The sequence below is a fragment of the Hyalangium gracile genome (assembly GCF_020103725.1).
Taxonomy (GTDB): Bacteria; Myxococcota; Myxococcia; order Myxococcales; family Myxococcaceae; genus Hyalangium; species Hyalangium gracile.
This window is the reverse complement of sequence record NZ_JAHXBG010000009.1, coordinates 1-57,087: the sequence shown is the minus strand read 5'-3', so window position 1 is coordinate 57,087 and position 57,087 is coordinate 1. Positions and strand designations below refer to the sequence as shown.

General features: G+C 69.1%; 49 protein-coding genes (1 of these 49 only partly in view). 25 read left to right on the top strand and 24 right to left on the bottom strand.

Annotation, left to right across the window (positions count from 1 at the left end):
* Window positions 1–144: the final stretch of a S1 family peptidase gene (locus KY572_RS48135; RefSeq protein ID WP_407659977.1), read on the top strand. 786 nt of this gene lie to the left of the window's left edge; 144 of the gene's 930 nt are visible here — the last part of the coding sequence; its start codon lies beyond the left edge, outside the window; it ends in the stop codon at window positions 142–144.
* On the top strand, window positions 141–425 hold the full coding sequence (locus tag KY572_RS19620) for a metallophosphoesterase family protein (RefSeq protein ID WP_224244419.1): 285 nt from the start codon (window positions 141–143) through the stop codon (window positions 423–425). The genes KY572_RS48135 and KY572_RS19620 overlap by 4 nt, the downstream gene beginning before the upstream one ends.
* Before the next feature lie 17 nt (window positions 426–442).
* Here the strand turns inward: KY572_RS19620 and KY572_RS19615 are convergent, their stop codons facing one another.
* Together KY572_RS19615 and KY572_RS19610 are read right to left on the bottom strand one after the other, a co-directional pair.
* Window positions 443–1,015, bottom strand: coding sequence for a flavodoxin domain-containing protein (locus KY572_RS19615; protein ID WP_224244418.1), 573 nt, complete (start codon window positions 1,013–1,015; stop codon window positions 443–445).
* 105 nt (window positions 1,016–1,120) lie between these two features.
* Entirely contained in the window at window positions 1,121–2,395 is a 1,275-nt protein-coding gene (locus tag KY572_RS19610) for a S8 family peptidase (protein ID WP_224244417.1), read from the bottom strand.
* Window positions 2,396–2,571: 176 nt separating this feature from the next.
* Here KY572_RS19610 and KY572_RS19605 point away from each other — a divergent pair, with 176 nt between their 5' ends.
* Window positions 2,572–5,085 (top strand): hypothetical protein, encoded by a 2,514-nt coding sequence (locus KY572_RS19605; protein ID WP_224244416.1) that lies wholly within the window; start codon window positions 2,572–2,574, stop codon window positions 5,083–5,085.
* Between the two features lie 12 nt (window positions 5,086–5,097).
* Here the strand turns inward: KY572_RS19605 and KY572_RS19600 are convergent, their stop codons facing one another.
* Window positions 5,098–7,479, bottom strand: coding sequence for a carboxypeptidase regulatory-like domain-containing protein (locus tag KY572_RS19600; protein ID WP_224244415.1), 2,382 nt, complete (start codon window positions 7,477–7,479; stop codon window positions 5,098–5,100).
* Window positions 7,480–7,854: 375 nt separating this feature from the next.
* On the opposite strand from KY572_RS19600, the gene KY572_RS19595 reads away from it, so the two are divergent.
* Window positions 7,855–8,448, top strand: coding sequence for a hypothetical protein (locus tag KY572_RS19595; protein WP_224244414.1), 594 nt, complete (start codon window positions 7,855–7,857; stop codon window positions 8,446–8,448).
* 127 nt (window positions 8,449–8,575) lie between these two features.
* Window positions 8,576–9,808, top strand: a complete 1,233-nt coding sequence (locus tag KY572_RS19590; RefSeq protein ID WP_224244413.1) for an endonuclease — start codon at window positions 8,576–8,578, stop codon at window positions 9,806–9,808.
* Window positions 9,809–9,865: 57 nt separating this feature from the next.
* Here KY572_RS19590 and KY572_RS19585 read toward each other — a convergent pair whose 3' ends face one another.
* Both KY572_RS19585 and KY572_RS19580 read right to left on the bottom strand, forming a co-directional pair.
* Window positions 9,866–11,902 (bottom strand): M13 family metallopeptidase, encoded by a 2,037-nt coding sequence (locus KY572_RS19585; RefSeq protein ID WP_224244412.1) that lies wholly within the window; start codon window positions 11,900–11,902, stop codon window positions 9,866–9,868.
* A 101-nt stretch (window positions 11,903–12,003) separates the two neighbouring features.
* Window positions 12,004–12,858 (bottom strand): DUF4846 domain-containing protein, encoded by an 855-nt coding sequence (locus KY572_RS19580; RefSeq protein ID WP_224244411.1) that lies wholly within the window; start codon window positions 12,856–12,858, stop codon window positions 12,004–12,006.
* A gap of 72 nt (window positions 12,859–12,930) precedes the next feature.
* Here KY572_RS19580 and KY572_RS19575 point away from each other — a divergent pair, with 72 nt between their 5' ends.
* From KY572_RS19575 to KY572_RS19560, 4 genes are all read left to right on the top strand, one after another.
* Entirely contained in the window at window positions 12,931–13,248 is a 318-nt protein-coding gene (locus tag KY572_RS19575; RefSeq protein WP_224244410.1) for an antibiotic biosynthesis monooxygenase, read from the top strand.
* A gap of 1 nt (window position 13,249) precedes the next feature.
* Window positions 13,250–14,419, top strand: a complete 1,170-nt coding sequence (locus tag KY572_RS19570) for an iron-containing alcohol dehydrogenase (protein ID WP_224244409.1) — start codon at window positions 13,250–13,252, stop codon at window positions 14,417–14,419.
* Window positions 14,420–14,523: 104 nt separating this feature from the next.
* On the top strand, window positions 14,524–15,432 hold the full coding sequence (locus tag KY572_RS19565) for a DUF2381 family protein (RefSeq protein ID WP_224244408.1): 909 nt from the start codon (window positions 14,524–14,526) through the stop codon (window positions 15,430–15,432).
* Window positions 15,433–15,591: 159 nt separating this feature from the next.
* Window positions 15,592–15,942: a hypothetical protein gene (locus KY572_RS19560; protein ID WP_317987870.1), complete on the top strand. Its 351-nt coding sequence runs from the start codon at window positions 15,592–15,594 to the stop codon at window positions 15,940–15,942.
* A 118-nt stretch (window positions 15,943–16,060) separates the two neighbouring features.
* Here the strand turns inward: KY572_RS19560 and KY572_RS19555 are convergent, their stop codons facing one another.
* The 12 genes from KY572_RS19555 to KY572_RS19500 form a co-directional block, all read right to left on the bottom strand.
* Entirely contained in the window at window positions 16,061–16,738 is a 678-nt protein-coding gene (locus KY572_RS19555) for a glutathione S-transferase family protein (protein ID WP_224244406.1), read from the bottom strand.
* A gap of 85 nt (window positions 16,739–16,823) precedes the next feature.
* The gene (locus tag KY572_RS19550; protein WP_224244405.1) at window positions 16,824–18,323 is read right to left on the bottom strand and encodes a M20/M25/M40 family metallo-hydrolase; all 1,500 of its coding nucleotides are present in this window, start codon (window positions 18,321–18,323) and stop codon (window positions 16,824–16,826) included.
* 76 nt (window positions 18,324–18,399) lie between these two features.
* The gene (locus KY572_RS19545) at window positions 18,400–18,747 is read right to left on the bottom strand and encodes an STAUR_1299 family protein (RefSeq protein WP_224244404.1); all 348 of its coding nucleotides are present in this window, start codon (window positions 18,745–18,747) and stop codon (window positions 18,400–18,402) included.
* A 351-nt stretch (window positions 18,748–19,098) separates the two neighbouring features.
* The gene (locus tag KY572_RS19540) at window positions 19,099–20,715 is read right to left on the bottom strand and encodes an aromatic amino acid hydroxylase (RefSeq protein WP_224244403.1); all 1,617 of its coding nucleotides are present in this window, start codon (window positions 20,713–20,715) and stop codon (window positions 19,099–19,101) included.
* Between the two features lie 73 nt (window positions 20,716–20,788).
* A complete protein-coding gene (locus KY572_RS19535; RefSeq protein WP_224244402.1) occupies window positions 20,789–21,724 on the bottom strand; it encodes a LysR family transcriptional regulator in 936 nt (311 codons plus the stop codon).
* Window positions 21,725–21,742: 18 nt separating this feature from the next.
* Complete coding sequence (locus tag KY572_RS19530; protein ID WP_224244401.1) at window positions 21,743–22,285, bottom strand: hypothetical protein; 543 nt, start codon at window positions 22,283–22,285, stop codon at window positions 21,743–21,745.
* Window positions 22,282–23,076 carry a hypothetical protein gene (locus KY572_RS19525; RefSeq protein ID WP_224244400.1) on the bottom strand — a complete coding sequence of 265 codons (795 nt, stop codon included), beginning with the start codon at window positions 23,074–23,076 and terminating at the stop codon, window positions 22,282–22,284. Before KY572_RS19525 ends, KY572_RS19530 begins: the two co-directional genes overlap by 4 nt.
* A 68-nt stretch (window positions 23,077–23,144) precedes the next feature.
* Complete coding sequence (locus tag KY572_RS19520) at window positions 23,145–25,112, bottom strand: calcium-binding EGF-like domain-containing protein (RefSeq protein ID WP_224244399.1); 1,968 nt, start codon at window positions 25,110–25,112, stop codon at window positions 23,145–23,147.
* A gap of 275 nt (window positions 25,113–25,387) precedes the next feature.
* A complete protein-coding gene (locus KY572_RS19515) occupies window positions 25,388–26,038 on the bottom strand; it encodes a class II aldolase/adducin family protein (RefSeq protein WP_317987869.1) in 651 nt (216 codons plus the stop codon).
* Window positions 26,035–27,144, bottom strand: coding sequence for an S-methyl-5-thioribose-1-phosphate isomerase (gene mtnA, locus KY572_RS19510; RefSeq protein ID WP_224244398.1), 1,110 nt, complete (start codon window positions 27,142–27,144; stop codon window positions 26,035–26,037). The genes KY572_RS19515 and mtnA overlap by 4 nt, the downstream gene beginning before the upstream one ends.
* Window positions 27,145–27,172: 28 nt before the next feature.
* Window positions 27,173–28,246 carry a 3-oxoacyl-ACP synthase III family protein gene (locus tag KY572_RS19505; protein WP_224244397.1) on the bottom strand — a complete coding sequence of 358 codons (1,074 nt, stop codon included), beginning with the start codon at window positions 28,244–28,246 and terminating at the stop codon, window positions 27,173–27,175.
* 63 nt (window positions 28,247–28,309) lie between these two features.
* Window positions 28,310–29,194 carry an S-methyl-5'-thioadenosine phosphorylase gene (locus tag KY572_RS19500; protein ID WP_224244396.1) on the bottom strand — a complete coding sequence of 295 codons (885 nt, stop codon included), beginning with the start codon at window positions 29,192–29,194 and terminating at the stop codon, window positions 28,310–28,312.
* Between the two features lie 214 nt (window positions 29,195–29,408).
* On the opposite strand from KY572_RS19500, the gene KY572_RS19495 reads away from it, so the two are divergent.
* Window positions 29,409–30,386 (top strand): MBL fold metallo-hydrolase, encoded by a 978-nt coding sequence (locus tag KY572_RS19495; RefSeq protein WP_224244395.1) that lies wholly within the window; start codon window positions 29,409–29,411, stop codon window positions 30,384–30,386.
* Between the two features lie 15 nt (window positions 30,387–30,401).
* Here the strand turns inward: KY572_RS19495 and KY572_RS19490 are convergent, their stop codons facing one another.
* Window positions 30,402–31,787, bottom strand: coding sequence for an AmpG family muropeptide MFS transporter (locus KY572_RS19490; RefSeq protein ID WP_224244394.1), 1,386 nt, complete (start codon window positions 31,785–31,787; stop codon window positions 30,402–30,404).
* A gap of 303 nt (window positions 31,788–32,090) precedes the next feature.
* Here KY572_RS19490 and KY572_RS19485 point away from each other — a divergent pair, with 303 nt between their 5' ends.
* The 6 genes from KY572_RS19485 to KY572_RS19460 are packed head-to-tail and all read left to right on the top strand — an operon-like array spanning window position 32,091 to window position 38,047.
* Window positions 32,091–33,206 (top strand): ABC transporter ATP-binding protein, encoded by a 1,116-nt coding sequence (locus KY572_RS19485; RefSeq protein ID WP_224244393.1) that lies wholly within the window; start codon window positions 32,091–32,093, stop codon window positions 33,204–33,206.
* Complete coding sequence (locus tag KY572_RS19480) at window positions 33,193–34,281, top strand: ABC transporter ATP-binding protein (RefSeq protein ID WP_224244392.1); 1,089 nt, start codon at window positions 33,193–33,195, stop codon at window positions 34,279–34,281. The genes KY572_RS19485 and KY572_RS19480 overlap by 14 nt, the downstream gene beginning before the upstream one ends.
* Window positions 34,282–34,299: 18 nt before the next feature.
* The gene (locus tag KY572_RS19475) at window positions 34,300–35,172 is read left to right on the top strand and encodes a carbohydrate ABC transporter permease (protein WP_224244391.1); all 873 of its coding nucleotides are present in this window, start codon (window positions 34,300–34,302) and stop codon (window positions 35,170–35,172) included.
* Window positions 35,169–35,966, top strand: a complete 798-nt coding sequence (locus KY572_RS19470) for a carbohydrate ABC transporter permease (protein ID WP_224244390.1) — start codon at window positions 35,169–35,171, stop codon at window positions 35,964–35,966. Before KY572_RS19475 ends, KY572_RS19470 begins: the two co-directional genes overlap by 4 nt.
* 6 nt (window positions 35,967–35,972) lie before the next feature.
* A complete protein-coding gene (locus KY572_RS19465) occupies window positions 35,973–36,251 on the top strand; it encodes a DUF2160 domain-containing protein (protein ID WP_224244389.1) in 279 nt (92 codons plus the stop codon).
* Between the two features lie 2 nt (window positions 36,252–36,253).
* A complete protein-coding gene (locus KY572_RS19460; protein ID WP_224244388.1) occupies window positions 36,254–38,047 on the top strand; it encodes an ABC transporter substrate-binding protein in 1,794 nt (597 codons plus the stop codon).
* A 54-nt stretch (window positions 38,048–38,101) separates the two neighbouring features.
* Here KY572_RS19460 and KY572_RS19455 read toward each other — a convergent pair whose 3' ends face one another.
* Window positions 38,102–38,665, bottom strand: a complete 564-nt coding sequence (locus tag KY572_RS19455) for an imm11 family protein (protein WP_224244387.1) — start codon at window positions 38,663–38,665, stop codon at window positions 38,102–38,104.
* A 15-nt stretch (window positions 38,666–38,680) separates the two neighbouring features.
* Entirely contained in the window at window positions 38,681–39,982 is a 1,302-nt protein-coding gene (locus tag KY572_RS19450) for an AHH domain-containing protein (protein ID WP_263451827.1), read from the bottom strand.
* Between the two features lie 305 nt (window positions 39,983–40,287).
* Here KY572_RS19450 and KY572_RS19445 point away from each other — a divergent pair, with 305 nt between their 5' ends.
* From KY572_RS19445 to KY572_RS19435, 3 genes are all read left to right on the top strand, one after another.
* Complete coding sequence (locus KY572_RS19445) at window positions 40,288–41,121, top strand: hypothetical protein (RefSeq protein WP_407659976.1); 834 nt, start codon at window positions 40,288–40,290, stop codon at window positions 41,119–41,121.
* A gap of 135 nt (window positions 41,122–41,256) precedes the next feature.
* The gene (locus KY572_RS19440; protein WP_224244696.1) at window positions 41,257–42,540 is read left to right on the top strand and encodes a sigma 54-interacting transcriptional regulator; all 1,284 of its coding nucleotides are present in this window, start codon (window positions 41,257–41,259) and stop codon (window positions 42,538–42,540) included.
* Between the two features lie 230 nt (window positions 42,541–42,770).
* Window positions 42,771–43,529: a hypothetical protein gene (locus KY572_RS19435; protein WP_224244384.1), complete on the top strand. Its 759-nt coding sequence runs from the start codon at window positions 42,771–42,773 to the stop codon at window positions 43,527–43,529.
* Between the two features lie 150 nt (window positions 43,530–43,679).
* Here the strand turns inward: KY572_RS19435 and KY572_RS19430 are convergent, their stop codons facing one another.
* On the bottom strand, window positions 43,680–46,469 hold the full coding sequence (locus KY572_RS19430; RefSeq protein ID WP_224244383.1) for a serine/threonine-protein kinase: 2,790 nt from the start codon (window positions 46,467–46,469) through the stop codon (window positions 43,680–43,682).
* Between the two features lie 253 nt (window positions 46,470–46,722).
* Between KY572_RS19430 and KY572_RS19425 the strand changes: the two genes are divergently transcribed.
* Window positions 46,723–47,631 carry a flavodoxin domain-containing protein gene (locus KY572_RS19425; protein ID WP_224244382.1) on the top strand — a complete coding sequence of 303 codons (909 nt, stop codon included), beginning with the start codon at window positions 46,723–46,725 and terminating at the stop codon, window positions 47,629–47,631.
* 21 nt (window positions 47,632–47,652) lie between these two features.
* Here KY572_RS19425 and nhaR read toward each other — a convergent pair whose 3' ends face one another.
* Window positions 47,653–48,549, bottom strand: a complete 897-nt coding sequence (nhaR, locus tag KY572_RS19420; RefSeq protein WP_224244381.1) for a transcriptional activator NhaR — start codon at window positions 48,547–48,549, stop codon at window positions 47,653–47,655.
* A gap of 179 nt (window positions 48,550–48,728) precedes the next feature.
* Here nhaR and KY572_RS19415 point away from each other — a divergent pair, with 179 nt between their 5' ends.
* The gene (locus tag KY572_RS19415; RefSeq protein ID WP_224244380.1) at window positions 48,729–51,524 is read left to right on the top strand and encodes a cation-translocating P-type ATPase; all 2,796 of its coding nucleotides are present in this window, start codon (window positions 48,729–48,731) and stop codon (window positions 51,522–51,524) included.
* 46 nt (window positions 51,525–51,570) lie between these two features.
* Here the strand turns inward: KY572_RS19415 and KY572_RS19410 are convergent, their stop codons facing one another.
* A complete protein-coding gene (locus KY572_RS19410) occupies window positions 51,571–52,119 on the bottom strand; it encodes a hypothetical protein (RefSeq protein ID WP_224244379.1) in 549 nt (182 codons plus the stop codon).
* Window positions 52,120–52,305: 186 nt separating this feature from the next.
* Between KY572_RS19410 and KY572_RS19405 the strand changes: the two genes are divergently transcribed.
* From KY572_RS19405 to KY572_RS19395, 3 genes are all read left to right on the top strand, one after another.
* Window positions 52,306–53,391 (top strand): glycosyl hydrolase family 28-related protein, encoded by a 1,086-nt coding sequence (locus KY572_RS19405; protein WP_224244378.1) that lies wholly within the window; start codon window positions 52,306–52,308, stop codon window positions 53,389–53,391.
* Entirely contained in the window at window positions 53,348–55,543 is a 2,196-nt protein-coding gene (locus KY572_RS19400; protein WP_317987877.1) for a carbohydrate binding domain-containing protein, read from the top strand. The genes KY572_RS19405 and KY572_RS19400 overlap by 44 nt, the downstream gene beginning before the upstream one ends.
* Before the next feature lie 107 nt (window positions 55,544–55,650).
* A complete protein-coding gene (locus tag KY572_RS19395) occupies window positions 55,651–55,896 on the top strand; it encodes a hypothetical protein (RefSeq protein WP_224244377.1) in 246 nt (81 codons plus the stop codon).
* 19 nt (window positions 55,897–55,915) lie between these two features.
* Here KY572_RS19395 and KY572_RS19390 read toward each other — a convergent pair whose 3' ends face one another.
* Window positions 55,916–56,365, bottom strand: coding sequence for a hypothetical protein (locus tag KY572_RS19390; RefSeq protein WP_224244376.1), 450 nt, complete (start codon window positions 56,363–56,365; stop codon window positions 55,916–55,918).
* A gap of 161 nt (window positions 56,366–56,526) precedes the next feature.
* Between KY572_RS19390 and KY572_RS19385 the strand changes: the two genes are divergently transcribed.
* Entirely contained in the window at window positions 56,527–56,811 is a 285-nt protein-coding gene (locus tag KY572_RS19385) for a hypothetical protein (protein ID WP_224244375.1), read from the top strand.
* Window positions 56,812–57,087 lie beyond the last annotated feature (276 nt).

Sequence of the window (57,087 nt, the reverse complement as noted above, 5' to 3'; positions counted from 1 at the left end):
GAGAATGGAAGCCGCTGGCTCGTGGGGATCAGCAGCGGGTATGTCAGCCAGGGTGCTCCAGAGTCCTGGTTCACGAGCACCTACAGCTACCGTGATTGGATTGAAGGGCAGATCGAACAAGCCCGGAAGATGGAGTCTCCTTGAATCGGATTGGCCTCATCGGTGACATCCACTGCGAGCACGTGTCGCTCGCGGCCGTGCTCCCCTTCTTCACCGTGGAGCTACTGCGCGAGCTGGAGACTCATTCCCACCGACGCATGGTCCGGACCATCGAAGGGCTGACCCTCATCAACGCCGGCACCCTCCATCGAGACCACGAACCCTGCTTCGCCCTCGTCGATCTCTCCCGAGGCGAGGTCTCGTTCCACGACATCCACGACGACTGGATCGCCGAGCCGCCCCAGGTGCATCGCCTTCCAGCCTGAGCGTCAGGCCACGGCTGCTACCCGGCCTTCCCCACGGGCTGCGTCCCGGACGCGCCGAGCGTCCGGAGAAACTCCTCGGCGAAGCGAGTCACGGACTCCCAGTCGGTGAACTCATGATCGCGAGACGTGTCCAGCGGGCCCAGCCTCGCCCGCGAGATGCGCTTCATGACGAAGCGCACGATGAACCCATACCGCGTGAAGGGCAGGGCTCCCGCGAACAGCGCCACCCGGGCTGGCTTCCACCCCGTCTCCTTCGTGAAGGCCTCCACGTAGGCCTCCGCCTGCCGCCGGTGCTCCGCCGAGGCGCTCGTGGCCGTCAGGCTCACCGAGAAGAAGGCGTTGGGCCTGCCCGCCAGTGCCTCCCGGTGGCTCCGGACGAACTCCACCATGCGGCGCTGGTGCCGGTTCACGTGGATGCTCGCCCCCAGCACCACACCGTCGTAATCCGCGAGCGACACCCGCGGAATCTCGCCCACATCCCGCACGTCCACCTCCGCCCCGCCGGCCCGCAGCGTCCGGGCCACGTGCTCCGCCACCTTGGCCGTCTGGCCCTGCACGGTGCTGAAGCCCACCAGGATTCGCTGCGCCATCTCGCCTCCTCCTCGCCCACCACCGTAGGTCAACGCGGAGGGCTCGAAAAGAGAAGGCCCCAGGCTCGTGAGAACCCGGGGCCCCTCGCACGGCTCAGTCCTTCCTCACAGCGCCGCGGGCGGAGGCGCGGCCGGCGCGATGAAGCCCATGAAGCCCAGCTTGTTGGGCGAGCACTTGCCCGCCGAGCCCACCTTGTCCGGCGTGGCGTTGTCCGTCATCGCCTTGGCCACGTCATTGGGCGTGGCGTCCGTGCGCGTCCCCAGGTACAGCGCCACCATGCCCGCCACGTGCGGAGCGGCCATCGACGTGCCGCTGATCGTCTTGTTGGCCCCGTCATCCGTGTGCCACGCCGAGGTGATGTTGTGGCCCGGCGCGAAGATGTCCACGCACCCGCCATAGTTGGAGAACGAGGCGCGACCGTCGCTGTTCGTCGTCGCCCCCACCGTGATGCCCTCGGCCGCGCGCGCCGGCGAGCTGCCGCACGCATCCCTGTTGTCGTTGCCCGCCGCGAGCACGTAGGTGATGCCCGCCGCCACCGACCTGCGGACCGCGTCATCCATCGCCCGGTCCGCTCCGCCACCCAGGCTCATGTTCGCCACCGCTGGCAGCTGCTTGTTGTTCGTCACCCAGTCGATGCCCGCCACCACGCCCGCCGTCGAGCCCGAGCCAGAGCAGCCCAGCACCCGCACCGCGTGGAGCAGCGCGTCCTTCGCCACGCCGTACGTGCTGCCGCCCACCGTGCCCGCCACGTGCGTGCCGTGCCCGTTGCAGTCGATGCCCTTGTTCCCATCATTGATGGCGTCGAAGCCCACGTCCGCTCGCCCACCGAAGTCGCTGTGCGAGATGCGGATGCCCGTGTCGATGATGTACGCGTGCACCCCCTTGCCCCGGGCACCGAAGTTGTACTGCTTGTCCAGCGGCAGGTCGCGCTGATCGACGCGGTCCAGGCCCCACGTCGCGTTGGGCTGCGACTCGAACGCCGTGACCACCTGGTTCTGCTGCACGTACGCCACCTCCGTATCCGCGGACATGGCCTTCGCCTGGTCGTCCGTCATCCTGCTGGCGAAGCCGCGCAGCGCGTGCTCGTACAGGGAGAACGCGGTGCCGCCGTACCGCGTGGTCAGCTGCTGCGAGAGCGCCTGCACCGGCTGCGGCTGCACCCCCGCCGCCGGCTCCTTCAGCACGACGATGAACTCTCCCGGAATGGGCTTGTCGACGGTGACGAACTTCTCCTGCGCCGCCTGGGCCGCCGTCATCGTCACCCCGCTGGAGCACGGCTTGTTCGGATCGTCCCCATCCGGTGGGCTCTTCGGGCACGCCATCAGCAGGGACACGGCCAGCCCGGACAGGGCCCTCTTCGATACGGTCGACAGACGCATCAGTCACCTCTGCTTTTTGGAAATTCCGGTTTTCCATTCTAATGACGTTTCTGACATCCCTCCGCTGACCGGCACCTCCGGGCCGGGTGAGGGTTGACCGGTGAACGCCCAGAGCGGGGGAAGGGTGGGGAGAGGTGCCCGGCGGCGCCCGCGAAGGATGCTGTAAGAGGGAACCCATGGCTGCGTTCGACACGAGTGCCGTGCGCCGGGGCGGCGAGGTCCGCTGCCCGGCGTGCCTCCGTTTCAAGTCCCCCGTGGGGGCGTGCCCCTCCTGTGGCTGCGGAGAGGTTCCGGTCGAGCGCCATGGTGCGGCTCGCATGCTGCTGCGCGCGGGTGTGGATCGCTTCGCGCTGGCGCAGCGGGTGGCTCAGCTGGAGCCCTCCCAGGCCGAGCTGTTCGAGCGCCAGTACGCCGAGCAGTGGGCGCTGGTCCAGCCCCTGCTCGAGGACGTGCGCCTGTGCGCCGCTTCCTTGCTGCAGGAGGGCTTCGTCGAGGAGGAGGAGGAGCGGCTGGCCGAGAGGCTCCCGACGGATCCCGAGCGGCTCGCCGCGGAGGTTCGCTCCGTGAAGCGTCCTCCGACGCTGGAGGAGCTGCTCGAGAACAGCGCCTCCTGGCACGTGCAGCAGCTGGCCGCCATTGCCCTGCTGCGCCAGGGGAGCTCGGCTCCCGGGGTGCTCTACTCGGTGCACTCGGCGCTGCAAGAAGAGGGGCGGACGGGGCTGGAGGCGATGCTCGCGCTGACGCGCTGGAGGAACTGGCGGTGGGCCCGGCTCAACCGGGAGGGGTGGACGCGGGTGAGGGAGCTCGCCCGGAAGGCCCTGGCTCAGCCGGAGCTGGCTCCCCGCGCCGCCGTTGCGTGGGTGCGGGCCTCGGGTGGGGCGGAGCCCGAGGTGGATGTGCTCTTCGCCCTCCGCTCGGGGCTGGGCCATGCCGATCCCGAGGTGCGCTTCGAGTGCGCGCTGTGCCTCAAGGACGAGGCCGGGCTCATGGCGGCGCTCGAATCGACCGACGCCGAGCAGGTCTCCGCGGCCCGCCGGGCGTTGGCCTTGCAGGGCTCGTCACGGCTCTTCCGACGGCTGGTGCTCGAGCGGGGCAAGGACTTCGCGCTGGATGTGGTCTCCACGCTTCAGCGCCCCGTTTCGTTCGAGGCATTGAAGGCGGTGCTTGCCGCCTCGGAGCAGTCACCGGGCCGACTCCCGGAGGCGATCCTGCGGCTCATCGAGGTGGAGCCCTTCGCCGAGAGTTCTGCGGCGGCTCGGGATCTCTGGTGCACGTGGGCCCATGCCGTGATGCATGAGCTGCCGGGAGAGGCCGCGCTGCGCATCCTCCATTGGGCGGCGCAGCCACCGGTGGAGAGACAGGCCGCGCGGGTCTTCGTGGAGGCCACGGCCCAGGCGCTCACACGAGCGTCCGCGGACGAGCGCGCCAGGCTCCTGGATGACGCGTACTGCTCGCGCTTCCTCGCGCTGGCGGGCTCCGAGCAGGAGCCGCTGCTGAACCAGTGGGCGCGTGAGGCCGGGAGCGGCCTTCCGCTCGCGCGCACGCTGATGACGCTGACCTCGCGCATCCGCGACTGGGAGGAGCCGAAGGGACAGGCGGCTCGCCTGCTGCTGGCGGTGTGGGAAGGGCCCGGACGGGAGACGCTGCTGGAGCCGCTCGGGAAGGCCGTGCGCGAGTGGAGCGCCATCTCGGGTCGGGAGGAGCTCATCGACGCGGTGTGGCAGCGCTTCCAGCAACACCCGGACGAGCGCGCCGACCTGCTCTCCGTCTTCGCGCCGTGGCACCAGGAGCTGTGGGAGCGGCAGCTCGCATCACCCGAGGACCCCGTCGCGCGATTCGAGGCCTGGTGGCGGGTGAGTCCCGACGGGTTCGCCCGGCAGGCGGATCTCTTGATGCGAGACGTTCCCGCGAAGGAGCTGCCTCGGTACGCGCGGAGTGTGTTCTCGGCGGCGGAGGAGGTGGTGGCGAAGCAGCCGCTGATCGCCTCGCTGGGAGCGTTCTACGCGGCGGCGGCGCTGGCCAACGCGTTCCGGGCGGGGGAGGACGGGCTCGCTCCGCAGGTGAAGTGGTTCCTGGAGTGGCTCCCCGGCTTCGAGCAGCGCGTGAAGACGACTCCTCCGGAGGACGATCGCCGGGCCCCGATGCGGCCCTTCCTGGAGGAGCTCCACACGGAGGCCCGTCTGATTCGCGAGCGCCTCGACCGGATGCAGGAGGAAGAGGACTGGAAGTGGCAGCAGGAGATGCAGCGGCGGGTGGAGGAGTCCCGGAGGAAGGATCTCGAGCGACAGGCGAGGGAGGCCGAGCGTCAGGCCGAGGAGGCTCGGCGGGCGGCGGAGGAGGCCCAGCGCGTGATGGAGGCTCAGCGCGCGGCGGCGGCGGCGGAGCGTGGCTTCTCGGCGGTCTCGGGCACCAGTGAGACGGGAGGACGGCCTGGAGCGCTGCGCCCGCGCATCGCCGCGAAGCCGATCGACGACGAGGTCCTCTTCCCCGGCAAGCCCCTGCCCACGCTGCTGGATTACGTGCGGCTGCTGAAGGCCATGGGCATGGGAGATCCGATGAAGGCCATGGCCTCGGCGGGGCTCGACATCGCCACGTGGCCCGCGGTGGCCCATGCCTGGGGGCAGGCCATGGTGGGACGCATGGAGCTGGGCATGCGCTTCGGTGAGCTGCTGGCCGCGCCCTGGGAGTGAGCGCCAGCCACCTCACGGCGCGGGGACCGGGATGTCGCCCAGGTCGTTGTCCCGCTCGGGCGCCAGCGTCACTCGCTGGAGCAGGTTCGAGCCTCCTGGTCGGGAGATGTGGAGGAAGAGCTCTCCCGAGGGCAGATCGCGGAAGGAGAACAGGCCGTCCTGCTCGGTGAAGCGGCCTCGACTCAGCGGAGGGACGATTTGGGCCTGCACGGGTTGCCGTGTAACGGCGTCCACGAACCGTCCCCGCATCGACACCCCTGGATACACGGGGAGCTCCAGCACCTTGCGCTCGCCGGGCTGAAGATCCAGCAAGAGCGCGGCCCTCATCCCATCCGCGTTGACGACGAGGAGGTTCGGGCCCAGGGGGAACTCGGGGAGCTCGAACCGATCTCCCGCGAACCGGTAGGACTTCAGGGGATTCATCGACTCGGGCGAGAGGATGTTCAGCATGACCTGCTGGATGGGCGCCCCTCGCGCGTGGACGAGCCGCCCCTGGAGGGTGGGCAGGGCACGCAGCTGGACGGTGAGCTGCCTGCCGCCGCTCACCGCGTCGATCGTCACCGCTCGCGCCGCGTCGAAGGAGCTGACGGTCACCCGGGTAGCGGGCAGCCTCGGCGAAGCTCCGGAAGGAAGACAGATGTCCAGGCGCCCCTGATCATCGGTCTGGACGAACTCGGCATGGTTCGTCCCGGCGTGGACCAGCACCTTCAGCAGCATCCCCTTGGCGGGCGCTCCATCCACATCCAGCACCCGGAGCCGGAGATCCGGCTCACGCTCGTCCAGGAAGAGCATGAGCTCCGGGTTGGGACCGCGCACGAGCTCGACCTGCTGCTGACCCGTGGCGCACTGGACGACGCGTTGCCGGAACACGCGCACCGTGTGCTTCGATGGAGACACGGTGAGCCGGAATCCTCCCTGTGCGTCCGACAGGAAGCGCCGCGGCGCGGGCCACTCGGAGAACTCGATCACGACGGGCTCACCGGCAGGCTCGCCCGAGCGCTGCAGGACGCGGCCCTCCACGGTGGCCATCCAGGGGCGGGGCTCGTCCGAGGCGTCGACGTAGAAGACACAGGGGGCGATCCCGTTCTCGTGGACGAGCACGGGCAGGGACACGCGCTCGGAGCCGTCCTCGCCCAGCAGCTCCACCCGGTACATTCCGGGCCGCAGCCGGTGGAAGCGGGCATGGCCCCCGCGGTCCGTGATGCCTTTGACGGGCGTGTTCTCCACGGGCGGTTGTGGCTGGAATGCGCTTGCCCGGACCCGCAGTCCCTTCAGGGCACGCTGGTTCTGGCTCTGGACCTGGCAGTGGATGCCGCCGCTCGATTCGTCCTCGGCGGTGAGCGTGACGGACGCATGCCCGCCCGTGGCCAGCGTGACGGAGCCGGTACGGAAGTCCGTGCCCTCGGGCATGAGGACCTGGAAGTCGTAGGTACCCGCTGGCAGCGACGAGATGGAGAAGGCACCGCGCTCGTCCGTCGCCACCGGGCTGTGGGTCTTCCAGTTGCTCTCGCGCATCGCCATCACCCCCGCGCCCAGGACCGGCGTCCCATCCTTGTGAATCACCTTCCCGGAGACAGACGCTCCCGCGCCGAGCTGGAGGCGCAGGCCCTGGACACGCTGTCCCACGGCCAGCTTCACCACCTGATCCAGTGCTCCCGACTCCTGGCCCTTTCGCGCCGACAGGGAGTAGGAGCCCGGGGGCAGCTCGAAGGAGAAGTGTCCCTCGTCGTCGGTGAGCACCGTCGTCTCCTGCTCGAAGGTGGCGGCCTGCACTTCCGCCTCGACGGCAGGCTGTCCGTCCGCGCGCAGCACCGTGCCCTCGAGCTCACCCCCGAGGGACATCAGCAGCGTGATGCGGCCTCCAAAGGGAACCGGTGCCGAGGGCAGCACCTCCGTGACGTAGCCGGGCGCGCGCACCTCGATGCGGTAGCGGCCCATGGCCAGCCCTGAGAACCGGAACTCCCCCGTCTCGCTGCTGGTGGCCACCAGGCTCTCCTCCTCGGGAGCATCCGGGCGGTTTCTCCCGCTGGCCGGCAACGCGGGAGGTGTGAGGATGATCTCCGCGAGCGACACGGGCTCGCCCGTCCCCTTCGCCAGGACGGTGCCGACCAGCTCCGCGCCCTCCTCCAGGAGCAGCCGCACCCGCGTCCGAGCCGAGCCCGGCGGATGCACCACGGTGGCGTAGGCGGGAGCGAGCCCTGGCGCGCGGGCCGTCGCGTAGTAGCTCCCGGGAGCGACGGGCAGCACCCATCGCCCGTCCGCGCCCGTCTCGCCTCCTGGCTTGCCGGTCCACCGCGCCGGGAAGGAAGCGAGGTCCGCCGGCTCGCGCTCGTAAAGCTGGACCTGGGCGCCGGGCAGCGGCTGGTTCGCGGAGAGGACCTCCACCTCCAGCACGCCCTCGGGGCGCCTCGCCGGCTGCGCTTCGGAGGGAGCCGTTGGCTTCGCCGCACGAGGCTTCTGTCGGGAGGCCGGGGCCTTCGAGGGGCCGGGCGTCGCCCCGACGGTCGGGGTGCCCGCGCCTCTTGCCGGGAGCGATTCCCGCGGCGCATCCCCCAGAAGGAACCAGAGCCCAGCGACACCCAGCGCCACCAGGATCGCTCCCACGGCAGCGCCCCTGTGGCTCGGAGTCCGCTCGCTCACCGGATCCACTCTATCGCGAGCCCCTTTCCGTACGGGCGCCCGTGCTGGCGCTCACGTGAGCCTTTCGCCGCGCCGCGGCATGCAGGGGGGAGGAAGCGGAACTCCCAGACATTGTGGAATACTACGCCCATGGTGAAAGCTCGCTCCACGAACCTCTGGGCGCTGTGCTGGCTGGGACTGATGCTGATGGTGCTCCTGCCCGAGAGCGCCTTCGCACAGCGCCGGGGACGCTCCCGAGGAGGAGGAGGAGGCAGCGTCCCCGAGGATCCGCTCTGCTACCGGACCCACTACGGCATCTGCCAGAAGTTCCGCATCGGCGTGGTCGGCGGAGGCATCCTCTCCACGGACGGCGCCTCGAGCGGCCTGGGGATGCAGCTGGGCTACACCGTGGTGCTGGCGCCTCGCATCGAGCTGGGCGGCAGCGTGCTCGTCGTGAAGGACCTCCGCTTCGAGGAGGGGCCCGTGCTGGGAACCGCCGAGGCGGTGCTCCGCATGGCCACCATCACCGGGCCCAACCACCGCCTCTTCCTCGACGTCGCCGCGGGCTTCTCCCGCTACGACAGCCCCGAGCGGGCGTACTGGGCGTTTCCCAGCGCCAGCGCGGGCGCCTCCCTGGAGCTGTCCACACCGGGCGTGGGCATCTTCCTCTCCGGGGGCATGGCCCTCATGTGGGCCGAGGGCGTGACGGCCCTGCCGCATGCCGGCATAGGCCTGGCCTTCTGAGCAATTCCCAGCGGTTACGAGTGCACTCCCCGGCTTCGGGGCGCACTCCAGTAGCACTGGAAGGGAAATTGCGAAAAACGTCGGGAGATGGAAGCAACTGTAGGTGTTCCACCCCGATAACTGATTTGTGAACTCCGTCAGCCTCCAGCGCTCCCAGCCCCGCCCCCTCGTGACGCCGTCCTCGAGGGAGGCCGTTCGTTCCACCCCGACCGCCGCCTCGGCCCGCTCGACGGACCGCTCGTCGTTCTCGGCGAGCCAGCCCCGCGCGGATGCGTCCACGCTGACGCGGCTCGGCTCGAGCTTCGCGCCGTCGGCCCCGAAGGCCACGCGCGCCACCGGGCAGACGGAGCAGACGGTTCGCGCCGGAGCCACTCCGAACCTCGCCATCCCGGACAGCTCCCAGGTGGAGTCCACCCTGCGGGTGAACGACGCGCTGAAGCTCAAGGGCGGCTCGCTCTCGGTGGACATCCCCCACACCTACCGGGGCGACCTGGTGGTGACGCTGACGAGCCCCTCGGGCAAGAGCCTCACGCTGGCGGACCGCGAGGGCGGCTCGGCGGACAACCTGAAGGCGAAGTTCGACCTGAGCGGCTTCGCGGGCGAGCCCACCCAGGGCGAGTGGAAGCTCACCGTGAAGGACACGGCGAAGCAGGACGTGGGCACGCTCAAGGCGTGGGACCTGGAGCTGACGGGCACGGGCGAGACGCAGGAGCCGCCGACCGAGCCGCCGCAGACGGACGATCCGTTCCAGGGCCTGCGGGACACGGCGCTGCTGAAGGCCATCCAGGCCTCCTCGGACGGCAAGCACGTGCTCAGCTACAACGAGGCGCGCAAGGCCATCTTCACCGACCTGGACGTGCGCAACGGCAAGGTTCGCGACGTGTACACGCACCGGGAGATCAACGGCGGGAAGATCCCCAACAGCTCGGACATGAACGTGGAACACACCTGGCCGCAGTCCAAGGGCGCCACGGGCGCGGCCAAGAGCGACCTGCACCACCTGTACCCCACGGACAGCCGGGCCAACAGCACGCGCGGCAGCTTCCCGTTCGGCAAGGTGGACAAGGTGCAGTGGAGCAGCCCGAGCGGGGCGAAGTTCGGCACCGACGCCCAGGGCCGCAAGGTCTTCGAGCCGCCCGATGAGCACAAGGGCAACGTGGCGCGGGCGATGTTCTACTTCTCGGCCGAGTACAACAAGCGCATCGCCCCCGAGGAGGAGTCGGTGCTGCGCCAGTGGAACAAGCTGGACGTGGTGGACACGGCGGAGATCGAGCGCAACCGCCGCATCGCCGGCATCCAGGGCAACGTCAACCAGTTCGTCGAGCACTCGAACCTGGCCGACCGCATCCAGGACTTCTGAGCCTGCCCGCCGAGTGGGCCCACCCAGGAGCGGTGGACCCACGCGAGGCGCGGAGCGCTACCAGACCTTCACGCGCTGCTCGGGCGGCAGCCACGCGCCGTCGCCCTCCTTCACGCCGAAGGCCTGGTGGAACTCGGGCATGTTCCGCACCACGCCGTTGACGCGGTACGGGCTCGGCGAGTGCGTGTCCGTCAGCAGCATCTGCCGCAGGAAGTCGTCGCGGAAAAGCGTGCGCCAGATCTGCGCCCAGCCGAAGAAGAAGCGCTGGTCCCCGGTGAAGCCGTCGATGACGGGGGCGTCCTTGCCATCCAGCGACAGCTTGTAGGCGCGGTAGGCCACCGTCAGGCCGCTCAGGTCGCCGATGTTCTCGCCCAGCGTCAGCTTGCCGTTCACCGCCATCGCGTCGATGGGCTTGAAGGCGCCGTACTGCTCCACGAGCACGGCCGTGCGCTGCTCGAAGGCCTTCTTGTCCTCGTCCGTCCACCAGTTGCGCAGGTTGCCGTCTCCGTCCGAGCGCGAGCCCTGATCGTCGAAGCCGTGGCTGAACTCGTGGCCGATGACGCCGCCGATGGCGCCATAGTTGGTCGCGTCATCCGCCGCCGGATCGAAGAAGGGCGGCTGGAGGATGGCTGCCGGGAAGACGATCTCGTTCATCGACGAGCTGTAGTAGGCATTCACCGTCTGCGGCGTCATGCCCCACTCGGTCCGGTCGATGGGCTTGCCCAGCTTGTCGAAGTTGCGCCGGGCCTCGAAGGCGGTGGCGCGCTTCATGTTGCCGACGATGTCCCCGGCGACGACCTGCAGCTTCGAGTAGTCCCGCCACTTGTCCGGGTAGCCGATCTTCACGCCGAACTTCGACAGCTTCTCCTGGGCCTTGGCCTTGGTGGTGGGGCTCATCCAGTCGAGCTGCTCGATGCCCTGCTTGAAGGCCTCGCGCAGGTTGCTCACCAGCTGGATCATCCGCTCCTTGGACTCGGGGCTGAAGTGGCGCTCCACGTAGAGCTTGCCCACGGACTCGCCCAGGGCGGCCTCCACCATGGCGACGCCGCGCTTCCAGCGGGGGCGGTTCTCCTGCTGGCCCTGGAGCGTGCGGCCGCGGAAGTCGAAGTGCAGCTCCTCGAAGGGCTTGCCGAGCAGCTCGGCGTTCTCGTCGAGCACCTTGTAGGTGAGGTACTGCTGGAGCACCGGCAGCGGCGTCTCCTTCAGCACGGCCGCCATGGCCTGGAAGTAGTCCGGCTGGCGGACGACGACGCCCGGAGTGTTCTCCGCGCCCAGCGCCTTCAGGTAGCGCGGCCACGAGAAGCCCGGGGTGAGCTGATCCAGCTCCGCCACCGTCTTGAGGTTGTAGGTGGCCTCGCGGTCGCGGCTGCGCGCTCGGTCCCAGCTCTTCTCGGCCAGCTTCGCCTCCAGGGCGACGATGGCCTGGGCCGCGGCGGCCGCGTCCGGCTGGCCTCCCAGGGTGAGCAGCTTCTCGATGTAGGCCTGGTAGGCCGCGCGCACCTCGACGAAGCGAGGCTCCTGCTTGGAGTAGTAGTCCCGGTCCGGCAGGCCCAGGCCGCTCTGGGTGGCGTAGACGATGTAGCGCGTGGTCTGCCTTGCGTCCTGCCCCACGAACACGAGCATGGGCGTCTGCACGCCGGCGAGGTAGAGCTCCGCGAACAGCTCGGGCAGCTCCTCGGTGCTCTTGAGGGCGGCCACGCGCTGGAGCTCCGCGCGGATCGGCTCCACGCCCAGCGAGTCGATGCGCTGGGTGTCCATGAAGCTGAGGTAGAGATCGCGGATCTTCTGGGCCTCGCTGCCGTCCTTGGCGTTCGGGTTCGCCGCGGTCTCCTCGATGATGGCCTTGAGGGCGGCCTCGCTCTTGTCCAGCAGCTCGACGAAGGTGCCGTAGCGGGCCTTGTCGGCGGGGATCTGCGTGGTCTTCAGCCAGGTGCCGTTGACGTACTGGTAGAAGTCATCCTGCGGGCGGACGCTGGTGTCGAAGTTCTTCACCTCGACGCCGAGCTTGCGCGGCGCCGTCGCGCAGCCGGTGAGCAGCAGGACGCTGAGCGCGCCTGGGGCCCAGAAGTGACGGGCAAGGGACTTGAGGCTCATGGGTCTCCGGGGGATAGGGGGAGGCGGGTGTTAGCGGACCGGGTGGGCTTCGTCTACCCGGGGCGGGCGGCCGAACAGGCGGCACCTCCTCCTATTCCCGCTCAGAGCCGGCGCAGCGAGGACCAGGGGAAGGGCTTCCAGAAGGGAGTGGCCACTTCCTCGCCGTCCAGAGAGAACCACGGGCCGTCCTGGGCGGGGGACAGCACCTGGAAGTCCTGGGCCGGGATGAAGCCCTGGCCGAGCAGCGCGAGCCGCTTCCCCTCGGCGTTCACGGCCACGTCCAGCACCAGGACGGCGTGGCCCGGGCTGCCTCCGAGCACGAAGAAGTCCCCGGGCCGCACGTCCTCGCGCGAGGGCCGCTTCTTCTCCGCCTGCAGCGACAGTGTCCCCGCGTAGGTGAAGACCAGGTCCAGGTACGAGCGGAACGCCGCGCGAGAGCTGTCCGCGTTGGCGCCGCGGACCCACTTCACCTTCGAGCCGGAGATCTTCGCGCGCTCCCCGGCGGCGTAGCGCGTCCAGGAGGCCAGGTCTCCGCTGGTGAAGCGGTAGGCGATGCGCTCCTTCTGGCCCTGGGCCCAGAGCCACTCGGCATGCAGCCGGATGATGGAGTCCGCGCATTGCTGGAGGTTCGCCGTGCCCACCTCCAGCTCGGCCACGGCCGCGAGCCGGGAGTCATCTCCGGCCAGCACCTGGCCGCCCTGGAAGTCGCGCACCGGTGTGCCCTCGGGACGCAGCGGCAGGCCGCGCAGCCAGGCCCCGAAGGTGCTCGGCTCCACGGCTACCCGTGTGTAGCCCGGAGGCGCCGGGAAGGTGGCCTCCAGCGGACGCACCTTCACGTCCTTGGCCAGCCAGGGGTATCGGGCCAGCTCCTCCCGCGAGGGGGCGCGGGGCGCGGCGTCGCCGGGCTCGGCTTGCACGGCGGTGGAGAGCAGGAGGAGGCTGAGCAGGAAACGCATCCTGTCGAGAATACTCTGGTCCTGAACCGGCCGGTGGTTCCGGGCGGACCGGGCTCGCGCTACCCTGGACGCATGCCCCAGAGCCTGCTGGTCGTGCACGTCCACGTGCATGTCAAACCCGAGTACGTCGACGCCTTCCGCGAGGCCACCCTGGCCAACGCCCGCGAGAGCGTGAAGGAGGCGGGGATTGCCCGCTTCGACGTCGTCCAGGACACCGAGGACAAGACGCGCTTCGTGCTCGTCGAGGCGTACCGCACGCCCACCGCGCCGGCCGCGCACAAGGAGACGGCGCACTACCTGAAGTGGCGGGACGCCGTGGCGCCGATGATGGCGGAGCCCCGCACGAGCCGGAAGTACGTCAACTGCTTCCCGGAAGACGCGGAGTGGTGACATGAGCACCGAGCTGGCCTTCGAGTTCGCCACCGCCACGCGAGTCCTCTTCGGTGCGGGGCGCATGGCGGAAGCCCCCGAGGTGGTGCGTGCCCTGGGCGGGCGTCGGGTGATGATCGTGACCGGGAGCACGCCGGCCCGCGCCGCGCCGCTGCGAGAGGGGCTGGACCGCCTGGGGCTGTCCACCGTCCTGTTCCGGGTGGACAGCGAGCCCACGCTGGAGCTGGCGCGCGAGGGCACGGCCACGGCGATCGCCGCCGGCTGTGACACCGTGGTGGCGCTGGGTGGAGGCAGCGTGCTGGATGCGGGCAAGGCCATCGCGGCGCTGGCCGCCAACGGCGGAGACCCGCTCGATTATCTGGAGGTGATTGGCCGGGGCAGGCCGCTGACGCAGCCCTCGGTGCCCCTGGTGGCCATTCCCACCACGGCGGGGACGGGCTCGGAGGTGACGCGCAACGCGGTGCTGGGCGCCAGGGAGGAGAAGGTGAAGGCCAGCCTGCGCAGCCCGCTCATGCTGCCGCGCGTGGCCATCGTGGATCCAGACCTGCTCGCGGGGGCTCCCAAGCCGGTGATTGCCTCCAGCGGCCTGGATGCGCTCTCCCAGCTCATCGAGCCGTTCCTCTCCGCTCGGGCCAACCCGCTCACGGACGCGCTGGCCCGCGAGGGGATGCGCCGCTCGGCACGCTCGCTGCGGCGCGCGGTGCTGGAGGACTTTGACGCAGCGGCGCGGGAGGACCTTGCGCTGGCAAGCCTCTTCGGTGGGCTGTGCCTGGCCAACGCGGGCCTGGGCGCCGTGCACGGCTTCGCGGCGCCGATGGGCGGCATGTTCCATGCGCCGCACGGGGCGGTGTGCGCGGCGTTGCTGGCGGCCAGCCTCGAGGTGAACCTGCGGGCCCTGCGGGCTCGTGCGCCCCAGCATCCGGCGGTGGCTCGCCTCCTGGACGTGGCCACGGTGCTCACCGGCAGGATGGATGCGAAGGCGGAGGACGCCATCACCTGGGTGAAGGAGCTGTGCCAGGCGCTGAGCGTGCCGGGCCTGCGTCGCTACGGGCTGACGGAGGCGGAGGTGCCTCGGCTGGTGGAGAAGGCCCGGGTGGCGAGCAGCATGAAGGCCAACCCCCTGGTGCTCACCGAAGAGGAGTTGACGGAGATCGCCACCCGCTCCTTGTGAGAGGGCCGAGACGACGTCCTGAAGAGGAGGCCGACAAGCAGCCTCATCAGCAAGTCCTCCAGCGGGTTGGACGCCGGGAAGCCAATCCAGTAGGTTTCCTCACCATGCGGCTCGTCGTGCCATGCCGGTTCATTCTGCTGGGGCTTCTCGTTGCCTCTGCCGCCAGTGCCAAGGACCGCGAGTTCCGGGTTCGGAACGTCATCCTTCCGAACGGACCCGATCAGCGTGCACGTCCGATCTACGTTGCTGGAGAGGTCGCCACGGTCCTTCGCTTCGAGACGGACGTGGACCCGAGGCGCACAAAGCTAGAAGGCTGGGAAGGCCGCTTTGAACCTCCAGGCGTGGCCGGTCGCGTGGTGGTTCTGGTGCCGCTCTACGACCTGACCTCGGAGGACCGCATTCCGCTTGTGGTGACGATGGTGGACGGGACGCAATGGCCCTTCACGGTGACAGCGGATAACGCGAGCGTTGATCATCAGGTCAATCTGCTGCGGGACCGCGATCACGACAGATACATGCGTGCATCCTTGGCCGAGGCGCGAGTCATGGAGCGCATCTACCGGGAGAAGTTCGAGAAACTCGAGCAGGAGGATACGATCGACCATGCCCTCGCCTCGCTTCTCGCGAAGGGGGCCATCAAGATGACACCGTTTCGAGAGCGGAAGTCCTGGTTGCTGAAGGACGAGGGAGAAGGCACCGAGATCCAGGTCTTCGTCTACACCAGCAGGAGTCGTGACAAAGCAGCAGTGGTTCTCAGCGTACGGAACGGCAACCCAGAGCCTTGGAGCCTTCTCGAAGCGCGTCTGCGGACTTCCAAAGAGGAGAGGAGGCCCTTTGCGATGCGGACGAGCGGAGCCTTCTTGCATGAGGGGACGCGTGGGCGGGTGGCCTTCGTCATCGACGGGCATGCCTTTGATGCCGCCGGAGGGCCCGAGCGGCTCGTACTCGAAATCTTCCGGCAAGACGGCTTGAAAGAAGCCATCGTCGAATTGGACCCTTCCCTCTTGCGGTAATACGTCCTCCTCACCATGGCTCCAGCCCGAGTGGTGCTTCTTGTCTCTGCAGCCCTTCTGGGCACGGCTTCAGCGTGCTCGACGACGTCAGGTGGTGTCGCTCTGCGGTCCGACGGGACCCCAGGACCGGAAGAGTGCTCCCGGGATGCCCTCACGACCATGCGGATCCTTCGGCTCCGTGTGGGCGATGCGGCCTCTGTGGAACTCGACGTAAACCAGACCGATGTCAGCCCTATCACGCTGTACGAGGGCCCCGTGGAGAGCATGCTGAATGACGAACTCGGCATCTTGCCAGCGGTGACGCGCCTCTATGGACGGGTCTGGACGAGTGGTCCGCACGCCGTTGTCCGGTACTACGAGGCTCACCCGCCTGACGGGGAAAAAGTTCCCATCTGCGCGGTCGCCCGGCTGGCCAAGGGGCAGCTTCGGAAGCTTCCAGGCTCGGAGCCTGGGACCGCCCTCCTCGAATTCTCCAAGGCATCGGTCTACATCGTTGACTCGTTCCGGTGATGACCCCTTGCCATCGCTCCAGCCGGCTGCGGTGGTCACCGAGCGCGCAGAGGAGTCCCCGGGAGAATCGCGGACTGGCGAGGTGCCGCTCCGAGCCTCGGCGCCGCCCGGGACCGCTTCAGCGCTGGAGCATGGTCTGCGCGCCCTTGAGCATGCTCTCCTGCGTGGCGGCATTGTCGAGCTTGAGATCGTGGGGCACCTTCAGCCCGCGCTGCGAGGCGGGCCGCTGCTCGATGGCCGCGAGCCAGCGCTGCAGCTGGGGCAGCCCCTCCACCGACACGCCCGCCCAGCTGTAGCCGCGCACCCAGGCCCAGGTGGCGATGTCCGCGATGCTGAAGTCCCCCGCCAGGTACTCGCTCTGCTGCAGCCGCGTGTCGAGCACCGTGTAGAGCCGCCGCGTCTCGTTCTGGTAGCGCTGGATGGCCGCGGGGATCTTCTCCGGGAAGTACCGGTAGAAGACGTTGGCCTGCCCCTGCATGGGCCCGACGCCGCTCATCTGGAACATCAGCCACTGGATGACCCGCGAGCGCCCCTTGCGGTCCGTCGGCATCAGCCGCCCGGTCTTCTCCGCCAGGTAGATCATGATCGCCCCGGACTCGAAGATCGCGAAGTCCTGCTCCTCGCGGTCGATGATGGCCGGGATGCGCCCGTTCGGGTTGATCTTCAGAAAGTCCGGCTGCTTCTGCACGCCCTTGCTGATGTCGATGGGGTGCACCGTGTAGGGCAGCCCCAGCTCTTCCAGCGTGACGGAGATCTTCCAGCCATTCGGTGTGGCCCAGGTATAGAGATCGATCATCGGTTCGGCTCCTTCTTGGGGTGGATGACATGCCGCGACGGGGAAGATGCCTGGGGCGCGGTGGCGTTTCGCTCCTCCCGAGGTACTACTTCCGCCCTCGCTTGCCGGCCATCCAGTCCTCGTAGACGCCGAAGGACTTCATCGCCTCGAGCACATCCGAGGTGCGGGCCAGCTCCTCCACCTGCGCGCGGGAGTGGCGGGGCAGCTTCGCGTCCATTTGCGTGAAGCCATGGGCGAGCGCCGCGATGATGGCCGCGTTGAGCCGCAGCTGGCGCACGTCGCACTTGTCCAGCTCGTCCGAGCGCGCATGGTAGTTGGGGCCGTAGGACTCGGGCAGCTGGTTGGCTACCAGATTGGGTACGCCGTGCAGCATGAAGTCGAAGTTGTCCGTGCCGACGACGGGCTCATCCACCTGCGTGAAGGGCCCCAGCCCGCTCACCGACGCGAGCGCCTGGTCCACCAGGGCCGGCAGCTCCGGGCGGCGTCCGGTGAAGAAGCCGGTGATGCGCCCACAGCCCATGTCGACGGAAGTCGCCATCACGTGCTTGTCCAGCTCCGCCTCGTGCGTGCGCGTATAGCCCCACGAGCCGTACATACCCTGCTCCTCGCCGTTCCACAGGGCGAAGCGGAGCGTCCGCGCCGGCTTGATGCCGAGCCGCTTCATCTGGCGCGCCACGTCGATGAGCACCGCCACGTTGGCGCCGTTGTCCAGGGCCCCCGTGCCCAAATCCCACGAGTCCAGGTGGGCTCCGATGATGACCACCTCGTCCGGCCGGGTGGTGCCGCGCAGCTCGCCAATGACGTTGTAGCTCGTGTAGGCGGGGCCGGACTGGAGCTCGATGTCGGCGGTGAGCGTCAGCGCCTTGCCGCTCCGCAGCAGCCGCACCGCGCGCAGCGCGCCATCACGCTCCATGACGAACATGGGCAGCTTGTTGCGCTCGCCCGCGGCCACGTTGTGGCGGTAGAGCAGGTTGTCGGAGCGCGAGCCCATGTACGCCACGCCCGCGACGCCCGCGCCATACGCGAGCTGCTCGATGGCCGCGTCCTCCTTGTACTCGCGGAACAGGCCCTCGATGTCCTTCAGCTCTTCGGTCTCCACGAGCACCCAGGCCCCGCGTGCCCGAGCCCCGAGCGCCTGGAATTCCTGGGCCGTTCCCTTTCCCACGGAGAGCAGCGGCGCCGTGAGCCCGCCCTTCGGCGTGGCCGTGGAGAAGGGCATGGCCGCCAGGCGGGGCGCGTAGGTGACGCCCTCTCCGCGCACGGTGGCTCGCGCCGAGCGCTCCAGCCACAGCGAGGGCATCTGGAAGGCTTCCTTCCGGGCGTCCACTCCGGCCTCGCGGAAGCGTGCGAGCGCCCACTCCACGGAGCGCAGGTTGGCGGGGGAGCCCGTGGCCCTTCCGCCGATCTCGTCGGTGAGCGACTGGAGATCGCTCAGCATCGGCGTGTCTCCGAGGAAGGTGGCGAGCAGCCGGGACAGCTCGGGGCTGGCGGCAGCTTCCGTCTTCGGGGGCGCCGCGAGGGCCGGAGCACCGAGGAGACAGAGGCAGAGGAGGGCAGAGCGCAGCGGGCGGTGGACAGGGCGCATGAGGATCTCCGAGAACGGAAGGCGTGGCAGCCTACCCGTCTCTCGGGTGCCGCACAGAAGCTCTCGAGCGCCGAGGCTAGCGCGGGCGGTAGCGCTGCCTCACCTCCTCCAGGGACAGGCCGCTCCACTCGGACAGGAGCCGCATGGCGTCCCGCGCGTGGATGAAGTGGAGCGTGTCCCCGGCGAACACCGAGAGGAACACGCCTCCGCAGCCGGGCAGCTTCGCGCCGACGGACTCGAGGTAGTCCACGAGCCTGGGCAGCGTGCGCTCCAGCAGGAAGGCGCGGACGTTCTCGGCGGGCAGGATGAGCTCGTAGCTCTTCAGGTCTCCCTGCTCCTCGCGGGTGCGCGAGATGGCGGTGTTGGCCTCGGCGGCGGGAGCCTGGGCGAAGGCGAGGCGGAGGAAGGTGTCGGCGTCATTCATGGCGGTGTCCTAGCAGTCCTTCGGGAGCGCCGGTCCACCCATGTGCGCGGAGACGGCACCCTGGGAGAGGACGGCTCCAGCCCGACGCTCCGGGATGGGGCGCTCAACGGTGGGGCCACGGCGGACTCGAATGACGCCAAGGACAAGATCACCATCTGCCACGGACGGAGGTACTTCGTCGCCGGATGGAGGCTCGTCCACGCCGGACGCGGGCGCGCCGGATTCCACCTGTGCCCCGGAAGGCGCTGCCTGTGGAGGCAGCGTGGGGTGCTGCGGCGCGCTGGAGTGCCAGCAAGCCATCTGCCAGCCCATCCTCAGCTGAGCCGCGCGGGGTGAGCGCGGGGTGGACCTCTACGGGTGGGCGCGCTGCTCGGTGAACGCGCTCTTCACGGGAGGCAGGGAGAGGGAGGAACGGAGCTCCGCCACCTCTTCATGGAGCAGCCACTCGTCCGGGAACGCGCTGGCGGCCCGAACGAGCTGCTCCAGGCGGTCGGGCCGCACGTCACCCGACTCGCGCAGGGCTCGCACCTCGCGATACAGCGCGGCCAGGGGCTTGGGCAGGGACTCGGCCTTGCGCGCCCGCGCCCGAGCCTCGCCATCGCCCGCGGCGAAGGCGTTGAGCTCTCCGAACCAGTGGTCCCACGTGCCCGGATCCCCGGGGCCGCCCGCCACGGACGGCACGCGCTCGCTGAGGTAGAGGCGCGACACCGACGGCAGCTCCAGCTTCCGCTCGCCGAGCCACCCCTGCAGGTGGAGCACCTCGCCGTCTCCCACCGCGAAGCCCTTCAGGCGCAGGCCGCTGGCCAGCTCCAGCTGGAACTCGCCGCGCTCCGGCAGCGTGCCGGCGCCAAAGGCCACCAGCGCGTTGCCCGTCCACGGCTTGCCCTGGGCCTTGCCCTCGTGCGAGAGCAGCACGGGGCCCTCCAGGTGCACCAGCGCGGTGCCCAGCCCCTCGGCCACGGGGCGCAGGCCCGCGGTCAGCTCCATCACCTTGCCCGTCACCTCGCGCCCATCCGAGAGCACCAGGTGGTTCACCGAGCGCGCCCGCAGCGCCTCGTGCAGGCCGTAGTCGCCGCCGCGCTTCCAGGCCATCGAGGCCTCGAACTGCTCCAGCACCTCGAAGAGGTGCTCGAAGTCGCGCGCCACGAAGAGCTGCGGCTGCATCCGGGTGATGTCGTACTCGGTCTCCGTGCAGGCGACGGTCAGCGGGACCTTCTTCACCGCCGGGGTGAGGCAGTGCTCGGCCTCGCCGATGCTCGACAGCAGGCCAGCGCCGTACAGGCGCGGGTTCTCCAGGCTGCCCACCAGGCCGTACTCGGCCGTCCACCAGTAGAGGCGACCGGCGCGCGTGCTCTCGCTCACGTAGCGGCTGCTGTTGTTGGCGGCGTCCAGGCGCGCCTGGGCATGCTCCACCTCCTCCTTCGTGGCGGCGGGATCCTCCTTCACCACGCTGAGGTTGCGGATGGCCTCGAAGATGGCCAGGTCCTCCACGGAGGCAATGGCCTTGAAGCCCGTCATGCCGCAGCGCTTGAGGTACTGGGCGTAGCGCGCGTTGGCGATGATGGGGGCGTGGCCGGCGCTCTCGTGGACGATGTCCGGCGCGGGCGTGTACTGGATGTGCTCGTGGGTGCGGATGTCCGCGGCGATGGCCAGCACGCCCAGGGTTTGCAACTCGGTGAACACCGCGCCAGGAATGAAGCCGCGCACGCCCACGGCGCCCCAGCCGAGCCGCGCCAGCTTCTCGTTCATCTCATCCAGGCTGGGGATGCGCTCCACGCTGATGCCGGTGGCCTCGAGCCCGTCCAGGTAGGCGGAATGGGCCTTGTCCGACAAGTGGTTGCGCAGACGGAGGAGGATGTGGCGCCACACCGCGTGGTCTCGCGGCGTATAGGACGCGTAGTCCTGTCCCACCACGTAGCGCCGCAGGTGGGCAGGCAGGCGGGCCAGGGTCCTCTCCGTCGGGGTCATGCGCGCTCCTCCAGTCGACCCAAGGAAGGTAAGGCCGGAAGGCGGGGACGGAAATCCGTAAAATTTCGAAGTTCTAGTCGGTTTTCCGACGTTTCTGCCCCAGGCGCCGTCGCAGTCCCTGGAGGACATGGCGGGTCTCCGCGCTGTGGGCGCCGGTGGGCCAGAGGGCCACCACCTCGATGAGCTGGGGCTGCTCCTCCTGGAGCGGCCAGACGTGGAGCTCGGGAGGGAAGGGGCTCAGGGGCCGCAGGTCCGGCGCGACGGCGCAGGCCTGCCCGAAGGCGCGGAGGACATCGAAGAGGTGGAGGAAGCTCTCCACGCGGGCCACCTCGCGAACGGTGACGCCGTGGGCCGCGAAGCGCGCGCTGTTGGCGCCGCCGTAGGGATCATCCCGGAGCCAGTCGACGAAGGACTGGCCCTCGAGGTCCTTCACCTGGAGGGCCTTGCGCGCCCCGGCGCGGGCGGCCAGGGGCGTGTCTGGGCCGGCGAGCACCACGAAGGGCAGGCTGATGAGGGACTCGGCCTCGACGCCCCGGTGGGAGGGCAGGGGCGTGAAGCCGATGACGACGTCGCGCTGGCCCGTCTGCACCTCGCGCACGAGCTCGAAGGGGCCGCCGAAGCCGATCTCCAGCTTGATGCCGGCCTGGGCGGCGTCCCGGGCGATGTCGCGCAGGAGCATGGTGGAGAGCGTGTGGTTGAGGCCCAGGCGGAGGCTGGGCTCGGAGCTGGCCAGGTCTCTCAGGCGCTTGAGGTCCAGCTGGTGCAGCGGCGTCTGGGTGCCGGCGTAGAGCCGCTGGCCGCGAGGGGTGAGGTGGAGGCGGCGGCCCGGCCCGCGCTCGAGCAGGGGCTCGCCATCCCCGAGGGAGGCCTCGAGGGCGCGGATGTGCTCGCTGACGACGGAGCGGGCGACGCCCAGGTGCTCGGCGGCGCCCTCCAGGCTGCCGGCCTCGACGGCGGCCGCGAAGGCCTCCAGCCAGTTGAGGTGTCGCGGCAGCTTGCGAGGGGGCATGGGCGGCCGGCTCAGGCGCTAGGACCGCTGTGAGGCCGCGGCGAAGGAGCGGCTGGTGAGCTGCCAGGCCGGGGGAACCTGGGTCCGCCAGTCATCGGGAATGATCCGCTTCGCGCGCAGGCGGCCCGTGAGCGGGACATCCCGACCTAGCATGTGGGCGATGAGCAGGTCATGACAGACCGTGGTGAGTGCCTCCTGGTTGGTCTGGGACAGGTGCCGCTCGACCTGGAGCTTCCGAGGCGGAGTGACGTAGAGCGACCAGCGGTGCAACTGGGAGAGGGCGCTCAGCCAGGATTGGCCGTCGAAAGGAGCGGTCTTCAAGAAGCGCTGGATCTCGCCATCCAGATAGTGCTCGGGATAGGCGAGCAGCTTCCGACTGAGGCCGTCCATGTGCTGGAGCTCGTCCTCGGTGAGGTGGTCGCGAGCATCGAGGACAACGGTCCCGTGCCTGCGTCCGAGTCGCGCGGACAGGATGCTTCCCAGGACAATCCGGTTCTTCTCCGGCTCGGAAGGGTCCGGCCGGTAGTCGATGAACGAGAACCACACCTTGTCCAAGCTCATGGAATACCCGGGTATACGGTGGCCATCATCCCACGAACCCGCGATTGCCGGTGCAGCAGCCCATCGAGAATGGTGGTCCGATGTGCGACCGATAGAAAGTCCTCGGGGATTCTAGTCACGATCTCTTCAATCGTCGTTCTGGGGAACTGCTCGATCTCCTGGAGGGTGGCGCGCAAGCTCGTCTCATCCACGGGGATCCTGTCTGGATAACAAGCGACCGCATCATCGAGTTGCCACCGCTGGTTCTGGGCCCAGCGATAAGTCATCGAGTTGGCGAAGTCCAGGTAGGCCACCCGGAGCACGGGAGGCGTCACGGTGTCGTCCTCGCTCAGCAGCAGGTTGCCGTCATTCTGCCGATCCGTGTTCGCGAGCCATGAGTCGAAGGCGGCCATGGCGGAAGCCACGGGCGCGAGCCGAGGGAGCAGCTGTCCTCCCATGGAAGGGGGGATGGCGCCCCAAGGCAGGGCCCGGGGAAAGGCGAGCGCGGAGATGGACATCCCCGGGCGTCCGCTTCTCCAAAGGATGACGGGAGGGACAGGAAGCCCCAGCTCGTAGGCGAGGTCCGCCGCGATCTTCTCGTGTGCCGCCCTGGGGTGCCGGTGGACGGGAGGCTGGCTTGTCCCAGGCTTGGCGAGGCCCGAGAAGCCGTCCGTGGAGCGAACGAAGAACGGCTCGGACTCGGCTCCCGGAATCGGCTCACCGACCTGCACCCACGAAGAGGTCGTCAGGACCTGCGCGCGCCAGAGCTGTGCGAGCTGCTCGACCTGGGGAGGAAAAGTCCGAAGCCGCATCGTGCACGAAGTGCGCGAACCGTAGGCCTGGTGGGTGCGGAACTCCAGGCCTTTGAGTGCTGGCGTCGTCAGTAGAAGAAGAACGGCCAGAGGGAGGGCATGGGCCTCCCATCCGAGTAGGTCTGTCCCGAGTTGTAGCCCGGCATGTTCTGAAACCACCAGACGAGGAACTCGCCGCCGCAGTCATTGGCCAGGGGCAGGTAGCGGGCCCAGGTGTCCTTGTTCACGAGCTCGGTGGCGTCGGTGCCGCCCGCTCCCTGGTGGCGGCCGAAGCCGGAGCACGAGGTGCGCACCGAGGTGGCGTTGCCGTAGTCGTAGTGGCTGACGCCGTTGGGCGGGAAGTGCACGTTGCCGCAGGCCGCGTCGTACGGGTTCACGTTGTATGTGGAGCCCTGGTGGACGACGCGGGCGCTCGTGGCGGAGGGGAAGCTCAGGCACGGCTCGGTGGCGCAGCCCATGTCGTACCACTTGGAGAAGGGCAGGCTGTATCGCGTGTCGAGATCGAATCGGGCCAGCGGGGTGAACCACTCCGTCAGCGCGGGCACCGCGCCGCTGTTGGAGGTCCACTCCAGCCCGTGGCCGTGCGAGTGCACGTAGCAGCCCGGGCCTCGGTTGTAGTTGACGAAGCCGATGCGCAGGCTCCGGCCGCAGAAGGGCACGTCCTCGTCGAAGCACCCGTTGCCCGCGCAGCGCTCCACGGCGTTGGGGATGCGGTTGCCGGTGCGCGTGTAGCGCGGCTTGGACTCCAGCACCTCCGCCGCGTTCACGTCCGGCACATCCCCCGAGCCGATGACCCACAGCTCGTGGATCTCTCCACGGTCCACCAGCTCGCACAGGGTGAGGTAGCGGCTGGCGTTGGCCGGATCCCGATAGCCGTAGTGCTGGGCGAAGCCCTGCTCGAAGAGGGTGGCGTAGTCGAAGCGCCAGCCGCCGGGCTCGCTCTGGGGCCGGCGCGGGAAGAGGGTGCTGTTCTCGTACGCGTACCCCGAGGGCGGCGGCGGACGGCCGTTCACTCCGTCCCGCAGGTCCAGGATGGGTTTGGCCAGCTGGTACTGGAGCTGCGCGGGCGCCGACGCGTTCTTGGAGCCCTGGACCTTGGAGCCCTCGGCGAACGCGCTGATGAGCTGGGAGATGAGCTGGGAGACCTGGGTGGGGTTGCTCGGGTTGACGAAGTTGAGCGCCAGCACCTTGGGCTTGAGCGTCTGGAGCTGGGCGTGGTGGACCTGGAGCCAGGTGTCGCTGTTGGCCTTGCTGGTGGCGTTGGGCCACTCGGAGTGGTTGGCGTCATTGGGCAGCACGCAGGTGCCGTTCTGCGAGACGAAGCCAGGGGCGCAGGTGGCGCAGGCGGGGCCGCCGTAGCCCAGGTCGCAGGTGCAGGCGAGGATGGTGGCGTCGCAGGTGCCGCGGCCGCTGCAGGCGTTGGGGCACTCGAGGGAGCAGACGGTCTGCGCCTGCTCGAAGCTCATGGCGTCCACGTCCAGGGTGAAGCCGGACTCCCAGGTGTCCGCGTGGAGCTCCACGCGGCTCAGGGCCGCCAGGTTCACCGCGCTGCCGGAGAGGCTCCAGGTGGCATCGCCCGCCAGGGGGAGGGTGATGGGTACCCAGCTGGCGCCGTCGCGGCCGAGGAACTGGCGGCTGGGGGTGTACGTGCGCCGCTTGCCGGTCGAGTCCTGGAGCACCACCACGGGGAAGTTGCCCTGCCAGCCGGTGGGCGTGGTGTTGAGCGCGCGGATGGCGAAGCGCAGCTGCGCGGCGCTGGAGACATTCATCGTGCCGCCAGCAGGCGTGTAGCGCAGGGCGAAGTCGAAGCCGGACTGGGTGACGGCACGCAGTGAGCTGGTGCCGCGAACCACGTCGGGCGCTCCGAGCGTGCTCAGGTTCGTCACGGCGTTGTCCTCGGACCAGGCGGACCAGCGCGTCAGCACGTTGTCCTCGACGAGATCGCCGCAGGCCTGGGGAGGCGTTCCGCCGTCCGTCCCGCCGTCCGGAATGGGAGTGACTCCGCCATCGCTGCCGGCGTCGACGGTGGGGTTCATGCCGCCATCGGTGCCTGCGTCCGGGTTGGGGAGCACTCCGCCGTCACTGCCGGCGTCCGTTTCGGAGCTCGTGCCGCCATCGGGACCGGCGTCAGGGCTTGGACTCGGGACTCCGCTGTCCGGCTCCCCCGTGTTCGGCGGGTCGTCGTCGCAGGCCGCGAGGGCGAGCGTGAGGCCACACATCAGCGCCAGGAGTCCCAGGTGAGGCCGTGAGTTCCCAAGGCCCATCGGAAGGAGACTCCGCTGAGCTCGACTGGAGGCCTGGCGCATGTGGGTCACCTCTTTTGCTGCCCGTAGGTCCGGAACTTCTCCAATACTACGGCCATCTCGGCGTCATCGAGGAGCACGGGCTCGCCCACCTGGAGTGCCCGAAGGTACATGGCGGCGAGGGTCTCGACTTCGACGGCCAGCTTGAAGGCTCCGGCCAGGTCCGCGCCCACGGTGATCAGCCCGTGGTTGGCCAGGAGGCACGCCTTGCGCCCCTCGAGCGCGGCCACGGCGTGACGGGACAGCTCCTCGGTCCCGAAGGTGGCGTAGGGCGCGCAGCGGATGTCGGTGCCTCCGGCCACGGCCACCATGTAATGGAAGGGCGGAATGCCACGGCGCAGGCACGCGAGCGCCGTGCTGTGCAGGGAGTGGGTGTGGAGCACGGCCTGGACCTCGGGCCGCGCCACGAGGATGTCCCGGTGGAATCGCCACTCGGAGGAGGGAAGCCTCGGTCCCTCCGAGCTCCCATCGAAGCGCATGAAGACGATGTCCTCGGGACGCAGCGAGTCGTAGTCCATGCCGGTGGGAGTGACGAGGAAGCCGTCCTCCACGCGGTGGCCGAGGTTGCCGGAGGTGCCCTGATTGAGCCCGGAAGGGTTCAGCCGCCGAGCGGTGGCGATGATGGCCTCACGCTGCCACAGGTGCGGCAGGGGGCTCACGTCCCGGTTCCTCGGAAGCGCTCGGGGAAGAGCGACCGCAGTCCTTCGGGGGAGGCTGCGCACACTCCGCGCTCGGTGACGAGCGCCGTCACCAGCCGGGCCGGAGTCACATCGAAGCCATAGTTTGCGGCGGGGCTGCCCGGGGGCGTGATGCGCACGGTGACGACGTCGCCGGAGGGCAGCCGCCCGCTGATGTCGGTGAGCTCGGCGCCCTCGCGCTGCTCGATGGGGATGTCGCGCACGCCATCCTCGAGCGTCCAGTCGATGGTGGGAGAAGGCAGCGCCACGTAGAAGGGCACGCCGTTGTCCTTGGCGGCGAGGGCCTTCAGGTAGGTGCCGATCTTGTTCGCCACATCGCCGCGAGCGGTGGTCCGGTCGGTGCCGACGATGCACAGGTCCACCTCGCCGTGCTGCATGAGGTGGCCGCCCACGTTGTCGGCGATGACGGTGTGGGGCACGCCGTGCTGGCCCAGCTCCCAGGCGGTGAGGCTGGCGCCCTGGTTCCGCGGCCGCGTCTCATCGACCCAGACATGCACGGGGAGGCCCGCCTCGTGGGCGAGGTAGATGGGCGAGAGGGCGGTGCCCCAGTCCACGGTGGCGAGCCAGCCCGCGTTGCAGTGGGTGAGGACGTTGAGCCGACCCTTCTTGCCCTTGCGCTCCCAGGCGGCCTGAAGGAGCGGCAGGCCGTTGGAGCCGATGCTCCGGTTGATGGCCACGTCCTCGTCTGCGATGGCCGCGGCGCGCCGGTAGGCCGCGGCGACACGCTCGGGGGCAGAGAGCGGCCGGAGGGCCCGGCGCATCTCCTCCAGGGCCCAGTGCAGGTTGATGGCGGTAGGTCGGGTGGCCGCCAGCGCGGCGCAGGACTTCTCCAGCGCTCCGTCGGACGCATCCACGCGCAGGGCCAGGCACACGCCATAAGCAGCGGCGGCGCCGATGAGTGGAGCGCCTCGCACCTGCATGGAGCGGATGGCATGGGCCACCTCCTCCATGGTGGTGAGCCGCAGCGTCACGAAGGCGTGCGGCAGACGCGTCTGGTCGATGATGCCCACGGACCAGCCGTCGGGCTCGACCCAGATGGTGCGCATCGGCTGGCCATGAACCTTCATTGGTTTCTCCTCGAGCTGGGGACGACGGCTACTCGCGCATCAGCGCCGCACCCCAGTGGAACCCGGCGCCCAGGCCCACGAAGCACACCAGGTCTCCAGCCTTCACCTTGCCGCTGCGGCGGCACTCGTCATAGGCGATGGGGATGGTCGCCGCGGTGGTGTTCCCGTAGCGCTGGATGTTGTTGTAGACGCGCTCGTCCGGCAGCTTGAGCGCCTTCTGCACCGCCTCGTTGATGCGCAGGTTGGCCTGGTGGGCGATCAGCATGGAGATGTCATCCACCGTCACGCCGACCTTCTGGCACACCTCGTTCACGGCCTCGGGCATCTTCGACACGGCCATCTTGTACACCGTGCGCCCATCCATCGTCGGCACGTAGCGCGCCTCGCGGATGTGCGTGTCGCCGCCCACGTACGGCCGGTAGGCGAAGCCCGCAGACGACACGTACAGGCTCTCCGCCTTGCTCCCGTCCGAGTGCAGCACGAAGCCCAGCAGGCCCCGCTCCTGGTTGTCCGTGGGGCCCAGCACCAGCGCGCCCGCCGCGTCGCCGAACAGCGACGTCCGGTCCCGGAATTTCGTGTTGAAGTCGTGCTCCTCCTTCGGGAGCACTCCCTCCGCCTTGCCCGTGATGAGGTCGAACGCCTGCTTGGACCAGGGCATGAAGCCGGTGTGGACCTCGGCTCCCACGAAGAGGATGCGCGTGGCCGCCCCGGAACGGAGCAGTGCGTCACAGACCTGCAGGCCATAGATGAAGCCGCTGCACTGCTGGCGGATGTCCAGCGCCGGCACGTTGCTCAGCCCCAGCTTCGCCTGGAGCAGGCCGCCACAGCCCGGGAAGTAGTAGTCCGGCGTCATCGTGGCGAAGACGATGTAGTCGATCTGCTCGGGCGCCACCTTCGCATCCTCGAGCGCCTTGCGGGCCGCCCGGACGCCGAGATCGCTCGTGGCGACCCCCTCCTCGACGAAGTACCGCTGCTCGATACCGGTGCGCTCGCGGATCCAGTCGTCCGAAGTGTCGCAGATCTTGGACAGCGTCTCGTTCTTGACGCAGTGCTCCCCGACGACGAAACCGCTCCCTAGAACTCGAGTGAAGGCAGAGGGCATGAGTCTCCTTGTGGCCCGCTGCTTTATTCGCCCCGAGTGAGCGGATGCAAGTACCCGGCACGTTCAGCGCCGCAGCACCCGCCCCGCCACGGCATCCAGGCGCTGCATGACGGCCGGATCCCTCGCCTCGGGAGCGGTGATGAGCGCCGTATCCAGGCACGTCTGGCAGCCGTGCTTGCAAGGGCCCTGCTGCCCGCCCAGCAGGGGAACCACCTTCTTGATGAGCGCGCGCGCCTTGCCGGCGTTGGCCAGCAGCACGGAGATGACCTGCTCGACGGTGACGGCGTCATGGCTGGGGTGCCAGCAGTCGAAGTCCGTCACCATGGCCACGGTCGCGTAGCAGATCTCCGCCTCCCGGGCGAGCTTGGCCTCGGGCATGTTGGTCATGCCGATGACGTCGCACTTCCAGCTCCGGTACAGCTCGCTCTCGGCGAGCGACGAGAACTGGGGGCCCTCCATCACGAGGTAGGTGCCGCCTCGGTGAACCTTGATGTCCATGCCCGCGCTGGCGGTCATCACGGCGTCGCCGATGCGGCGGCAGACCGGGTGGGCCATGGAGACGTGGGCCACGCAGCCGGTGCCGAAGAAGCTCTTCTGGCGAGCGAAGGTCCGGTCAATGAACTGGTCCACGACGACGAAGGTGCCGGGAGGCAGGTCCTCGCGCAGGCTGCCCACCGCGGACAGGGAGAGGATGTTCGTGACGCCGCTGCGCTTGAGCGCGTCGATGTTGGCGCGGAAGTTGAGCTCGGAGGGCGGGATGCGGTGGCCGCGGCCGTGCCGGGGCAGGAACACCACCTGCTGGCCCTCGAGGGTGCCGAAGCACAGCTCGTCCGAGGGCTCTCCGAAGGGCGATGACACCTTGCGCCATGAGACGTCCGTCAGGCCGTCGATCTGGTAGAGGCCGCTACCGCCGATGATGCCGATGACGGGCTTGGAGGAGGTGGACATGGGCAGGCTCCGGGCGAGAGGTGCGGGGTTCGGAGGGGCAGTCTTCCCGGCACGCCTCGGAGAGGCAACAGCGAAGGCACAAGAAGGCCCGCGCCCCCGGGCCGGTCCGAGGAGCCACGAACTGGTATGACAAGCAGACCAGTTCGGACAGGCCGCGCCCGGAGGGGGCGTCTGGCCGGTTCAAGCGAGCCCCACCTCGGTGCTATGCAGCGGCATGGCCAGAGTGAGGATTCGCTGGGGACGTCTCCTGGGCGCGCTCGTCGTGCTCGGGCTCATCGCGGGGGGCATCAAGCTCCTGACCGCGGAGCTGTCCCCCGCGCCGGCCCACGCCCGCGCCGCGCCGAAGCTGGATGCGCTCCCGCGGGTGGAGGTGTGCTGGCTGGAGTTCTCGCGCAGTGACGTCTGGGGGCAGATGGGCACGGCGGGCCTGACGCGCACCGCCACCTGGAGGAACACCGCCTCCGGGCTGCTCGTGCGGCACCCCAAGGGCGAGGTGCTCATCGACGCCGGCTACAGCCCGAACGTGCTCGAGGAGACGAAGGGCCGGCCGCTCCTGCAGCGGCTCTTCACGAAGATTGCCCTCGGGGGACTCCGGGATGCATCCACGGCGACCCAGGCGCTCCAGCGTGTCGGGGCCACGCCGGCCGGGTTGAAGGGGTTCATCGCCTCGCACGCGCACCAGGACCACCTGGGCGGCATGGTGGAGCTCACCCAGGTGCCGGTGTGGCTGCCTCCCGAGGAGCTGGAGCTCATCCGCGCGCATGACGAGGCCGTCGTGCTGGAGCAGGCCAGGGCGGTGGAGGGACGGATGACGGCGATGGCCTTCGAGCCGAAGCCCTATGAGACCTTCGACGAGAGCTTCGACTTCTTCGGGGATGGCGTGCTCGTGGTGACGAAGATTCCGGGACACACGCCGGGCAGCATCGCCACCTTCGTCAACCTGTCCCCCACGAAGCGGCTGGTGCACGTGGGAGACACGGTCAACCTCACCGAGTCCATCGAGCGGCGCCTGCCCAAGAGCACCGTCATGCAGTTCTTCACGGACACGGACAGCGGCGAGGCGAAGGCCGCGGTGGCGAAGCTCTCCCAGCTCCACGAGCTGGTCCCGGAGCTCCACTTCCTGCCCGCGCACGACCGCGAGGCGTGGAAGAAGTTCTTCGGGGGCACCCCGGGCTGCGTCACCGCGAAGTAGCCGGACGCGCCGCGCTCAGCCGGCGCTCTTCTTGGCCGCCGAGGCCAGCTCGGCGGCGGCCTCGGGAGCCAGGGTCGGGCGGGTGAGCTGCTCGGCGGCGGCCTCGGGCTGGGCGGACGTGCCCACGTCGCGGGGAATCAGCATCAGCACGAGCAGCGCGGGGCCCATGGCCAGCGCGGTGAGCAGGAAGAAGCTGTTCCAGCCCACGCTCTCGACGAGGATACCCGAGCTGGCACCCAGCACCTGCATGGGCACCGCGGCCAGGCTGGAGAGCAGGGCGTACTGGGTGATGGAGAACTTCTTGCTGCACAGCGCCGTGCTGAAGACGGTGATGGTGGCTCCGCCCATGCCGCCGCTGAAGTTGTCCAGCCCGACAGTGAGCGCCAGGAACAGGGAGTTCTTCCCCACCATGCCGAGCCCGACGTAGAGCAGGTTGGTGAGGGCCTGGGCCGTGCCGAACAGGAACAGGCCCCGCCTGACACCGAGCGTCGCCACCAGCAGGCCGCCCGTCAGCGCTCCGAGGATTGCGCCCGTCATGCCCACGCCCTTCTGGATGACGCCCACCTCCGAGTTGGTGAAGCCCTGCTTCAAGATGAACGTGGTGTTCATCTGGGACATGAAGCCGTCACCCACGCGGAACAGCATGAGGAAGAGCAGGATGACGAGCGCCAGCCAGTAGCGCTGCAGGAAGCCCAGCACCGGGTTCAAGGCCGCTGGGCGCTCCCGGCTGTAGCGCCGGAAGAAGTCCAGGAAGGGGTGCACCACGGCCGAGGCCCAGGTGTGGGGTGGGCGCTCCACCTTGGGTTCGGGGGCTCGCAGGGTGGCGATGATGCCCACGGACATCAGCGCGGCCATGACGGTATAGCTGCCCTTCCAGCCGATGACATCGGACAGGATGAGCGCCACGGCCATGGCGAAGACCATGCCGATGCGGTAGCCGAGGGTGAACGTGGTGATGCCGAAGGCGCGATCCGCGTCGGTCTCCTCGAGCAGCTCGGTGCGGTAGGCGTCCGCGGCGATGTCCTGGCTGGCCGAGAAGAACGCCACCAGGGCGGCGAAGGCGGCCATGAGCACCGCGTCGGTGCGGGGGTTCACCTGGCCCATGGCGAAGAGGCCCAGGGCCAGCAGCACCTGGGTCACCAGCATCCATCCGCGCCTGCGGCCCAGGAACGGCGGGAAGTAGCGGTCCATCAAGGGCGACCAGGCGAACTTGCAGGCGTAGGCAGTGCCCACGAGCCCGAAGAGGCCAATCTTCGCCAGCGAGATGCCCTCGTTCGTCATCCACGCCCTCAGGGTGCTGCCAACGAGGTAGAGCGGGAGACCGGACGAGAAGCCCAGCGCGAGCATCAGCCTCGCGCGAGGGTTCCGCATCATGGCGGTGAGGGAAGAGACGAAGGACATAGGTAGGACCGAGGAGCGCACTCTACGCCCTCCGCTTCACTTCGCACGTTGCCGCCCGAGGCCGAGTGTTCGCTCGCTCGTCCTGGGACAGGGCTGCCGTTCGGTAGTGGAGCCCGCTCGAACGGCCCTGTTGTAACCCTGCTGCCACGTCGGACGGAGAGTGAGGGTCGGGGGGACCCCGAGAGGGGGCCGGACGCCGCGCCGCGGCGTGACCTGGGACGTCGCTATTCAAAACTGGCTCCCGCTCGAGGCTCCCCCTAGATTCGCCGCCCGCAACGCAGCGCGTCCACCGAGGGGAGCCGGTTGAAGCAAGGCATCGAGCTCGACAGGGTTGGCCGGGTGGTCGGCGGGGAGATGTACCTCGCGGACATCGAGCTCCGACTCGAGCCGGGCTCATTCAACATCCTGCTGGGCCGCACGCGCGCGGGGAAGACGTCGCTGCTGCGGCTGATGGCCGGCCTGGACCGGCCGACCTCGGGCGCCATCCGCTTCGACGGGGTGGACGTGACGCAGTGGGACGTGCGTCGCCGCAACGTGGCCATGGTGTACCAGCAGTTCGTCAACTACCCCTCGCTCACGGTGTACGAGAACATTGCCTCGCCGCTGCGGCTGGCCGGCAGGCTGAGCAAGCAGGAGATCGACAAGCGGGTGCGGGACACGGCGGCGGTGCTCCGCCTGGAGCCCTTCCTGGCGCGGCTGCCGGCGGAGCTGAGCGGCGGGCAGCAGCAGCGCACGGCCATGGCGCGCGCGCTGGTGAAGGACGCCTCGCTGCTGCTGCTGGACGAGCCGCTGGCCAACCTGGACTACAAGCTGCGCGAGGAGCTGCGCACGGAGATGCGGCAGATCTTCAAGGATCGGCCCGCCGTCATCGTCTACGCCACCACCGAGCCCACCGAGGCGCTGCTGCTGGGTGGGCGCACCGCGGTGCTGCACGAGGGCCGGCTGCTCCAGGTGGGGCCCACGCTGGACGTCTACCAGTCGCCCGCCACCGAGCGGGTGGGCCAGGTCTTCAGCGATCCGCAGATGAACCTGTGGGAGGTGGAGGTGTCCGGCGCCGAGGCGCGGCTGTCGGCGGAGGTGGCCCTGCCCCTGAGCGGGCACCTGCGGGCCCTGGCGCCTGGCCGCTACCGGCTGGGCCTGCGCGCCCACCACCTGCGGCTGGCTCCCGCGTCGGACACGGATGTGCGGCTGCCGGCGCGGGTGGAGGTGGAGGAGATCAGCGGCTCGGAGACGCTCATCCACGCGACGCACGAGCGGCTCTCGCTCACCGCGCAGGTGGAGGGCATCCACCGGCACCCGTACGGCACGCAGCTGGAGCTCTTCGCCTCGCCGAGCCGGCTGTTCGCCTTCAGCCCGGAGGGGCGCCTGGTGGCGGCTCCCACGGTGACGGCTCAGGAGGCGGCGCATGGCTCGCATTGAACTGCGCGGCATGGCGCACTCCTACGCGCCGGCGTCCGCCACGCAGAAGGACTGGGCGGTGCATCCCCTGGAGCTCGTCTGGCAGGACGGCGGGGCCTATGCGCTGCTGGGGCCGTCGGGCTGCGGGAAGACGACGCTGCTCAACATCATCTCCGGGCTGCTGCGGCCCACGGTGGGCCAGGTGCTCATCAACGGGGTGGATGTGACGGCGGCGCCGCCGCAGGCGCGCAACATCGCCCAGGTGTTCCAGTTCCCCGTCATCTACGACACGATGACGGTGGCCGAGAACCTGGCCTTCCCGCTGCGCAACCGGGGCGTGAGCCGGGCGGAGACGCAGGCGCGCGTGGAGGAGGTGGCCGGGCTGCTGGAGCTGACGGGCGACCTGAAGCTGCGGGCCAGCGGGCTGTCGGCGGACATGCGGCAGCGTATCTCCCTGGGGCGCGGGCTGGTGCGCAAGGACGTGGCGGCCATCCTCCTGGACGAGCCGCTCACGGTCATCGACCCGCACGTGAAGTGGCTGCTGCGCCGCAAGCTCAAGCAGGTGCACGAGAGCCTGAAGGTGACGCTCGTCTACGTGACGCACGACCAGGTGGAGGCGCTGACGCTGGCCGACCAGGTGGTGGTGATGAACCAGGGCCGGGTGGTGCAGGCGGGCACGCCGCAGGAGCTGTTCGAGCGCCCGGCGCACACCTTCGTGGGCTACTTCATCGGCAGCCCGGGCATGAACCTGCTGCCGTGCACGCTGGAGCAGGCCGCCGCCGTGGTGGAGGGGCAGCGCATCCCGCTGCCGCCCGAGGTGTGCGCGAAGGCGAAGGCGGACGGAGGCGAGCTGAAGCTGGGCATCCGCCCGGAGTTCCTGCGCCGGGTGCGCGAGGGCGCGCCGTCCGCGGTGCGCGTGGAGGTGTCGCAGGTGGAGGAGCTGGGGCGCTACCGCATGGCCACGGCGCGGCTGGGGCAGCAGGTGGTGAAGGTGCGGCTGCCGGAGGAGGAGCGCGTCTCGGCGGGCGAGAGCTGCTGGCTGGAGTTCCCGGCGCAATGGACGACGCTCTACGTGGGCGGCCGCGCCGTCTCCTGAGCGAGGAGGGAAGAGGACTTGGACAAGCCCACGAACAACCGCGCCTGGCTGCTGGTGGTGCCCGTGTTGGTGGTGGTGGCCTTCAGCGCCGTCATCCCTCTGATGACGGTGGTGAACTACTCGGTGCAGGACATCCTGGGCCCGGAGCAGCACGTCTTCGTGGGCACGGAGTGGTTCCGCAAGGTGCTGAGGGACCCGGAGCTCCACGGCGCGCTGCGCCGACAGCTGGGCTACTCGCTGGCGGTGCTGGCCATCGAGATTCCCCTGGGCATCGCGCTGGCGCTGGTGCTGCCCATGCGCGGACGGGCGGCCTCGGTGAGCCTGGTGGTGCTGGCGCTGCCGCTGCTCATCCCCTGGAACGTGGTGGGCACCATCTGGCAGATCTTCGCCCGAGGGGACATCGGGCTGCTGGGCGTGGCGGTGAACGGGCTGGGCCTGGACTACAACTACACGGCGGACGCGCTGGACGCGTGGCTCACGGTGCTGGCCATGGACGTGTGGCACTGGACGCCGCTGGTGGCGCTGCTCTGCTACGCGGGCCTGCGCGCCATCCCCGAGCCCTTCTACCAGGCGGCCCGCATCGACGGCGCCTCGGCGTGGGCGACGTTCCGCTACATCCAGCTGCCGAGGCTGCGCGGGGTGCTCACCATCGCGGTGCTGCTGCGCTTCATGGACAGCTTCATGATCTACACGGAGCCCTTCGTCCTCACGGGCGGCGGGCCGGGCAACGCCACCACCTTCCTGAGCCAGTACCTGACGCGGCTGGCGGTGGGGCAGTTCGACCTGGGGCCCGCGGCGGCGTTCTCGCTCATCTACTTCCTGGTGGTGCTGCTGTTCAGCTACGTCTTCTACACCGCGATGACGCAGGCGGGACGGAGCGAGGCCCGATGAGAGCGTCCCGCCTGGCCATCCCGCTGTACCTGCTGCTGAGCCTGGTGCCCATCTACTGGCTGGTGGGCATGTCGCTGAAGACGAACGAGGAGATCCTCGGCGGCTTCACGCTCTTCCCGCGCAACCCGACCCTGGCCAACTACGTCATCATCTTCACGGATCCGGACTGGAACCAGGGCTACATCAACTCGCTCACCTACGTGGGCATCAACACGGTGCTGTCGGTGCTGCTGGCGCTGCCGGCCGCGTACGCCTTCTCGCGCTACCGGTTCCTGGGCGACACGCACCTGTTCTTCTGGCTGCTGACCAACCGCATGGCCCCGCCGGCGGTGTTCCTGCTGCCCTTCTTCCAGCTCTACCAGAGCATCGGCCTGTTCGACACGCCGTGGGCGGTGGCGCTGGCGCACATGCTCTTCACGGTGCCGCTGGCGGTGTGGATCCTCGAGGGCTTCATGTCCGGTGTGCCTCGAGAAATAGACGAGACGGCCTACATCGATGGCTACAGCTTCCCGCGCTTCTTCCTGCGCATCTTCCTGCCGCTGGTGCGCTCGGGGGTGGGGGTGACGGCGTTCTTCTGCTTCATGTTCTCGTGGGTGGAACTGCTGCTGGCCCGCACGCTCACCTCGGTGGATGCCAAGCCCATCGCCGCGACGATGACGCGCACGGTGAGCGCGGCGGGCATGGACTGGGGCGTGCTCGCCGCGGCGGGCGTCATCACCCTGGTCCCTGGCGCCATCGTCATCTATTTCGTCCGCAACTACATCGCCAAGGGCTTCGCCCTGGGGAGGGTCTGAGCCGCCATGGACCTCCAGTGGATGGCGTGGACGACGGAGACGGCCCTGTTCTTCGGGGTCATCGCGGCGCTGATTGCCGCCTATACCGTGTGGGGCATCGCGTCGCCGTCGGTGCCCCGGCGAGGGTTCCTGCCCATGCCCACGACTCGAGGGGACCGGCTCTTCCTCGGGCTGATGGGCAGTGCGTGGATCAACCTCGCGTGGCTGGGGCTGACGGAAGCCTCGCAGTGGATCGCAGTCGTGGTGTCGTTGATGTTCATGCTCGTCCTCGGAAGATGGGGGTAGCCTTGAAGAAACTATGGAGCAGCGCCCTGGCCGTGACCGTGGCCGTCTCGTTCGCGGGTTGTAAGAAGGAGGCGAAGGAGGAGCCACCCAAGCAGCAGGAGACCGCGCAGCAGCCGCAGGCCGCCGCGCCGGAGGACACCTCCGCGCTGGAGAAGGCCGCGGAGAAGTGGGTGGACCAGGAGTTCCAGCCCTCCACGCTGACGCGCGAGCAGCAGCTGGCCGAGCTCAAGTGGTTCCGCGACGCCGCCAAGCCCTACCGCGGGCAGACGATCAACGTCGTCTCCGAGACGATCGACACCCACGTCTACGAGTCCAAGACGCTGGCCAAGGCCTTCGAGGAGATCACCGGCATCAAGGTGAAGCACGACCTCATCCAGGAAGGCGACGTCATCGAGAAGCTGCAGACGCAGACGCAGTCGGGCAAGAGCATCTACGACATGTACGTCAACGACAGCGACCTGATCGGCACGCACTACCGATACGGGTTCGTGGTGCCGCTGTCGGACTTCATGGCGGGCGAGGGCAAGGACGTGACGCTGCCCACGCTCGACGTGGATGACTTCATGGCCAAGAGCTTCGTGACGGGGCCGGACGGGAAGATGTACCAGCTGCCGGACCAGCAGTTCGCCAACCTGTACTGGTTCCGCCAGGACTGGTTCAGCCGGCCGGACCTGAAGGAGAAGTTCAAGAAGAAGTACGGCTACGAGCTGGGCGTGCCGGTGAACTGGAGCGCGTACGAGGACATCGCGAACTTCTTCACGAACGACGTGAAGGAGATCGACGGCGTCAAGGTGTACGGGCACATGGACTACGGCAAGAAGGATCCGTCGCTGGGGTGGCGCTTCACGGACGCGTGGCTGTCGATGGCCGGCGTGGGTGACAAGGGCATCCCCAACGGCAAGCCGGTGGACGAGTGGGGCATCCGCGTGGAGGGGTGCAACCCGGCGGGCGCGTCGGTGTCTCGCGGCGGCGAGACGAACGGCCCGGCGGCGGTGTACGCGCTGACGAAGTACATCGACTGGCTGAAGAAGTACGCGCCGCCGGAGGCGTCGGGCATGACGTTCTCGGAGGCGGGGCCGGTGCCGGGGCAGGGCAACGTGGCGCAGCAGATCTTCTGGTACACGGCCTTCGTGGCGCCGCTGACGAAGGCGGGGCTGCCGGTGGTGAACGCGGACGGGACGCCGAAGTGGAGGATGGCGCCGTCGCCGCACGGGCCGTACTGGCAGGAGGGCACGAAGCTGGGCTACCAGGACACGGGCTCGTGGACGATGTTGACGAGCACGCCGCTGGAGCGGCGGAAGATGGCGTGGCTGTACGCGCAGTTCACGGTGGCGAAGACGACGTCGCTGAAGAAGTTCCTGGTGGGGCTGACGCCGATTCGTGACTCGGACATCCGCAGCGAGCACGTGACGAAGGTGGCGGACAAGCTGGGCGGCCTGGTGGAGTTCTACCGGAGCCCGGCGCGCGTGGCGTGGACGCCGACGGGGACGAACGTGCCGGACTACCCGAAGCTGGCGCAGCTCTGGTGGCAGAACGTGAGCCTGGCGGTGACCGGCGAGCAGACGGCGCAGGGCGCGATGGACAAGCTGGCCAAGGAGATGGACGACGTGCTGGCGCGTCTGGAGCGCGCGGGCATGAAGAACTGCCCGCCGAAGCTCAACCCGGAGAAGGACCCGAAGGAGTGGCTGTCGGCGGACAAGGCGCCGCACCAGAAGCTGGCCAACGAGAAGCCGAAGGGTGAGACGGTGCCCTACGAGCAGCTCTTGCAGGCCTGGAAGGAAGGCCGGGTGAAGTAGCTCCCGGCGTGTGAGGGCGGCGGGCACGCTTCCCGCCGCCTTCCCGTGATGGTTTCAGACCTCGACGAAGCGCGCACCCGAGAGGCCCGCTGCTTCGATGGCCTCCTTGATGTCCTCGGAGAGGATGAGCGCAATATCCCAGCCCCAGGTGCGGAAGATGCGAGCGTCGCCCACCTTCGTGGCATCGATGCGCATCCCCGCAACGAAGCGATACCTACCGGTCTTTTCCGGCTTGCCATCCTCGGGCTTCCAATACTGGACCTCCGCACAGCGTGCATCATCGATACATCGAATGAGCCGCAGGGCGTTGAGGATGAAGTAGGGGCCTGGGTGGGCTTCCACCTGAACGGGGATGAACTGGACGTCCGGCACGCGGAGGCGCTGGAAGAGCTGAACGAAGCGATGGTGGACAATGGGAATACTGAAGGCCGCCCAGGTGAAGTCCAACGCTTCGCCCGCTGGCCTGACGGGAAACCGGATGACCTCCTGGAGTTCGAGCCTCCGGCCTTCGAAGAATTGCCAGGGGTTGATGGGGCTCCCGTGTTCATCCAGAGGGCTTCTTAGATGCCAGCGTGTCTCCGAGCGTCGGTCGTCAACAAGATCGTAATAGCGCGGCATTCTCTTTGCCTTGCCTCAGCCTGAGTGCTTCGTTGCCAGGGCGTGGAGTCGTGAGCCGGGAGTACACACCTCCGCGGCAAGTTGCCGGAGCGCTTCCACCAAATCCTTCCGGCAGTGAGAGGTGCTCCTGCAGCCTGCGACCGCGTCGCGGAGCTTCTGGTAGACCGCCTGGTGGTATTCCTCAGGGTGTGGCCCCTGATGGCCCTTGAGGTGGACGAGGTTCTCGGGTGCATCCAGGCTCATCCCCGCCAGCTCGAAGATGTCCTCGAACAGGGGAGTCCATGGACCGCCACGCTGCTTCGAGGATTCATTCTTGTTGGTGGCGAGATGGTGCCAGTGGTGGCCTTCCTTTTTCGGGGATTCATTGGCACAGGCGCTAGCGACTGCGGAGCCTGCTGTCCCCACCGCAGCCCCAGCAAGGACGATGGTGCCATCCGCCACCACCTGAGCAGTGGTCGAGGCCTGGAACGACAATCCTCCGGCGACAGCGAAGCGGGGAGGGCTCAGCAGCGGGCCCAGTCCCCCAGGAGGCACATTGGGCAGGGACTTCGCCACACCGAAGCTGGCGACCATGACGAGCACACGCAGTGCGGTGCCTCCCATGGCACGGCCGAAGCGCTCGGCGACGGCCTCGAGCTCCGCCAGCGTCCTGGCGGCTTGAGCCTCGCGGTAGAGCTGCAGGACGGTCAGCGCCACATGGCGCAGTTCCAGCAGCCCCACGGCCAGTGCCAGCCGAGCCGTCAACATGGCGGCGAAGGACTTGGAGAAGAGGGGCTCGGGTGCGAGCCATGCAGCGAAGTACACCAGGACCGAGAGGGTGACGCTGGCCAGGAAGACTGGCGAGCGGAACAGCTCCCGCGCCGCGTTGCGGAAGCCCGCGCCCATGTAGCGAGGGGAGAGCTTGAGCGCCATGTAGAGGGGGCTGTGCTGCAAGGACTCCGGCAGGGGCAGGCGCGCGGGGCCGTAGCGTGCCAGGAACTCCCTGCGCAGGCGCGCTTCCCACGGTGAGAGAGTGGGGGCGGACGAGGCCAGTGCCGGAACCACCGAGAGTTCAGACAGGGTGTCGGTGCACCGAAGGAAGTCGGCGAGAGTTGTGCGCACCTCTTGCTCACTCAGCTGCTCCCAGGCGGGGGCGGGTGGCAAAGGCACGAAGTCGAGCTGGAGGCGCTCTTCGGGCAATCGCGTCACCTGAACCGCATGCACTGCCGGCGCAGTTTCCTGGCCGTCGTACTCACTCCCCAGAGAGGTGGCACACGAGATGGGAAGTGCGAGGCACGGTGCGAGGAGCAGGCGCAGGAGGATGGCGGCGAGCTTCATCTCCCCACCATCATGCCCAGCTCGAAGCGGACGTACTACCGAGGCCCGCTCTGCGCGCTCTCGAATTCTCACCTCTCGAGGAGGATGAGCCTCGCGCGGGAAAGACGAAACCTGGCGCTCGATTCCGAGACAATACCTGTGTGGAGTGATCCGAGAGGAACGCACCTTTGCGCCTTCACAATGGCCGTACCATTTCGTCCGCGTCGCACACCGCCGTCTCAGATTCGAAGAATGCGAAGCGCGCGGACTGGGAGAAGCTCCCGCACATCTCCCAGCTTCGCCCGGATGGAGCCAACGAAGGCTATGTGAATGGCGCCTCCTTCTGCGGCCCCGCCGTGGTGGCGATGCTGGCCCGGGGCGCCAACAGGGCGGCGGGGATGACGGATGCCCGGCTCATCCAGGAGCTGAGCGTGGACCTGGTGTCCAAGAACGGCTCCTCGCCCCAGGACCTGGTGAAGATGCTCGAGCGCGTCAAGCTCCCCCTGGGAGGCAAGGCGCTGCCCAGCTCCTACTCGGACGCGGCCCTGCAACAGCACCTGAGTCAGGGCAACAAGCTCATCGCCCAGGTGGAGTCGGTCAACCCCAAGACGGGGGAGCGCAGCGCGCACTACATCCTGGTGCGCGGCATGACGCCCGACGGCAACTACCGCATCTCGGATCCGCTGTCCGGCAACATCCAGGACATCTCTCCCAAGAAGCTGCATGAGCTCGTGAGCCGTGCGCCGCCGGACGGAGGGACGCTCATCCCCGTGGCCCCGCCTCGCCACCTCTCCCAGGGGGACGGGAGCGGTCGCGTCCGGGAGGCGTGGATGGACACGCCCGGCCAGGAGCACTCCCTCTGCCGCACCATGGCGCACCGCCAGGAGCGCAAGGACTACGAGCTCGAGATCGACTACGTCACCCAGGAGGCGGTCCGCAATGGCTCGAGTCGGCCCGTGCTCCCGGACCGCCTGTCCAAGGATGAGTTCGCGGACCGGCTGCTGTGGCTCAAGCGGAAGGGCAACCCCAAGGCCCTGCACCTCCTGGCGCTGCTCCAGTCCAGCCCCTTCCCGCGGGATCAGCGGGTCTGCGAGCGCGTCATGAGGGCCGAGCTGCGCCAGCCCGGCATCGGCAAGAAGCTGCAGGGCGATCCCTGCTGAGCCTCGGCGCCTGAGCCCCGCTCGCGGTGGGTGCCAGACGGACGGCGTGTGCTAGCATCCGGCCGCTTGGCACCCAAGCCCCCAGAGGAAGAGTCGGAGCAGCAGGGGGAGTTCGAGACCACTCCCCTCGAGCAGGTGCGCGGCCCTACGCGGGTCCGCCTGAAGCTCGTGGTGATCTCCGGTCCGGACGTGGGCCGCAGCGTCCCGCTCGAGGTGGGCGAGTACCGGATCGGCTCATCCCCCTCCTGTGAGATTGCCCTGAGCGACAAGGCCGTCTCCCGCCAGCACCTGCGGCTCGAGGTGCGGGAGGATGGCGTGCGGGCCGTGGATGCGGGCTCGCGCAACGGCTCCTACTGCGAGCAGATGCGCTTCAACGAGCTGGAGGTCCGCGTCGGAGCGGTGCTCCAGGTGGGCACCACCGAGTTCAAGCTGGTGCCGGAGGAGTCCCGCGAGCGCATCGTCCCTCCTTCCACGCGCGAGTCCTTTGGCGCGCTGGTGGGCAACAGCCGGCTCATGCGCGAGCTGTTCACCCTGCTGGAGCGGCTAGCGGCGGGGGACTCGGATGTGCTCGTGCAGGGCGAAACGGGCACCGGCAAGGAGCTGTGCGCCGAGGCCATCCACCAGCAGAGCCGGCGCGGCCAGGGCTCGTTCGTCATCGTGGACCTGGCCGGCGTGGCGCCCTCGCTCATCGAGTCCGAGCTGTTCGGCCACGTGAAGGGGGCCTTCACCGGCGCCCACTCGGACCGCGCCGGGGCCTTCGAGCGGGCCGCCGGGGGCACCGTCTTCCTGGATGAGGTGGGCGAGCTGCCGCTGGAGATCCAGCCCCGGCTGCTGCGGGTGCTGGAGCGGCGCCAGGTGAAGCGGGTGGGCGCCAATGACTACCGCACCGTGGACGTGCGGGTGGTCGCGGCCACGCACGTCGATCTGGAGGGCGCGGTGAAGGCGGGCAGGTTCCGCAGAGACTTGTTCCACCGGCTGGCCGTGCTGCGCGTCACCCTGCCGCCCTTGCGTGAGCGGCCCGAGGACATCCCCCTCCTGGTGGACACGGTGCTCCGGCGCATGGGCAAGCACCCGGGCGCGCTGTCGGACCAGACACGCGCGCTGCTCGCCCAGTACCCGTGGCCGGGCAACGTGCGGGAGCTGCGCAACGTGGTGGAGCAGGTGGTGAACCTGGGCGAGGAGTCGCTGCCCGAGATGACGGCGGATCCGCTCGCGCCCTCCGCCGGCGCGGGCGCGGCCGAGCTGGAGCTGCCCTTCAAGGAAGCCAAGGAGCGGCTCATCGAAGGCTTCGAGCGCGACTACCTCCGGAGCCTGATGGAGCGGTGCGAGGGCAACGTCTCTCGCGCCTCTCGCGAGGCCGGCATCGACCGGTTCTACCTGCGCAAGCTGCTGAAGAAACACGGGTTGGACGGGCACTGAGCCCGGGGTGGCGACGCGAGTTGCCAGGTGGCGACGGGCCTCGCCGGGGAGGGCTCCTGTCGCCAGGGTCTGCGCGCCTCGAGCCCTCTTGCTAAACCCTTGAAACGACGTGCGCACCTTGTGCCGCAAGGCCGGCAAGTGTGTGGCACGCCCCTCGCAGTAGGCATGGGCACACAGCAGCGACGCTCCAGACGCTGTGCCTCACCCCTCCACTGCAAAGGAAGAAAACCATGCGCGCCATCGGCTCTGCCTCCCACTCTCGGAACTTCCGCTCTGCCTCCCTCACGCAGCGCACCGGCGCAGGCGCGCAGTCGCAGCGCACCGGGCAGGGGGCTGGCTCGAAGCGCACCGCCGCGGGTTCGCCCACGCAGGGCACTGGCTCGGGTTCGCCCACGCAGGGCTCCGGCACGGGCTCTGCCGCTCCCAAGTTCGGCTCGCGCGCCGAGCGGCGCGAGTACCTGAAGTCTCTCTCTCCGAACGACCGCGTCGCCTTCCACGAGGGTCGCCAGGCGGCTCGCATCCAGAAGGGCATCGCTGACGGCACCCTCACCCCCGAGGAGGCCAAGGGCCTGCAGGAGAAGCAGGCCAGCATCGCGGAGGCGAAGAGCCGCGCGATGGCCGACGGCAAGATCGACGAGGGTGAGTTCAAGGAACTGCGGAAGATGCAGAAGGAGGCCAGCCGCGACATCTTCGAGCAGCGGCACAACGAGACGGAGGTCGCCCCGGCCGAGGGCGAGCGCACCTCCCGCATCGAGGGCCACCAGAACAACCTGCGCACCCGGCTCCAGGCCGGCCTGAACGATGGCTCCGTCGCCGGCAGCGAGGCCAGCAGCCTGATGGATCAGCAGACCAAGATCGCGGAGGCGCTGGGCCGCGCGATGGCCGACGGCAAGATGGACGAGACGGAGTACAACCAGCTGCGCGAGCTGCAGCGCGAGGCCAGCCGCAACATCTTCTCCGCGCGCCACACCGGCGGCATCCGAGGGTAGTCGCCGCGCCGCGAGGAGCCTGGGGCCTTCCGTGTCCCAGGCCTCCAAGGAGGTGCCCTGTGGGCGGACCGGTACCGAACTGGTATGACAAGCAGACCAGTTCGTACAGGGCGAGCCAGACAGGAGGGGTAACCGGCCTGGCGGTTCGGATCACCGCTCCCCGGAGCGCGTCGAGGGAGCCTGGAGCGCTGGGGGCTTCTGGCGGGCCTCGAGCCAGGTGGTGATCTCCGCCGCCTTCTTCTGCTGGCCCAGCGCCGTGTAGCGCTCCCGCGCCTTCCGAGCCTCCTCGCGGGCCTGCTCCGGCTCCTGCCCCGCGGCCCACAGTGCCTGGGCCAGGGTGAAGCCCGTCTGCGCCAGAGCCTCTGGGTCCGTGTTCTCGAAGGCGAGCGCCTGCCGCAGAGGCCCGATGGCCTCGACGGGATGTCCCTGGGCCAGCAGCGTCTTGCCCACGCCGTCCAGGGAGTAGGAGAGGTCCGGGTGGTCCGCTCCGAGCGTCTTGCGCTTGAGCGCCTCGGCGTCACGGAAGGACTTCAGGGCTTCGTCATGGCGCCCGAGCAGGAGAAGGCACTCCCCCAGCTCATCCAGATCACCCGCCACGGAGGGGTGCTCCGGCCCCAGGGCGGCCTGTCGGATCTCGAGCGCCGTCCGGGCATGCTCGAGCGCCTTCTCGGGCTTGCCGCTCTCCCGCCAGGCCGTGGCCAGCATGCTCTGGCGGATGGCGACCTCGGGGTGTCGTGGTCCCTTGAGCTCCTCCGTGCGTCGCCGTGACTCGTCGAGCATGGCGATGGCCTTGGGGAGCTCTCCCAGGCGCAGCGCCGCCAGGCCCAGCGCGTGGCTCACCTTGGGGCGCCGCGAGTCCTCGGGCGCGAGCGCCGCCTCCAGCTCGCGGGCCTTGGAGAAGGAGGTCCACGCCTCCTGGTAGCGCCCGCCGAAGAGCGCGGTGTAGCCCAGGTTGACGTTGAGATCGACGGCTGCCGGCGGCTCGCTGCCCACGCGCTCGAGAACACCCCGCGCCAGGTCGCCCCACCGGCGCGCCTCCTCGGGCTGACCGTTGTTGGCCAGCGCGTAGATGTAGCGGGTGAGCACCTCCAGGCGTCGCCGGTCCGCGCGGCCCGCCTCGGCTTCCTGGAGGGCCAGCTCGAACCGGCGCAGGCTCTCCTCCACCTCGCCCTGCTGGTGAAGCAGCCACGCGAGCAGGTAGTTCAGCTCGGCCTGGAGCGGCCGGTAGGCGGTGAGGGCCGCCTGGGGCTCCAACTTTCGCGCCAGCTCCAGCCCCTGGGCGTAGCGGCCCGCATCGAGCAGCGCGCGGACCTGTGCGAGCTGCTCGCCGAGCTGCTCGATCGTCTCGCGGAGGGAAGGCTCCGCGGGCAGCGGGGGCTGCTCGGCCAGGGACTCGATGTCGCGGCAGTCCTCCAGCCCCGGGAGCGCGGAGGCGGCATCCACGGAGCGCTCCACCACCTTGCCATCCGCCGTGGTGAGCAGGCCCACCAGCGCGCCCAGGCTCTTGCGGCGACGCTCCAGGCACACCATGCGCAAGGACAGCAGCTCCTCCGTCTGCTCGCCGCGCACGCGGGTCGCCTCGCATGCCTCGGTGTGCAGGCGGGCCCACTGGCCGGCATAGGCATCCAGCAGCCGCGTCACGCCGCTGGCGCTCTCCGCGGCGAAGGGCTTGCCCGTGGCGCTGAAGGCGGCCTCCATCCTCTGTCGCTCTCCTGGCCCCCACACGGAGGCCACGAGCGAGTCCGCGCCCGCGCACACCTGGCTCTGGCGGTGGAAGTACAGGCCGGTGCCGGCCGTGGCCGCCGTCAGCAGCCCCAGGGCGGCCAGCGCACCGCGGCGGTTGCCCTGCCGCTGCTCCCACGCGAGCTCCTCCAGGAGCGCCTCCATGGAAGGGAAGCGATCCTCCGGATTCAGGGACAGTCCTCGCTCCAGCGCGCGCCGTACCCGGGCGGGCACGTGGGAGTTCGCGGGAGGCTCCCGCGCGGTGCCGTGAGGCAGCAGCCGCCAGCTCTCCATGCCAGCAGAGGCCTCGCTCTGGCGACGAGCCGCCTCCTTGGCGGCCTCGACCATGCGCTTGGGCTCCACGGCATGCGTGCGGTACAGCGCCCAGAACAACGAGGCGCAGAAGCTGAACTGATCCGAGCGGGCATCCACGCCGATGCCCAGGTACTGCTCGGGCGGCATGTAGTGTGGCGTGCCGCGCACGAGCCCCGTCTGGGTCAGCGTCGAGGCCAGCGCGAGCGCGCTCTCCCGGTCCAGTGCCTCCGCCTCGAGGGGCTGGGTGTCCTCGTCGTCGCTGGCGAGGGAGGTGAGCCGTGCCAGGCCGAAGTCCGTCACGTAGACGCGGCCGCTCTGGCCGAGCAGGACGTTGCCAGGCTTGAAGTCGCGGTGCACCAGCCCCGCGCGGTGCGCCGCGAGCAGTCCCTGGCCGGCCTGGCTGAAGACGCGCAGCACCTCCCGAGGCGTGGGTGGCGGCTTCTGACGGACCCAGTCGTGGAGGTTCTGGCCCTGGATGAACTCCATGGCGATGAAGACCCGCCCGTCCACCGTGCCCACGTCATGCACGGCGATGACATTGGGGTGGGAGACACGGGCCATGGCCTGGGCCTCGCGCAGCAGCCCGGCCGCGGCATCCGAGACGCCGGGGCTGTGCTTGTCCGGGCGCAGCAGCTTGAGGGCCACCTTGCGGTCCAGCTCCGGATCATACGCGGCGTAGACCACTCCGATGCCGCCCTGTCCCACGGGCTTGAGGATGAGGTAGCGCTCGATGCGGGTGCCGCGCTCCAGCACGAGGCCGGTGCCCAGGGCCACGGACGCGGAAGGGGTGGCGGGGGAGCTGGAGGTTCGCTCCGGAGCTCTCCGCTGGGGTGGACTGACGGGCTCCGTCACGCCCTCCTCGCCAAGGCCGGCGCCGTCGTCATGGGAAGGAGGCTGGCTCATGAACCAGCATCATTACCCGGTGAGCGGCTCGTCGGTCATGCTCTTGGTGTCCCAGCAGGACGAGTAGCCGTGGATCCGGCCCTCGCGCGGCACCAGCCCGGTGGGGTGTCACGCAAGTGCTTCGCGCCGGGCGGGCCTTGCGCGCATCCGGTGCGCGGGCAGGCGTCTACCGGCAGGCGGTCCCTTCGTTCTTGCCGGGACACCGCCATGGCACATGCCATGCAGTTTCCCGGCGGAACGAGAGGAGCTGGCCATGCGTGTACTCGTCACCTGGGGTTCGAAACACGGCGGCACCGAAGGGATCGCCCACATCCTCGGAGACGCACTCCGACAGCGAGGATTCGACGTTGCCACTGCCCCCGTGGACGAGGTCACGAAGCTCGACTCGTACCAGGCGGTGATCATCGGAGGAGCGCTCTACGCCAACCTGTGGCCCGCCAACGTGCGACGGTTCATCCATCGCCACACCGCGGAGCTGCGCGGGGTGCCCGTCTGGTTCTTCTCCAGCGGACCGCTCGACGACTCGGCGGAGCACGAGGCCATCCCGCCCACCAGCCAGGTGAGCGTCCTCGCCGAGCGGATAGGGGCCAAGGGGCACATCACCTTCGGTGGTCGCCTCGAGCGTGATGTCAAGGGCTTCCCCGCCAGCGCCATGGCCGAGAAGCGGAGCGGTGACTGGCGCAACCCCGAGCGCATCCGGGCCTGGGCCGCCACGCTCGCCGACGAGCTCCCACGCGCGACTCCCGGCAGGCCCGTCACTCATCGCGCCGGCTCCGTTGCCCGCCTGCTCGCTCACGGTGTCGTGGGAGGGGCTCTGTGCGCGAGCGTGATGCTCGGCCTCCTCCAGGTCATGAGCCTCACCGGCGCGCGGATCGTCCACGTCTTCGCCGCACCGCTCATCTTCACGGCGATCGCCTGGCTCTACTTCCGCCCGCGCGGCGCTCGCGAGCCCCGGCAGGTCGCCCTCGTCTGGACGGTCTGCGTTGCCCTGCTGGAGCTGCTCATCGTCGGCGGGCCCACACAGGGCGGTCTGCGGATGTTCGCGAGCATCCTGGGAACGTGGGTGCCCTACGTGCTCATCTTCTTCGCCACCTGGGGTACCGGGGCGATGATGTCGATGATGCCGTTTCCCAAGGGCGAGCCGAGGCAGGGCCACGCCTGAGGCGTGGGCCTCGAGGGCCACTCAAGCGAAGAGCTGGGTGCGGGCGGCCTGGGCGATGGCCACCACGCCCGGGTGCTTCAGCTTCCGCTCGACGGAGATGGCGAAGAAGCGCTCCTTGATGTCCTCCGTCCGCCCCAGCACCACCACGTCGTACTGACGGCAGACCTCGGCCTCGATGGCCGTCGGAGCCACGAAGACGCCCATGCCGCGCTGGCCGAACACCTTCAGCAGCGCGCTGTCCTCGAACTCGGCCACCAGGTTGGGGCGGATGCCCTTCGCCTCGAGCCACGAGTCGAGCGCGCGACGGACCGCCGAGTCCTGGGCCGGGAGCAGGACGGGCGCGCCCTCGAGAGAGGCCGGAAACCCCTTCCGGAGCTCGGCGAGCTTCGGGGACCCGAAGAACGAGATGCCCGTCTCTCCCAGGCTGTGGTTGAAGACGCGCACCTTGACTTCGTCCGTCGCGGGAACCTCCGAGATGACGACATCCAGCTCGTGCAGCGCGAGCTGGGCGAGCAGCTGCTCCAGTGGCCCCTCCCGGCAGTCCAGCTGGAGGTTGGGCACCGCGGCGAAGGCGGGCTGGAGCAGGCGCTCGGAGACGAGCTTCGGAATCACGTCCGTGATGCCCACCACGAAGCGTGTCCGCTTGCCGACGGCCTTTCCTTCCACCGCGAGCTGCAGCTCCTTGCCCATGCGGAAGATCTCGTCCGCGTACCGGAACACCATGTGCCCCATCTCCGTGAGGACGAGCTTGCGTCCCTCGCGCTGGAGCAGCTCCGCGCCCAGCGAGTCCTCCAGCAGCTTGATCTGCGTGCTGATGGTGGGCTGGGACAGGTGCAGCTCCTTGCTGGCGAGGGCGATGCTCCCCAGGCGCGCCGTCGTCCAGAAGTAGAGCAGGTGGTGGTAGTTGAGCCAGGCCATGCCCCGCTTCTACCACCGGGCCCGGCCTGGCGGACGAGTCGATGCTGGGCTGCCTGCTCGCGGCGGACGTTTTGGTTTTGGCGAATCGCCGTGTCCAGATAATCAACTTCCCGAGCGTCAGCCGGGCCCTATGTTTGAGACGACCTTTCGACTCCGTTGTTCTTCAAGGAAGGCGTCCCATGGCGACTCCCGCGACTGGCGCGAACACCTCGAACCCTCGTGCCTGGCATGCACTGCCCCCCGAAGCGGCGCTGGCCGCGCTCGGCTCCCGCGAGGAGCAGGGGCTCTCGACGAGCGAGGCCCAGGCCCGCCTGGCCCGGCACGGCCCGAACGTCCTCGCGCGCCAACGAGGGCCGGGCGTGCTGACGCTCCTCTGGCGGCAGCTCAACAGCCCCATCGTCTACCTCCTGCTGGGCTCCGCGGCGCTCGCGGTGGCCCTGGGCAAGGTGCTCGATGGGCTGGTGGTGCTCGGCGCCGTGGTGGTCAATGCCTTCATCGGCTTCCTGCAGGAGTTCCGCGCCGGCAAGGCCATCGAGGCGCTCTCCCGCATGGTGCCGCAGGATGCGCAGGTCATCCGGGATGGGCGCACGCAATCCATCTCCTCCTCGGCGCTGGTGCCGGGGGACGTGGTCCTCCTCGCCTCTGGAGACAGGGTGCCCGCGGACGCGCGCCTGCTCTCGTCCAGGAACCTTCAGGTGGAGGAGGCGGCGCTGACCGGGGAGTCGGTTCCCTCGCGGAAGGCCACCACTCCCGTGAGCGAGGAGTCCTCCATTGGAGACAGGCACAGCATGGCCTTTGGCGGCACGCTGGTGACGTCCGGCACGGGCCGGGCCCTGGTGGTGGCGACAGGGCAGGCGACGGAGCTGGGCCGCATCAACCACATGCTCCAGGAGGCGACGGAGCTGCAGACTCCGCTCACGCGGGCGCTCGCCGCCGTCGGCAAGTGGCTGACCCTGGCGGTGCTGGCGATCTCCGCGGTGCTGCTGGCCGTGAGCCTGCTGCGCGGCTACTCGGTCGCTGACGGCGTGCTGGTGGCCATCACCCTGGCCGTCGCGACCATTCCCGAGGGCCTGCCCGCCATCATCACCATCGCGCTGGCCATCGGCGTCCAGCGGATGGCGGCGCGCCATGCCGTCATCCGCAAGCTGCCCTCCGTCGAGACGCTGGGCAGCACCACCGTCATCTGCTCCGACAAGACGGGGACGCTGACGCGCAACGAGATGACGGTCCAGTCGCTCGCCACGCTCGCAGACACCTACGCGCTCTCGGGGGTGGGCTATGCCCCCGTGGGACAGCTCTCGTCCTCGCAGAAGGGGCCTCTCACGAGCGCGCCCGCGGACCTCCAGGCGCTGGTGGAGGCGGGCGCCCTCTGCGGCGATGCGTCGGTCTACACCGAGGGCAAGCAGTGGAGTCTCAGCGGAGACCCCACCGAAGGCGCCCTGGTCGTCGCGGCGATGAAGGCCGGCGTCGACGTCGAGGCGCTCCGCCGCGCCTGGCGCCGCCTGGATGCCATCCCCTTCGAGTCCGAGCATCAGTTCATGGCCACCCTCCATGCGAGGCCCGAGAGCGACGGTCGCGTGGTGTTCATGAAGGGAGCGCCGGAGGTGGTCCTCCGGCGGTGCAACCTGCCCGCGAGCGCCCGGCAGGGAGTCATGAGCCGTGTCTCGGCCATGGCCTCCGAGGGCATGCGTGTCCTGGCCATGGCGCACAAGCCCCTGGGCGCCTCCGCCAGCGCGTTGGGGGCCGCGGACGTGGAGGAGGGCTTCGAGCTGCTCGGGCTTCAGGGGATGATGGACCCGCCGCGGCCCGAGGCGATCGAGGCCGTGAGGACCTGCCATGCCGCCGGAGTCACCGTGAAGATGATCACCGGCGACCACCTGGGCACCGCCGAGGCCATCGGCAAGCAGCTGGGGCTGCTCGGGGCGGGAGGCAAGGGGATGGCTGGCTCGGCGCTCGCGCACCTGGACGACGCGGGACTTCGCCAGGCCGCCGCGGAGACCCACGTGTTTGCCCGCGTGGCGCCCGAGCACAAGCTGCGGCTGGTGAAGGCCCTTCAGCAGCAGGGGCACGTCGTCGCGATGACGGGGGATGGTGTCAACGACGCCCCCGCCCTCAAGCAGTCGAACGTGGGGATCGCCATGGGCATCACCGGCACGGCGGTCTCGAAGGAAGCGGCGGACGTCGTGCTGGCGGACGACAACTTCGCCTCCATCGCCTCCGCGGTGGAGGAGGGCCGACGCATCTACGACAACCTCATCAAGTCCCTGGCCTTCGTCCTGCCCACCAACCTGGGGCTGGGGCTCATCCTCATCGCCGCGGTGGCGTTCTTCCCGGTGCTGTCCATCGGTGGCGAGAGCGTTCCGCTCATGCCCATGCTGCCCACGCAGCTGCTCTGGGTGAACCTCGTCGCCTCCGTGGCGCTCTCGCTCCCCCTGGCCTTCGAGGTGCGGGAGCCGGATGCGATGAAGCGCCCACCGCGTGCGCCCGATACTCCCATCCTCGGGCGCTTCGTCATCTTCCGCACCCTGCTGGTGGCCTTCCTCATGGCCGCCGGCGCGGTGGGGCTCTTCCTCTGGGAGTACTGGGCGGAGGTGCCGCATCGGGGGCATGAGGTGGCCCTGCGCGAGGCGCAGACGATGGCGGTGACGACCGTCGTCTTCTTCCAGATCTTCTACCTGCTCAACTGCCGCTCGCTCCGTGCGTCCGTCTTCCAGGTGGGCTTCTTCTCCAACCGCACGGTGTTTGCCGGCATCGGCGCCCTCCTCCTTCTGCAGATGGGCTTCATCTATCTGCCCTTCATGCAGACGGTGTTCGGAACGGCGGCGCTCCCGCTGGAGGCCCTCGGCCTGTCGGCGCTCGTCGCCACCGTCATCCTGCCGCTGATCAGCCTGGAGAAGGCGCTCCGCAACCGGAGCGCCGTGAGAGCCGGTCCCCCGGCCCGGACGTTCATCCCCCGGAGGCTCCCCACCTCTTGAGCGAAGGGATGAGCGCGTCCTCGGGTGTGCGCCGTGTGGGCACCCGCTACTTCGTGGCCTTCACGGACAGACACATCTCCTTGAGCTCCTTGAGGCGGGTGGCCGGCCCGGAGCACTGCGCCTTCACCTGGACCTCCTTGCCGTTGCGGATGACGTGCACGGTATAGATGTCGTAGTCCGGGCCGATGACCACCAGATAGCCACTCGGCACGTCGCGCTGCTCGGCGATGGTGGTCCTCACCCCACCGGGGCGCTTGGAGGTGATGGACTCGACGGCCTTCTCCAGGTTGGTGATGGGGGTGAGCTCGTCGAGCGTCTCCACGCTGACGACGGCTTTGAGCTGCGCGGAGTCCGGAGGCAGGACGGCCCGGTAGGACGTGCTCCACTCCTCGCGCTTCTCGGTGAACTCCTGGGGCACCTTGAGGGTGTAGCCGCTGGGATCGGACACCTCCACCCAGCGAGGCCCCTTGTCCGCGGACTTGCTGGCCGCGGAGGACCTGGCGCTCCCGGTGGGTTTCTTGTCCTTGGCGGCAGCCGAGGTGGCGACTCCCACGCAGAGCAGGGTGCTGAGGACAACGGCGCGGATGGACGTCATGTGACCCTCCTGGCACGGCAGTGGTTCCGGACCTTTACCACGCCGGTTCGGAGAAAAGTGGCGGTGCGCTGCGACTGTCCGGGCCCTCGTCCTGTCATACGCGTGCCGCACCTTCCTCGTCCTTCTTCCTCGAGCGCCATGGATCCTCTTGTCACTCCGACGACTCGTCGTACATGCCACGTCCTGATGCCCTTGCTGGCCGTAGCGCTGGTCCTCACCCCGCGCATGCACCTGCTCGCGCAGACCTGGAATGCCGCCGACGTGATGGGGCCTGATGGAATCATCTATCCGGACTGGACCTGGGCGGGGGTGCCCAACGGCATCCCGACGCAGCTGACCTCTTGTGGCTCGGTGACGAGCCATGGGGCCGTGGCCAACGACAACCAGGATGACGCCGCGGCGCTGGAAGCGGCCGCGGAGGCTTGTGGGCAGGCGGGAGGCGGAGCCGTCTCCATTCCCGCCGGCACGTTCCACCTCGATCGGCCCATCTTCATCAAGCGCTCGAACGTGGTGCTGCGCGGCGCGGGGCGGGCCTTGACGAAGCTTCTCTTCCGGTTCGCCGCGCCGACCCAGAACGTCGCCTTCTTCTTCCCGCCGGGCGTCAGCGGCAACACGCTCGCAAAGAACAACTGGCTGGAGGTCCACGCCGATCCCGCCAACCTCCAGCGCCTCACCCTCAAGGCGGGGGGAGTGGTCGTGACCGAGAAGAAGCGCGCGAATGACACCTGGGGAGCGACGTTCTCGGTGCGCGCCACGGGCAGCGCGCTGGCGGCCCAGGCGGGCTACGGCACCAACAAGCAGCTCGTGGCGGAGGCGGAGTACCCCAGCGGCGTCATCACCCTGCCGCTCACCGTCACGCTGAACAACGTCAACGACGCCAACGCCATCCCCAGCCCGAGCCAGGGCTACCTCGGGGCCATCAACTTCCTGGGGCCAGGCCGCGTGGGGGGGCACGTTCCTGCTGACCCAGGATGCGCTGCGTGGACAGACGACGGTGACGGTGGGCACCGGCCACACCCTGGCGGTGAACGACGCGGTGGAGATCTTCGCTCCCGCCACGACCCGCTGGAACGACGAGGTGGGCAACAAGTGCACGACGAGCACGAACTTCCGCCGCTACCAGGCGCGCATCACCGGCGTCAGCGGCGGCACGCTGACGCTCAACCAGCCCCTGCGCATCGACTTCCCCACGGTGGACGGCAGCTACGTCCAGGAGTTCACCCCGCTGATGGGCAATGGCGTGGAGTCGCTCTCGCTGGAGCAGACGAATGACGTCTGGACCAGCGGCATCATCTTCTCCTGGTCGTGGGGGAGCTGGGCCCGGGACGTGGAGGTCAAGAAGGCGGGGCGGTTCCCGCTCTACTTCAGTCCCGCCAAGTTCTGCGAGGTGCGCGACAGCGTGCTCGACGATGCCTGGTACAAGGGGGAGGGCGGCACCGCCTACGTCGGCTTCGAGTATGCCTACGACTGCCTGATGGATCAGGTCACCGCCCGTGGGATGCGGCACGCGCCGCTGCTCCAGTGGTCCTCGGCTGGCAACGTGGTGCGGCGCGGCACGTTCGTGGACAGCGACGCGCAGTGGCATGCCGGGTGGACGAACGAGAACCTCTTCGAGCAGAACGTCCAGGAGTCCAACCGCGGCAACGGTGGCTATGGCTATGGCATGTGGTCCTCGCCGCCGGAGGACAAGAACCATGGGCCCAATGGCCCGCGCAACGTCGTCTACAACAACGACGTGACGTCGCCCCTGCTCGGGGCCTGGCTGGGAGGCCAGAACCGCGGCTGGATCTTCGCGCACAACCGCATCCAGGCGGACTCCGGCCCCGGCTTGCTCGCCAAGAACCACAGCAGCGATCACGTCATCACCGGCAACGTCCTGGCCCTGAAGGAGGCCGGCGAGGGAGCCCGCCTGGAGACCAACGACTGCACCGGGGTGAAGCTCACCCTCAATGCGCAGTACGGGACGGCCACGGAGAGCCACAGCGGCGAGGTGGCTCCCGCGCTGGCGCAGGGCAACACCGCGCTGGACGTGCTGACGGCGGTCCCCTTCACCAACCCTGGCTTCGAGAGTGGCTGGACGGGCTGGACGCTGACCACGGGCGAGACGATGAGCCAGGTGTCACCCGACGCTGCCCACCAGGGGACTCAGGGGCTGCGCGTCACCGATGCGAGCAGCACCCAGGGCTCCTCGGTCCACTCCGCTCCCTTCAGCGTCCAGGCCGGCCACGTCTACGGCCTTCGCTACTGGCAGCGCATCGTCAGTGGCGGCAACAGCGGGATGGGCGTCTACTGGCTGTTCTACAACGGCGCGGGCCAGGAGGTGGCTCGGCAGAGCTACAACCTCCCCGCGGGGGGGACCTGGCGGCCCGTCTTCATCCGAGAGACCGCGCCGCCCAACGCCACCTCCGCCCGGATCTGGCTGCACTCCTACTCGAATGGTCTCCTCACCGCCGACTTCGACGACTTCACGCTCGGAGAGCTCACCGACGAGCTGACCAACGCCGGGTTCGAGAGCGGGCTGAGCGCCTGGACGGCGGCCGACGGTGGGATGAGCCAGGCCCTGGCGAGCGCGGCGTACAGCGGCAACCTGGGCCTGCGGGTGAACGATGGCAACGGTCCCCTGCGGTCCTCGCTGAGCTCCGGCGAGCTCGCCGCCCAGGCCGGGTGGACCTACCAGGTTCGCTTCTGGAGCCGCCAGGTGTCTGGCGCCGGCATCTCCGTCCAGCTGCGGTTCCTCGACAGCGCTCACCAGGAGCTCGTCGTCACGGGCAGGCGCCTGCCGGACGTAGCTGAGTGGCGCGAGTACACCCACCGGGCGGAGGCCCCCGCAGGCACTGCCTTCGTGCAGGTGTGGATCCGCTCGGAAGAGAACGCCGTGGTCACCGCGGACCTCGATGACTTCGCCCTGGCGGAGGTGCCGCCTCGGCCCCAGCCCGCCGTGCCCTCCATCTTCGAGTGGCAGCGCAACCCTGTCTTCCCGATGGCCAGCCCGGGCTTCGAGTCCAACCTCGGCGCCTGGGACATGACGAACGATCAGGGCATGAGCCAGGTCGTGGCCGCCGCCGCGCGCACGGGAAACCAGGGGCTGCGGGTGTCGAGTGTCGCAGGCTCCGGAGGCTCCTCGGCATTGAGCGCACCGTTCTTCGTCCAGCCCGGGAAGACGTACCGGACGCAGTTCTGGAGCCGCATCTTCGCTGGGAGCAGCGGCATGGGCGTCTACCTGAAGTTCTACGATGCGCAGGGGCTGGAGGTGACGGCCGCCACGCGGAACCGCACCGTGCCGAACAGCGCGACGTCCTGGACGTCCTTCCAGTTGGACGCGACCGCGACGTCCAATGCGGTGACGGCGCGCATCTGGCTGCACAGCTACAACGCGGCCACGGTCAGCGCGGACTTCGACGACTTCGAGTTCCGACGCTTGTAGCGCCAGGGAGGGGTACGGAGCGGGGAGCAGTCCTCCAGGCGGCGGGTTCGATTCCCGCCGCCTCCAATCAGAACAACCCGCCGGATCCGGATTCGATTGGGCCGCACGTGCTCAGCGAGGATTACTCGTTCGTCTACCAGTACGCCGGCGCCTCCGGGCAGGTGGGTGCGATGCTGTTCGGCACGGAAGACGACGAGGGCGAGTGGAGCGTGAAGCACGATGTGCTCACCCTCACGGGCCAGAAGCGCACGCGCAGGTACCTGATGCCAGGGTACCTGGCCTGGTCGCTGTACCCGGGCGCCATCTCGCGGCACGGGGAGCTGTACATCGAGAAGAACCGATCACCTCGCTGAGCAACCCCACGCTGCACGGTCATCCCGCCTCATAGGACACCTCCAGCAGCACCCCATCCGCCTGCGGCGGCGTGCCTCCCAGGGGCTGGAACAGCAGGGAGAAGCCGGTGCCGTCCCGGGTTTTCATGGTGCGGATGTCCGCCTTCCATTCTCCGGGGGTGCCAGGCGTGGCGCGTACCGTCTGAATGATCCCGTCACGGTTCGTGAAGGTCACCTGGACCTCACCCCGGGCCACCCAGAGGCGCCCAGAGGTGTGTACGGTGATGGTGGAGGAGGAGAGGACGCCGCTGGTAAAGAAGGCGGAAACCCCCTCTGCTCTCACAATCCCCACCCGGGCCTCGGCGATCGCCTTGCCGCCCAGATTCAACCCCTCGGTGCGGCTTTGAATGATGACCGCGGTGGAGGCGTCCGGCGCGCAGCTGAGGGAGAGCAGCGCGAGGAGGGGGAGGATGGCGGCGCCGCGGGCCATGGGGTCTCCAGGGGAAGGATGAGGAGCAATCCACTCTAACAGACATCGCCACCCGTTACGGACAGGTCAGCTTGGGGGCTGCGCGGCCTGTCCACCCACCGGGAAGCCACAGCAGTAGAGAATGGCACCTCGTAGGGCTTGAGGTCCCGTCAGCCTCGGGGATGGGAAGCGCGCTGGCACTCCAGGGGGCCGATCTGCTCGCCAGGGCGATCGCGGAGCACCGCTCGGACGTGCCCCGTGCACTGGCGAGCTACGAGGCGGCCATCCAGCCCCTCAACGCCCGCTATCAGGAGAGCGGGGGGAAGATGCGGGGATTCATCCTCGGGCGCAGCCGGGTGCGCGCGGCCGTGAGGAATGTGGCGCTCTCGTGGATGCCCGACGCGGTCATGATCCGCCAGGCCCGGCGCTTCTATGGCGCGGAGAACGCGACGGCCGCCCTCACCTGAGGCTCAGGACATCGCGAGGCTTCGAGGCGCACGAGTCCTGTCTGGCTGGTGAGAGGTGACATCCACCACCAGGCCTCGTGCGTCGAGCACCTCCAGCAGGGCTGCCCGCTCGCCCTTCCTCGCGCCCCTACTCCGGGCTGCCTCACTGGTGGATGGCCTGAAGGGAGTAAGGCCCACACGAGTCGAGCTGCGCCGCGTACCTAAGTAGGTAGGCAAAAGTTTCTTTACAACAAGGAACGGAGCCAGAAGTGGCGGGAGAGGACGCCCGCCTTGCGG

Coding starts and splice junctions, on each gene's coding strand:
- KY572_RS19410 (WP_224244379.1), bottom strand. CDS start 52,119: ATGACGTCCATCCGCGCCGTTGTCCTCAGCACCCTGCTCTGCGTGGGA.
- KY572_RS19400 (WP_317987877.1), top strand. CDS start 53,348: ATGGGCAATGGCGTGGAGTCGCTCTCGCTGGAGCAGACGAATGACGTC.
- KY572_RS19580 (WP_224244411.1), bottom strand. CDS start 12,858: ATGCGTTTCCTGCTCAGCCTCCTCCTGCTCTCCACCGCCGTGCAAGCC.
- KY572_RS19530 (WP_224244401.1), bottom strand. CDS start 22,285: ATGAGCTTGGACAAGGTGTGGTTCTCGTTCATCGACTACCGGCCGGAC.
- mtnA (WP_224244398.1), bottom strand. CDS start 27,144: ATGAAGGTTCATGGCCAGCCGATGCGCACCATCTGGGTCGAGCCCGAC.
- KY572_RS19450 (WP_263451827.1), bottom strand. CDS start 39,982: ATGAAGCTCGCCGCCATCCTCCTGCGCCTGCTCCTCGCACCGTGCCTC.
- KY572_RS19550 (WP_224244405.1), bottom strand. CDS start 18,323: ATGCGCCCTGTCCACCGCCCGCTGCGCTCTGCCCTCCTCTGCCTCTGT.
- KY572_RS19425 (WP_224244382.1), top strand. CDS start 46,723: ATGCGTGTACTCGTCACCTGGGGTTCGAAACACGGCGGCACCGAAGGG.
- KY572_RS19405 (WP_224244378.1), top strand. CDS start 52,306: ATGCCCTTGCTGGCCGTAGCGCTGGTCCTCACCCCGCGCATGCACCTG.
- KY572_RS19465 (WP_224244389.1), top strand. CDS start 35,973: ATGGACCTCCAGTGGATGGCGTGGACGACGGAGACGGCCCTGTTCTTC.
- KY572_RS19490 (WP_224244394.1), bottom strand. CDS start 31,787: ATGTCCTTCGTCTCTTCCCTCACCGCCATGATGCGGAACCCTCGCGCG.
- KY572_RS19545 (WP_224244404.1), bottom strand. CDS start 18,747: ATGAATGACGCCGACACCTTCCTCCGCCTCGCCTTCGCCCAGGCTCCC.
- KY572_RS19385 (WP_224244375.1), top strand. CDS start 56,527: ATGGGAAGCGCGCTGGCACTCCAGGGGGCCGATCTGCTCGCCAGGGCG.
- KY572_RS19585 (WP_224244412.1), bottom strand. CDS start 11,902: ATGAGCCTCAAGTCCCTTGCCCGTCACTTCTGGGCCCCAGGCGCGCTC.
- KY572_RS19540 (WP_224244403.1), bottom strand. CDS start 20,715: ATGACCCCGACGGAGAGGACCCTGGCCCGCCTGCCTGCCCACCTGCGG.
- KY572_RS19500 (WP_224244396.1), bottom strand. CDS start 29,194: ATGTCCACCTCCTCCAAGCCCGTCATCGGCATCATCGGCGGTAGCGGC.
- KY572_RS19565 (WP_224244408.1), top strand. CDS start 14,524: ATGCGGCTCGTCGTGCCATGCCGGTTCATTCTGCTGGGGCTTCTCGTT.
- KY572_RS19610 (WP_224244417.1), bottom strand. CDS start 2,395: ATGCGTCTGTCGACCGTATCGAAGAGGGCCCTGTCCGGGCTGGCCGTG.
- KY572_RS19560 (WP_317987870.1), top strand. CDS start 15,592: ATGCGGATCCTTCGGCTCCGTGTGGGCGATGCGGCCTCTGTGGAACTC.
- KY572_RS19495 (WP_224244395.1), top strand. CDS start 29,409: ATGGCCAGAGTGAGGATTCGCTGGGGACGTCTCCTGGGCGCGCTCGTC.
- KY572_RS19415 (WP_224244380.1), top strand. CDS start 48,729: ATGGCGACTCCCGCGACTGGCGCGAACACCTCGAACCCTCGTGCCTGG.
- KY572_RS19615 (WP_224244418.1), bottom strand. CDS start 1,015: ATGGCGCAGCGAATCCTGGTGGGCTTCAGCACCGTGCAGGGCCAGACG.
- KY572_RS19535 (WP_224244402.1), bottom strand. CDS start 21,724: ATGCCCCCTCGCAAGCTGCCGCGACACCTCAACTGGCTGGAGGCCTTC.
- KY572_RS19555 (WP_224244406.1), bottom strand. CDS start 16,738: ATGATCGATCTCTATACCTGGGCCACACCGAATGGCTGGAAGATCTCC.
- KY572_RS19605 (WP_224244416.1), top strand. CDS start 2,572: ATGGCTGCGTTCGACACGAGTGCCGTGCGCCGGGGCGGCGAGGTCCGC.
- KY572_RS19430 (WP_224244383.1), bottom strand. CDS start 46,469: ATGAGCCAGCCTCCTTCCCATGACGACGGCGCCGGCCTTGGCGAGGAG.
- KY572_RS19480 (WP_224244392.1), top strand. CDS start 33,193: ATGGCTCGCATTGAACTGCGCGGCATGGCGCACTCCTACGCGCCGGCG.
- KY572_RS19505 (WP_224244397.1), bottom strand. CDS start 28,246: ATGCCCTCTGCCTTCACTCGAGTTCTAGGGAGCGGTTTCGTCGTCGGG.
- KY572_RS19435 (WP_224244384.1), top strand. CDS start 42,771: ATGCGCGCCATCGGCTCTGCCTCCCACTCTCGGAACTTCCGCTCTGCC.
- KY572_RS19575 (WP_224244410.1), top strand. CDS start 12,931: ATGCCCCAGAGCCTGCTGGTCGTGCACGTCCACGTGCATGTCAAACCC.
- KY572_RS19520 (WP_224244399.1), bottom strand. CDS start 25,112: ATGAACCCCACCGTCGACGCCGGCAGCGATGGCGGAGTCACTCCCATT.
- nhaR (WP_224244381.1), bottom strand. CDS start 48,549: ATGGCCTGGCTCAACTACCACCACCTGCTCTACTTCTGGACGACGGCG.
- KY572_RS19455 (WP_224244387.1), bottom strand. CDS start 38,665: ATGCCGCGCTATTACGATCTTGTTGACGACCGACGCTCGGAGACACGC.
- KY572_RS19390 (WP_224244376.1), bottom strand. CDS start 56,365: ATGGCCCGCGGCGCCGCCATCCTCCCCCTCCTCGCGCTGCTCTCCCTC.
- KY572_RS19595 (WP_224244414.1), top strand. CDS start 7,855: ATGGTGAAAGCTCGCTCCACGAACCTCTGGGCGCTGTGCTGGCTGGGA.
- KY572_RS19570 (WP_224244409.1), top strand. CDS start 13,250: ATGAGCACCGAGCTGGCCTTCGAGTTCGCCACCGCCACGCGAGTCCTC.
- KY572_RS19525 (WP_224244400.1), bottom strand. CDS start 23,076: ATGCGGCTTCGGACTTTTCCTCCCCAGGTCGAGCAGCTCGCACAGCTC.
- KY572_RS19470 (WP_224244390.1), top strand. CDS start 35,169: ATGAGAGCGTCCCGCCTGGCCATCCCGCTGTACCTGCTGCTGAGCCTG.